The sequence below is a fragment of the Bradyrhizobium sp. SZCCHNR1098 genome, from assembly GCF_032489375.1.
Classification (GTDB): domain Bacteria; phylum Pseudomonadota; class Alphaproteobacteria; order Rhizobiales; family Xanthobacteraceae; genus Bradyrhizobium.
This window is the reverse complement of the sequence record NZ_JAUEXY010000012.1, coordinates 173,015-230,685: the sequence shown is the minus strand read 5'-3', so window position 1 is coordinate 230,685 and position 57,671 is coordinate 173,015. Positions and strand designations below refer to the sequence as shown.

47 protein-coding genes (2 of these 47 running past the window's edge) are annotated in these 57,671 nt (G+C 65.5%); 24 read left to right on the top strand and 23 right to left on the bottom strand.

Annotation, left to right across the window (positions count from 1 at the left end):
* From QX135_RS24695 to QX135_RS24685, 3 genes are all read left to right on the top strand, one after another.
* On the top strand, nt 1-1,357 hold the 3' portion of the coding sequence (locus QX135_RS24695) for an acyl-CoA synthetase (protein ID WP_316177345.1). It extends 182 nt beyond the left edge of the window; 1,357 of the gene's 1,539 nt are visible here — the last part of the coding sequence; the start codon falls outside the window, past its left edge; it ends in the stop codon at nt 1,355-1,357.
* A gap of 250 nt (nt 1,358-1,607) precedes the next feature.
* Entirely contained in the window at nt 1,608-2,678 is a 1,071-nt protein-coding gene (locus QX135_RS24690; protein ID WP_316177857.1) for an alpha/beta hydrolase, read from the top strand.
* A 95-nt stretch (nt 2,679-2,773) separates the two neighbouring features.
* The gene (locus QX135_RS24685) at nt 2,774-3,163 is read left to right on the top strand and encodes a hypothetical protein (RefSeq protein WP_316234346.1); all 390 of its coding nucleotides are present in this window, start codon (nt 2,774-2,776) and stop codon (nt 3,161-3,163) included.
* Between the two features lie 72 nt (nt 3,164-3,235).
* Here the strand turns inward: QX135_RS24685 and QX135_RS24680 are convergent, their stop codons facing one another.
* Entirely contained in the window at nt 3,236-3,958 is a 723-nt protein-coding gene (locus QX135_RS24680) for a hypothetical protein (protein ID WP_315753591.1), read from the bottom strand.
* Nucleotides 3,959-4,160: 202 nt separating this feature from the next.
* Here QX135_RS24680 and mbfA point away from each other — a divergent pair, with 202 nt between their 5' ends.
* The 3 genes from mbfA to QX135_RS24665 all read left to right on the top strand — a co-directional run bounded on the left by mbfA (nt 4,161) and on the right by QX135_RS24665 (nt 7,294).
* Entirely contained in the window at nt 4,161-5,132 is a 972-nt protein-coding gene (gene mbfA, locus QX135_RS24675) for an iron exporter MbfA (RefSeq protein WP_315713729.1), read from the top strand.
* Between the two features lie 78 nt (nt 5,133-5,210).
* Complete coding sequence (locus QX135_RS24670) at nt 5,211-5,741, top strand: cytochrome b (protein WP_316177347.1); 531 nt, start codon at nt 5,211-5,213, stop codon at nt 5,739-5,741.
* Between the two features lie 83 nt (nt 5,742-5,824).
* Nucleotides 5,825-7,294, top strand: a complete 1,470-nt coding sequence (locus QX135_RS24665; RefSeq protein WP_315734794.1) for an amidase — start codon at nt 5,825-5,827, stop codon at nt 7,292-7,294.
* A 182-nt stretch (nt 7,295-7,476) separates the two neighbouring features.
* Here the strand turns inward: QX135_RS24665 and QX135_RS24660 are convergent, their stop codons facing one another.
* The gene (locus tag QX135_RS24660) at nt 7,477-8,565 is read right to left on the bottom strand and encodes a Zn-dependent alcohol dehydrogenase (RefSeq protein ID WP_315734796.1); all 1,089 of its coding nucleotides are present in this window, start codon (nt 8,563-8,565) and stop codon (nt 7,477-7,479) included.
* 41 nt (nt 8,566-8,606) lie between these two features.
* A complete protein-coding gene (locus QX135_RS24655) occupies nt 8,607-10,391 on the bottom strand; it encodes an acyl-CoA dehydrogenase family protein (protein WP_316177350.1) in 1,785 nt (594 codons plus the stop codon).
* A 110-nt stretch (nt 10,392-10,501) separates the two neighbouring features.
* On the opposite strand from QX135_RS24655, the gene QX135_RS24650 reads away from it, so the two are divergent.
* Nucleotides 10,502-11,521 carry a glutathione S-transferase family protein gene (locus tag QX135_RS24650; protein ID WP_315734800.1) on the top strand — a complete coding sequence of 340 codons (1,020 nt, stop codon included), beginning with the start codon at nt 10,502-10,504 and terminating at the stop codon, nt 11,519-11,521.
* Nucleotides 11,522-11,616: 95 nt separating this feature from the next.
* Nucleotides 11,617-12,318, top strand: a complete 702-nt coding sequence (locus QX135_RS24645; RefSeq protein WP_315734802.1) for an SDR family NAD(P)-dependent oxidoreductase — start codon at nt 11,617-11,619, stop codon at nt 12,316-12,318.
* Between the two features lie 158 nt (nt 12,319-12,476).
* On the opposite strand, the gene QX135_RS24640 is transcribed toward QX135_RS24645, so the two are convergent.
* Entirely contained in the window at nt 12,477-13,091 is a 615-nt protein-coding gene (locus QX135_RS24640) for a GNAT family N-acetyltransferase (RefSeq protein WP_315734804.1), read from the bottom strand.
* A gap of 78 nt (nt 13,092-13,169) precedes the next feature.
* Entirely contained in the window at nt 13,170-13,373 is a 204-nt protein-coding gene (locus QX135_RS24635) for a DUF1127 domain-containing protein (RefSeq protein WP_315734806.1), read from the bottom strand.
* Nucleotides 13,374-13,486: 113 nt separating this feature from the next.
* Here QX135_RS24635 and QX135_RS24630 point away from each other — a divergent pair, with 113 nt between their 5' ends.
* From QX135_RS24630 to QX135_RS24620, 3 genes are all read left to right on the top strand, one after another.
* Complete coding sequence (locus QX135_RS24630) at nt 13,487-14,407, top strand: transcriptional regulator GcvA (protein WP_315734808.1); 921 nt, start codon at nt 13,487-13,489, stop codon at nt 14,405-14,407.
* Between the two features lie 120 nt (nt 14,408-14,527).
* The gene (locus QX135_RS24625) at nt 14,528-15,838 is read left to right on the top strand and encodes an MFS transporter (RefSeq protein ID WP_315775542.1); all 1,311 of its coding nucleotides are present in this window, start codon (nt 14,528-14,530) and stop codon (nt 15,836-15,838) included.
* Between the two features lie 109 nt (nt 15,839-15,947).
* A complete protein-coding gene (locus QX135_RS24620) occupies nt 15,948-16,430 on the top strand; it encodes a CinA family protein (RefSeq protein WP_316177353.1) in 483 nt (160 codons plus the stop codon).
* 215 nt (nt 16,431-16,645) lie between these two features.
* Here QX135_RS24620 and QX135_RS24615 read toward each other — a convergent pair whose 3' ends face one another.
* From QX135_RS24615 to QX135_RS24570, 10 genes are all read right to left on the bottom strand, one after another.
* A complete protein-coding gene (locus QX135_RS24615) occupies nt 16,646-17,986 on the bottom strand; it encodes an HlyD family type I secretion periplasmic adaptor subunit (protein ID WP_316177355.1) in 1,341 nt (446 codons plus the stop codon).
* Complete coding sequence (locus QX135_RS24610; protein ID WP_316177357.1) at nt 17,983-19,725, bottom strand: type I secretion system permease/ATPase; 1,743 nt, start codon at nt 19,723-19,725, stop codon at nt 17,983-17,985. The genes QX135_RS24615 and QX135_RS24610 overlap by 4 nt, the downstream gene beginning before the upstream one ends.
* A gap of 194 nt (nt 19,726-19,919) precedes the next feature.
* Nucleotides 19,920-20,189: a GlsB/YeaQ/YmgE family stress response membrane protein gene (locus QX135_RS24605; RefSeq protein WP_316177359.1), complete on the bottom strand. Its 270-nt coding sequence runs from the start codon at nt 20,187-20,189 to the stop codon at nt 19,920-19,922.
* Between the two features lie 124 nt (nt 20,190-20,313).
* Nucleotides 20,314-21,297: an ABC transporter ATP-binding protein gene (locus QX135_RS24600; protein ID WP_316177361.1), complete on the bottom strand. Its 984-nt coding sequence runs from the start codon at nt 21,295-21,297 to the stop codon at nt 20,314-20,316.
* A 254-nt stretch (nt 21,298-21,551) separates the two neighbouring features.
* A complete protein-coding gene (locus QX135_RS24595) occupies nt 21,552-22,964 on the bottom strand; it encodes an amidase (RefSeq protein ID WP_316177363.1) in 1,413 nt (470 codons plus the stop codon).
* Complete coding sequence (locus QX135_RS24590; RefSeq protein WP_006611297.1) at nt 22,961-23,158, bottom strand: hypothetical protein; 198 nt, start codon at nt 23,156-23,158, stop codon at nt 22,961-22,963. Before QX135_RS24590 ends, QX135_RS24595 begins: the two co-directional genes overlap by 4 nt.
* 28 nt (nt 23,159-23,186) lie before the next feature.
* Nucleotides 23,187-24,236: an oligopeptide/dipeptide ABC transporter ATP-binding protein gene (locus QX135_RS24585; protein ID WP_316177364.1), complete on the bottom strand. Its 1,050-nt coding sequence runs from the start codon at nt 24,234-24,236 to the stop codon at nt 23,187-23,189.
* A gap of 5 nt (nt 24,237-24,241) precedes the next feature.
* Nucleotides 24,242-25,120: an ABC transporter permease gene (locus QX135_RS24580; RefSeq protein WP_316177859.1), complete on the bottom strand. Its 879-nt coding sequence runs from the start codon at nt 25,118-25,120 to the stop codon at nt 24,242-24,244.
* A gap of 28 nt (nt 25,121-25,148) precedes the next feature.
* Nucleotides 25,149-26,102, bottom strand: a complete 954-nt coding sequence (locus tag QX135_RS24575) for an ABC transporter permease (protein WP_316177366.1) — start codon at nt 26,100-26,102, stop codon at nt 25,149-25,151.
* 192 nt (nt 26,103-26,294) lie between these two features.
* Nucleotides 26,295-27,944 (bottom strand): ABC transporter substrate-binding protein, encoded by a 1,650-nt coding sequence (locus QX135_RS24570; RefSeq protein WP_410052014.1) that lies wholly within the window; start codon nt 27,942-27,944, stop codon nt 26,295-26,297.
* Between the two features lie 218 nt (nt 27,945-28,162).
* Here QX135_RS24570 and QX135_RS24565 point away from each other — a divergent pair, with 218 nt between their 5' ends.
* Nucleotides 28,163-29,758 carry an ABC transporter substrate-binding protein gene (locus tag QX135_RS24565; RefSeq protein ID WP_316177368.1) on the top strand — a complete coding sequence of 532 codons (1,596 nt, stop codon included), beginning with the start codon at nt 28,163-28,165 and terminating at the stop codon, nt 29,756-29,758.
* An 85-nt stretch (nt 29,759-29,843) separates the two neighbouring features.
* Here the strand turns inward: QX135_RS24565 and QX135_RS24560 are convergent, their stop codons facing one another.
* The 3 genes from QX135_RS24560 to QX135_RS24550 form a co-directional block, all read right to left on the bottom strand.
* Nucleotides 29,844-30,875, bottom strand: coding sequence for a hypothetical protein (locus QX135_RS24560; RefSeq protein ID WP_316177370.1), 1,032 nt, complete (start codon nt 30,873-30,875; stop codon nt 29,844-29,846).
* A gap of 521 nt (nt 30,876-31,396) precedes the next feature.
* Nucleotides 31,397-33,631 carry an adenylate/guanylate cyclase domain-containing protein gene (locus tag QX135_RS24555; protein WP_315775553.1) on the bottom strand — a complete coding sequence of 745 codons (2,235 nt, stop codon included), beginning with the start codon at nt 33,629-33,631 and terminating at the stop codon, nt 31,397-31,399.
* A gap of 107 nt (nt 33,632-33,738) precedes the next feature.
* On the bottom strand, nt 33,739-40,029 hold the full coding sequence (locus QX135_RS24550) for a VCBS domain-containing protein (RefSeq protein ID WP_316177372.1): 6,291 nt from the start codon (nt 40,027-40,029) through the stop codon (nt 33,739-33,741).
* 606 nt (nt 40,030-40,635) lie between these two features.
* Between QX135_RS24550 and QX135_RS24545 the strand changes: the two genes are divergently transcribed.
* The 3 genes from QX135_RS24545 to QX135_RS24535 all read left to right on the top strand — a co-directional run bounded on the left by QX135_RS24545 (nt 40,636) and on the right by QX135_RS24535 (nt 43,866).
* Nucleotides 40,636-41,397, top strand: a complete 762-nt coding sequence (locus QX135_RS24545) for a transglutaminase-like cysteine peptidase (RefSeq protein ID WP_316177374.1) — start codon at nt 40,636-40,638, stop codon at nt 41,395-41,397.
* 196 nt (nt 41,398-41,593) lie between these two features.
* Complete coding sequence (locus QX135_RS24540) at nt 41,594-42,343, top strand: ABC transporter ATP-binding protein (protein WP_315772658.1); 750 nt, start codon at nt 41,594-41,596, stop codon at nt 42,341-42,343.
* Complete coding sequence (locus QX135_RS24535; RefSeq protein ID WP_316177378.1) at nt 42,340-43,866, top strand: permease; 1,527 nt, start codon at nt 42,340-42,342, stop codon at nt 43,864-43,866. The genes QX135_RS24540 and QX135_RS24535 overlap by 4 nt, the downstream gene beginning before the upstream one ends.
* Before the next feature lie 5 nt (nt 43,867-43,871).
* Here the strand turns inward: QX135_RS24535 and QX135_RS24530 are convergent, their stop codons facing one another.
* Complete coding sequence (locus QX135_RS24530; RefSeq protein ID WP_316177380.1) at nt 43,872-44,777, bottom strand: alpha/beta hydrolase; 906 nt, start codon at nt 44,775-44,777, stop codon at nt 43,872-43,874.
* Between the two features lie 110 nt (nt 44,778-44,887).
* Here QX135_RS24530 and QX135_RS24525 point away from each other — a divergent pair, with 110 nt between their 5' ends.
* Nucleotides 44,888-45,706, top strand: a complete 819-nt coding sequence (locus tag QX135_RS24525; protein WP_315775559.1) for an MBL fold metallo-hydrolase — start codon at nt 44,888-44,890, stop codon at nt 45,704-45,706.
* Nucleotides 45,707-45,768: 62 nt separating this feature from the next.
* On the opposite strand, the gene QX135_RS24520 is transcribed toward QX135_RS24525, so the two are convergent.
* Nucleotides 45,769-46,221 (bottom strand): cupin domain-containing protein, encoded by a 453-nt coding sequence (locus QX135_RS24520; RefSeq protein ID WP_315734852.1) that lies wholly within the window; start codon nt 46,219-46,221, stop codon nt 45,769-45,771.
* A gap of 327 nt (nt 46,222-46,548) precedes the next feature.
* On the opposite strand from QX135_RS24520, the gene QX135_RS24515 reads away from it, so the two are divergent.
* Nucleotides 46,549-47,013: a DUF4399 domain-containing protein gene (locus QX135_RS24515; RefSeq protein WP_315734855.1), complete on the top strand. Its 465-nt coding sequence runs from the start codon at nt 46,549-46,551 to the stop codon at nt 47,011-47,013.
* A gap of 87 nt (nt 47,014-47,100) precedes the next feature.
* On the opposite strand, the gene QX135_RS24510 is transcribed toward QX135_RS24515, so the two are convergent.
* Both QX135_RS24510 and QX135_RS24505 read right to left on the bottom strand, forming a co-directional pair.
* Nucleotides 47,101-48,357, bottom strand: a complete 1,257-nt coding sequence (locus QX135_RS24510) for an aminopeptidase (protein WP_315734857.1) — start codon at nt 48,355-48,357, stop codon at nt 47,101-47,103.
* Nucleotides 48,358-49,294: 937 nt separating this feature from the next.
* Complete coding sequence (locus tag QX135_RS24505) at nt 49,295-49,690, bottom strand: GFA family protein (RefSeq protein WP_316177383.1); 396 nt, start codon at nt 49,688-49,690, stop codon at nt 49,295-49,297.
* A 359-nt stretch (nt 49,691-50,049) separates the two neighbouring features.
* Here QX135_RS24505 and QX135_RS24500 point away from each other — a divergent pair, with 359 nt between their 5' ends.
* A complete protein-coding gene (locus QX135_RS24500) occupies nt 50,050-50,613 on the top strand; it encodes a hypothetical protein (RefSeq protein ID WP_315734861.1) in 564 nt (187 codons plus the stop codon).
* 111 nt (nt 50,614-50,724) lie between these two features.
* On the opposite strand, the gene QX135_RS24495 is transcribed toward QX135_RS24500, so the two are convergent.
* Nucleotides 50,725-51,312 (bottom strand): LysE family transporter, encoded by a 588-nt coding sequence (locus tag QX135_RS24495; RefSeq protein WP_316186371.1) that lies wholly within the window; start codon nt 51,310-51,312, stop codon nt 50,725-50,727.
* Nucleotides 51,313-51,594: 282 nt separating this feature from the next.
* On the opposite strand from QX135_RS24495, the gene QX135_RS24490 reads away from it, so the two are divergent.
* From QX135_RS24490 to QX135_RS24465, 6 genes are all read left to right on the top strand, one after another.
* Nucleotides 51,595-53,070: an amidase gene (locus QX135_RS24490; protein WP_316177385.1), complete on the top strand. Its 1,476-nt coding sequence runs from the start codon at nt 51,595-51,597 to the stop codon at nt 53,068-53,070.
* 104 nt (nt 53,071-53,174) lie between these two features.
* On the top strand, nt 53,175-53,924 hold the full coding sequence (locus tag QX135_RS24485) for an aspartate/glutamate racemase family protein (protein WP_316177387.1): 750 nt from the start codon (nt 53,175-53,177) through the stop codon (nt 53,922-53,924).
* Between the two features lie 228 nt (nt 53,925-54,152).
* Nucleotides 54,153-55,238 carry an ABC transporter ATP-binding protein gene (locus QX135_RS24480; protein ID WP_316177389.1) on the top strand — a complete coding sequence of 362 codons (1,086 nt, stop codon included), beginning with the start codon at nt 54,153-54,155 and terminating at the stop codon, nt 55,236-55,238.
* A gap of 25 nt (nt 55,239-55,263) precedes the next feature.
* Nucleotides 55,264-56,310, top strand: a complete 1,047-nt coding sequence (locus tag QX135_RS24475; RefSeq protein WP_315734871.1) for a polyamine ABC transporter substrate-binding protein — start codon at nt 55,264-55,266, stop codon at nt 56,308-56,310.
* A 4-nt stretch (nt 56,311-56,314) separates the two neighbouring features.
* Nucleotides 56,315-57,184, top strand: coding sequence for an ABC transporter permease (locus tag QX135_RS24470; RefSeq protein WP_172131291.1), 870 nt, complete (start codon nt 56,315-56,317; stop codon nt 57,182-57,184).
* A protein-coding gene (locus tag QX135_RS24465) for an ABC transporter permease (protein ID WP_316177391.1) crosses the window boundary here: on the top strand, nt 57,181-57,671 show its 5' portion. It continues 325 nt past the right edge of the window; only the first 491 of its 816 coding nucleotides appear in the window; it begins with the start codon at nt 57,181-57,183; the stop codon falls past the right edge of the window. Before QX135_RS24470 ends, QX135_RS24465 begins: the two co-directional genes overlap by 4 nt.

Below are 57,671 nucleotides of genomic sequence, written 5' to 3'. Positions count from 1 at the left end.
GGCCTTCATGGAGATCGCCTGGGCCGCGCAGCGCTCCGGTCTCTACTATACCGCGATCAGCCGCTATCTCACCAAGGACGAGATCGCCTACATCATCAAGGATTGCGGCGCCAAGGTCTTCATCACCTCGCCGAAATGCGCCGAGCAGGTCCGCGATCTCGTCGCCGGCACCGACGGCCCACTGTTCTTCATGGTCGACGAGCCGGAGCCCGGCTTCCGCTCGTGGGACAAGGAGGCCGGCGCCCAGCCCAAGACGCCGATCGCCGACCAGGTTGCCGGCTACGACATGCTGTATTCGTCGGGCACGACGGGACGGCCGAAGGGCATCAAGAAGGATTTCGAAGGCAATCCGATCGATCGGCCGAACCAGTTCCTGCGCGTGCTCTGCGCCGACATGTGCGGCATGAACGCCGACAGCATCTATCTGTCGCCGGCACCGCTCTATCACGCTGCGCCGCTGCGCTTCAACATGATGGTATCCGTGCTCGGCGGCACCTCGATCATCATGGAGCATTTCGACGCCGAGGAGTTCCTGAAGCTCGTCGAGACATGCAAGGTCACGCAGTCACAGCTTGTGCCGACCATGTTCGTGCGCATGCTCAAGCTGCCGGAGGACGTCCGCAAGCGCTACGACGTCTCGACCTTGAAGGGTGCGATCCACGCCGCAGCGCCCTGCCCGGTCGACGTCAAGGCCAGGATGATCGAATGGTGGGGTCCGATCCTGATTGAATATTATGCCGGCTCCGAAGGCAACGGCGTCACCGTCTGCACCTCGAAGCAGTGGCTGGAGCACCGCGGCAGCGTCGGCCGTGCCGTCGTCGGCAAGATCAAGATCCTCGGCGAGGACGACCAGGATCTGCCCATCGGGGAGATCGGCTCGGTCTACTTTGCCGACGCACCTGTGTTCTCCTATCACAACGATCCGGAGAAGACGAAGCGCGCCTATAATGACAAGGGCTGGTCGACCCTCGGCGATGTCGGCTATCTCGATGCCGACGGCTTCCTCTATCTCACCGACCGCAAGTCCTACATGATCATCTCCGGCGGCGTGAACATCTACCCGCAGGAGACCGAGGACGTCCTCATCACCCACCCGGAGGTGGCCGACGTCGCGGTGTTCGGCGTTCCCAACGAGGAGATGGGCGAGGAGGTCAAGGCGGTGGTGCAGCCGCACGACATGGCGCGCGCCGGCAAGGCGCTCGAGGAGCAATTGATCCTGTTCTGCCGCAAGCACCTGTCACCGATCAAATGCCCGCGCTCGATCGACTTCGAGCCGGAACTGCCGCGCACGCCGACCGGCAAGCTGGTCAAGCGCCACCTGCGCGAACGCTACTGGCCGAAGAAGGGCGCGGCATAGCTCCAATAACGGTAGCTGTCGTCCCGGCCTTGCGCCGGGACCCAGCCACCGCAGCCGATGATGCGAAGGGTATAAGCTCCAGCTTGGCGTCACATGAGCGCCTGTGGTTATGGATTCCGGCTCGCGCTCGCTTCGCTCGCTTGGCCGGGACGACGCGAGGAGAGTGCACGCCATGTCCCAGTCCCTTCCCCCGCTTCCCCTCCCATCCACGATCCGCTCGCGCTTCGTCGACGGCATCAACGGCCTGCGCATGCACGTGCTGGAAGCCGGCTTCGAGACGCCCGGCCGCCCCTGTGTGCTGCTGCTACACGGCTTTCCCGAGCTGGCCTATAGCTGGCGCAAGTTGATGCCGGCGCTGGCCGCCGCCGGATATCACGTGCTGGCGCCGGACCAGCGCGGCTATGGCCGCACCACGGGGTGGAGCGCCGACTATGACGGCGATCTCGCACCGTTTCGATTCACCAATCTGGTCCGTGATGCGCTCGGCGTGGTCTATGCATTCGGCCATCGCCATGTCGCTTCTGTCATCGGCCACGACTTCGGCAGCCCCGTCGCGGCGTGGTGCGCGGTGATCCGCCCCGATGTCTTTCGATCGGTCGTGATGATGAGCGCACCGTTCCCGGGGCCACCGGCAGCACCGTTCGACATCGCCGGTCATCCCCTCGCGCCGCAGGAGGATCCCGTGCATCGCGAACTGGCCGCGCTGCCGCGGCCGCGCAAGCACTATCAATGGTACTACGCGACGCGGCAGGCCAATACGGACATGCATCGGGCGCCGCAGGGACTGCATGACCTCCTCCGCGCCTATTACCATCACAAGAGCGCGGACTGGGCGGGCAACGCCCCTTACCCGCTGCAGGCGTGGAACGCGACCGAGCTCGCGAAGCTGCCGACCTATTACGTGATGGACCTCGGCAAGACCATGGCCGAGACCGTCGCCGAGGAGATGCCGGATGCGGCGGCGATCGCGGCGAATCGCTGGCTGCCGGACCATGAGCTCGCTGTCTACACCGCCGAATATGAACGAAACGGCTTCCAGGGCGGACTGCAGTGGTACCGCTGCGGCACGTCCGGCCTATTCGACGCTGAATTGCAGACGTGGTCGGATCTCACCATCGACGTTCCGTCTGCATTCATCTCGGGCCTGCAAGACTGGGGCATCTACCAACGGCCCGGCGTGTTTGAGGCGATGCAATCCCGAGTGTGCACCAACATGATGCTGTGCGAGCTGATCGATCGCGCCGGTCATTGGGTGCAGCAGGAGCAACATGAACGAGTCAATGAGCTCCTGTTAACGTTCCTGAACAGACTGACAGCCTGATTTCGGACGCCGTTTCGAACTATCAGGCGAATCGAGGAACGAACATTCGGGGTTGACGTTTCTGCATCCGGGCGATGCGCATCAGGAGATGATTTATGGATAAGAAGATCGCAGGCTTGTTGGGCGCGGTCGCCGCTGTCGGCGCGCTCGGCACGGCGCAGGCGTCGGCGGCTCCCGCCCCGACCGATGTCCTGAAGGCCAATTCCTACGCCGACCTGCTCGAGCCGATTCCGAACGCCGCCAAGGTGCTTCAAGCACTCGACGAGCAGGGACCGCCGACGGCCGAGCCGAAGGTTCAGCTCGCGCAATGGTACCATCACCACCATCATCATCACCATCACCACCATGGCTACTGGCGCGGCTATGGCTATGGCTATGGCTATGGCTACGGCTATGGTCCGCGCGTCTACGTGGTGCCGCCACGGCGCTGGTATCACCACCATCACCATCATCACCACCATCACTGGTACTACGATCGCTACTGATCGCATCGCGATGATGGTTTGACGGGGCGCCGGCCGCGAGGTCGGCGCCTCTTTCATGTCAGCAGGGCGTCCTCACGATTTGCGCGCCTTCTCCTTCGCTGCGCGATGCAGGTGGCGGTAGGTGCCGTCGAACACCGTATCGGTGCTCGACACCCATTCGGTGTCCTTGGCGAGGACCGGCCGGCTGGCATGGATCCGGCGTGACTGCAGCTCGCGTTCCGCCGCCTCGTCGGGGCTCATCGGCTCGACCGTGAAGTTCGCCTCCTCGGGAATCACGATCACCTGCGCGAACGGCTCGCCGGGGCGGAAGATGTGGGTCCGGCCCTCGGCAGGCGCCTTGAACACGCAGAAGAACAGCATCGGCCAGAAACTGCGCACCAGCGCCGGCACGGCGATCGGGCAGGTATCGGTGCGGTCGGTGTAGAATCGCGGATGCGGCTCGGTCCGGATCGCAAAGCCGTTGGGCACCTTGAGATCGAGCAGGATCTGGTAGGTGTAGAAGGCATCGCCGAAATTGCGGAATGGCGGCCATTGCAGGCTCGGGCTCGGCGGCTCGCCCCAGTCGCCGGACAGCTCCAGCTTGCCGTCGCGCGTGGTGACCTGCAGCTCGAAGTCGTAGGGATAAAACAGCTCGATGCCATATTGCGCACCTTCCGAGAATGGTACGCAATGCCAGACCTGCTCATGCGAGCCATTCGCGCGTGGCTGGCGTTCGCCCGCCCAGCCCGGGATGTCCATCCGGGTGCGGCGCGGCGCCAACCCTGGATCGTTGAGCCGATATTTGACGCTATCCATTGGAACTCCTTAGGTGGCTGAGCGGAACGCGAACGACGGACTATCCTCGCAGTTCCATGACTGGAGCTTGAATGCGACGTCACGAAAGGGTTTCGCGACCAATCTGCGGCCGGAGTTTGACCGCGGTGCAGCAAATCCATATAGACTTTAGAAACGTTCTAAATACTCGAATGTTGAGAGCGAAAGATCCGGGGACCTTGGAATGAAGAACTTCGCCGACCTCACCGAGCGCGAGATCCTGGCAATCGCGATCTCGGCCGAAGAGGAAGACGGCCGCATCTATATGAGCTTCGCGGAGGATCTGGCGGAACGCTATCCGGATTCGGCCAAGCTGTTCGAGCAGATGGCCGAGGAGGAGAAGGGCCACCGCCACATGCTGCTCGAGCTCTATGAGGAGCGCTTCGGCAAGAACCTGCCGCCGATCCGGCGCGAGAACGTCAAGGGCTTCATGCAGCGCCGGCCGATCTGGCTGACCAAGAACCTGTCGCTCGACGCCATCCGCCGCGAGGTCGGCACGATGGAGTTCGAGGCCGAGCGCTTCTACGCCAAGGCCGCCGAGCAGGCCAAGGACGTCGGCGTGCGCCGGCTGCTCGGCGATCTCGCCGAGGCCGAGAAGGGCCACGAGAAGGTCGCGGCGAAACTGACCGACAAGATCCTCAGCCCGGACGTCCGGCACAAGGAGGACGAGACGCGGCGGCGCGTGTTCGTGCTGCAATATGTCCAGCCCGGTCTCGCCGGCCTGATGGACGGCTCGGTCTCGACGCTGGCGCCGCTGTTCGCCGCCGCCTTCGCCACACATCAGAACTTCCAGACCTTCCTGGTCGGTCTCGCCGCCTCGATCGGTGCCGGCATCAGCATGGGCTTTGCCGAGGCGCTGTCCGACGACGGCTCGCTGACGGGCCGCGGCTCGCCGTGGCTGCGCGGCGCCGTGTGCGGCGCGATGACGACGCTCGGCGGATTGGGGCACACGATGCCCTATCTCGTCCCGGACTCCTGGACCAACGCGTTCTGGATTGCGACCGCGATCGCCAGTCTCGTCGTATTCTTCGAGCTGTGGGCGATCGCCTACATCCGCGCGCGCTACATGGACACGCCGTTCCTGCAGGCGGTGTTCCAGATCGTGCTCGGCGGCATCATCGTGCTCGGCGTCGGAATTCTCATAGGAGCGGCCTAGCATCCGCACCCCGGCGTCTTGCGAAACGTCCAGCCGCGAGGCTGATGGCGCCAGACCGATCACAACGGAAAACTCGTCATGACGCCACGCTTGCATTACGGCACGCCCGCGAAGATCCTGCACTGGCTGGCGGTGGCGCTGCTCGCCATCCAGTATCCGATCGGCTGGCTGATGCCGGACCTGCACGCGAACACACCCCCCGGCGCGCCGATGATCCTGCACATCTCGTTCGGTCTCACCATCCTCGCGCTGATCCTGGTGCGCTTCGTCTGGCGGCTCACCCATCCGGTCGCACCGGAGAGCTCGCTGCCGCCCTGGCAGCGGCTGAGCTCGGAGGTCGTGCACTGGATGCTCTATGTGATGGTGCTGGCGAGCACCATCACCGGCTGGCTGTTCGCCTCCTTCCGCGGCTGGAGCGTGTCGTTCTTCTACCTGCTTCCGTTGCCGATGCTGGCCGCGCGCAACCCGGCCGGTAACCGCGCCATCGACGGGCTGCACCAGGCCTCCGAATGGCTGCTGCTGATCCTGATCGTCGTTCACGTCGCCGCCGCACTCGCGCACGTCTTCATCTATCGCGACCGCGTCATGCAGCGGATGCTGCCGGGCTAGAGGATAGTCCGCAATTTTGGTCAAGCGATCGCCATCCGCATCGGTTAAGACTCCCGGCAAACATCGCACCGGGAGGATCGACCTTGGCCGCACCGCAATGGACGTTCGCAACCGCCGTCGACACGGCGAAGGCATTGGCAGATCGTCAGATCTCGTCGGTGGAGCTGACCAAGCTCGCCATCGACCGCATCGAACGTCATGACTCCGAGATCAACGCCGTCTGCGTGCGCGATTTCGAGCGCGCGCTCGCTGCCGCTGACGTCGCCGACGCGGCGCTGGCGCGCGGCGAACGGCGGCCCCTGCTCGGCCTTCCGCTCACGGTGAAGGAATCCTACAACGTCGCCGGCCTGCCGACGACCTGGGGTTTTCCGCAGCATAGGGATTTCATCGCGGCCGAGGATGCGCTGACGGTGACGCGCGTGAAGGATGCCGGCGGCATCGTGCTCGGCAAGACCAACGTGCCGCTCGGGCTCGGCGACTGGCAGAGCTACAACGACATCTACGGCACCACCAACAATCCCTACGATCTCGGCCGCACGCCAGGCGGTTCGTCCGGCGGATCGGCCGCGGCACTGGCGGCCGGCTACGGCTCGCTGTCGCTCGGCTCCGATATCGGCGGCTCGCTCCGGGTCCCCGCGTTTCATTGCGGCGTCACCGCGCACAAGCCGACCTACGGCCTCGCGGCCTCGCGCGGCCACACGCCACCGCCGTTTCAGCCGCTGCCGGGCGAGGCGGACCTCGCCGTCGTCGGCCCGATGGCCCGCTCGGCCGCTGATCTGTCGCTGCTGCTCGATGTGATCGCGGGCCCCGACCCGCTCGAAGCCGGCAAGGCGTTTCGCCTCGACCTGCCTCCGCCGCGTCACGGTCGCCTGCAGGATTTCCGCGTGCTGGTGGTCGCGAGCGATCCGCTGCTGCCGACCAACAGCGCCGTGCGCGGCGCGATCGAGCGGCTGGCGGCCGACCTCGCGCGGGCCGGCGTCAGCGTCACGACGGAGAGCCCGCTGCTGCCGGACTTCGCCGCATCGAGCCGGCTCTACATGCGCATGCTGCTCGGCTTCATCGGCGCCACCATGCCGGCGGAGGTCCACGCCGGCGCCAGCCACGCGGCCGCGCAATTGCCGAAGGAGGCAGCGAGCCTCGCGGCCGAGCGGCTGCGCGGCATCGCGCTCAGCCATCGCGACTGGGTGCAGGCCGGCGGGGCGCGGGCGCGGCTGCGCGCGCAATGGCGAACGCTGTTCGAGCATTTCGATGCCGTGATTTGCCCGATCATGCCGACGCCGGCCTATCCGCACGACCATTCGCCCGACCAGGAGCAGCGCCGCATCAGCATCGACGGCGTCGAGCACTGCTACACCGATCAGCTCGCCTGGCCGGGCATCGCCACCTTGCCCGGACTGCCCGCCACCGCGATTCCGCTTGGGCTTGCCGACGGCCTGCCGGTCGGGGTGCAGATCGTCGGCCCGTTCTTCGAGGATCGCACGCCGCTCAAGCTCGCCGAGCTGATCGAGCGCGAGTTCGGCGGCTTCGTCCCGCCGCCGCTGTTTGCGGACTAGTTCGCGATCGGGCTTCTTCAACAACGCCTAGCCAAATTCCGCCGTCGTCCTACATCGTCATGGCCAGGCCGGCCATCCATCTTCCAGAGGGGCTGGATGCCCGGGTCAAGCCCGGGCATGACGGGTAACTAATAGGCAGACCCGCCGAACCTCATCACCTGCCTCACACCCGACCACCCACCTCACGCGTCGAACATGATCACGCTGCGCAGCGTCTTGCCGGCTTTCATGTTGGCAAAGCCCTCGTTGATCTCGGACAGCTTCAGCTTGGCGGAGATCCAGTCCTCCAGATGCAGCTTGCCGCGCAGATAGAACTCAACGAGACGGGGCATGTCGACGCGGAAGTGGTTCGAGCCCATCGACGAGCCCTGGATGCGGCGCTCGCGCAGGAAGTCGAAGCCGTGCAGCTCGATCTTCTGGCCGAACGGGATCATGCCGACGATGGTCGCGGTGCCGCCGGGCGCCAGCATCGCGAAGGCCTGCTCGGCGGTCTCCTTGCGCCCGAGCACCTCGAAGGCGTGATGCACGCCGCCCTTGGTGAGCTCGCGCACCTGCGCCACGACGTCGCCCTCAGCGGGATTGATGATGTCAGTCGCACCCAGTTTCGTCGCAAGCTGCAGCTTGGCCGGATTGGTATCGATGGCGATGATACGGCCCGCGCCCGCGATCTCGGCGCCGTTGATCGCAGCCATGCCGACGCCGCCGCAGCCGATCACGGCCACGGTCTCGCCGGCCTGCACCCGCGCCGTGTTGACGACGGCGCCATAGCCGGTGATGACGCCGCAGCCGATCAGCGCCGCGAGGTCGAGCGGCATGTCCGGGCGGATCTTCACGATCGCATTCTCGTGCACCAGCATCTGCTCGGCGAAGGACGAGAGGTTGAGAAACTGGTGCAGCTTCTCACTTCGTCCCCATGACAGCCGGTTGGAGGCGCCGGGCGGCATCTTCACCGTCGTATCGGTGCACAGCACCGGGCGGCCCGTCGTGCAGTTGTCGCAGGTGCCGCAGAACACGGACAAGCACGTGACGACATGATCGCCCGGCTTCACATAGGTTACGTCGGCGCCGACCTGCTCGACGATCCCAGCCGATTCATGGCCGAGCACGGCGGGCAGCGGATGCGGATACAGGCCTTCGATGAAGTGCAGGTCGGAATGGCAGAGACCGGCCACCGCCGTGCGGATGAGCACTTCCCGCGGCCCCGGCTTGGGCACACTGATGTCCTCGATCACCAGCGGCTTGTTGACCTCCATCAGCACGGCGGCTTTCATTGGCGTTCTCCCGATCTTGTTTGTTGTTGGTCGCGGCAAGCCTACGCCGCTGACAGCAGTTCGCCAACCTCCTCCATGTCAGCGGTACGTTCGCCGAGCAGCAGCGTGGCGATCGCATCATCCATCCTATTTTCCGCAAGCCGGAACGGATCGGACGGCGTCAGCCGGTGCGCGACGACGAGCTTCGCCAGCAACAGCCTGCGCGCGTCGCCGCGCATCGCGTGGATGCGCGCGCTTTCCCAGGTCGTCGAGACGGCGCTCGCCACGTGATACAGCAGGCTGGTGGCGCGGCGCGCTTCGGACTCATTGTCGGCGCGTCCCGCGACCTCGCGCGCAAAGCCCACGGCACGATCCACGAGTCGATGCAGCTGATCGCGCCAGGCCTGCGGCACGGCGGCGCTGTCGTCGAGCCGCGCATGCAGGTCGGCTGCCAGCGCGGCCTCCGCACCGTGCCGGCCCACGGCGCGCTTCAGCGCATCGAGCGCGACGATGTTGCCGGTGCCCTCCCAGATCGAGCCGAGATGGGCGTCGCGCAGCAGCCGCGCGGTGACGAACTCCTCGACATAGCCGATGCCGCCGCGCATCTCCAAGGCATCGCCGCAGACCTTGCGCGCGTCGCGCGTGGCACGGAACTTCAATGTCGGCGTCAGGATGCGCAGCAGCGCCGCGGCCTCCTGGCTGCCGGCCTCGGCACGGTCGAGCGCGTCGGCGGTGAGGAAGCTCATCGACAGCGCCTGCTCGGTCGCGAGCAGGATCTTCAGCAGTTGCCGCCGCCCGAGCGGCAGGTCGACGATGCGTTTTCCGAACACCACGCGGTTGCGCGCGACCGTGATCGCGTCGTGCCAAGCCCGCCGCATCAGCGCAGTCGACTTGACGCCGTTGGAGAGACGCGACGAGTTGACCATCTCGGCCATCTGCACGAAGCCGCGATCGAGCCGCCCGACCGCATAGGCGATCGCGCCCTCCAGCTTGATCTCGCCCGAGGCCATCGAGCGGGTGCCGAGCTTGTCCTTGAGGCGCACGATCCGATAGTGGTTCTGGCTGCCGTCATCGAGGAAGCGCGGCATCAAGAACAGGCCGACGCCGCGCGTTCCCGCTTCGGCATCTTGCGGCCGCGCCAGCAGCATCACCACTTTCGCATCGGCATTGGAGCAGAACCATTTCTCGCCATGCAGGCGCCAATGGTCGCCCTCCGGGACGGCGACCGTCGTCAAAGTGCCGACATCGGAGCCGCCCTCCTTCTCGGTCATGAACTGGCCACCCTGGGTCAGCTTTCTCATGTCGGTCTGCGTCAGGCCATCGAGGTACTTGGCCTTGAGCCCGTCGCTGCCGAAGCTCGCCAGCAGCTTGGCGCAGCCATCGGTGACATTGATCGGACAGCCCAGACCGAACTCCGCCTGGTTGAACAGGAAGGTGAAGGCGTGCTTTGCCGCGACGGGATATTTGCTCGGCCAGCCGAGAATGCCCTTGCGGATCGACATCGCATGAATGCCGAACTCGCTAAAGGCGGCGCGCTCCAGCTCGCGATACGCGGGATGATACTCGACCCACTGCACGTCGCGGCCGAAGCGGTCGCGCTGGTGCAGCACGGGGCCATGACGGTCAGCCAAGCGGGCGCATTCGTCGAGATAGGAGCCGGCGAGTTCGCCGAGACGGTCGAGATGCGGCACGAGGTGCCGAAACAGCGTCTCGGGCAGATGGATGCGCAGGAGATCGGTGAGCGCCGGATCGGCGCGATAGAAGTTCAGCCCCGTGGTATCGGGCGCCAGCAACTCCGGCCTCGCGCCGCCGGTCATCACGTCATCGCGTTTCAGGAACTGATGCATGATCGTTAAGCCCTCGTTCGTTTCCGCAAGTCTCTGATGGACTCTTCGACAGGTTGCGCCTGATCGGATACACAACAAGCAGCGGCGTGCGCCGAACCGGGAGCAGATCCATGACCAATCAGCCGACGGAGGTTTATCGCATCTTCGGGGCGGAGATGTCGCCCTATTCGGTCAAGGTGCGATCGTATCTGCGTTACAAGGGCATTCCGCATCAATGGATATTGCGCAATGCGGAAAGCGAGGCGGAGTTCGCGCGGCACGCCAAGCTGCCGATCATTCCGCTGGTGGTCGGCCCCGGCGAGGTGCCGATGCAGGATTCGACGCCGATCATCGACGCGCTGGAGCTCGACTTTCCGCAACCCACGATTCATCCCGGCGACGCGCTGACGAGCTTCATCTCGGCCTTGATCGAGGAGTTCGGCGACGAGTGGGGCAACAAGTGGATGTTCCATTATCGCTGGGCCCGTGATCTCGATCAGCGCGCCTCGGCCGGACGCATCGCCCGCATCCGCGCCCCCAGGGCGGACGAGGCCGAGTGCGGCGAAGTGGCGGATAAAGTCCGCGCCCGCATGGTCGAGCGGCTCTGGTATGTCGGCTCGAACGAGATCAACGCGCCGCAGATCGAGCAGGGCTTTGCCGAAATGCTCGACCTGCTCGAACGACATCTCTCGGTCAGGCCGTATCTGTTCGGCCACCGTCCGGCCTACGGCGATTTCGGACTGTGGGGCCAGCTCTACGAGCTGTGGACCGATCCGACCGCCGGCGCCCTGATCGAAGGCCGCGCGCCGCATGTGCTGGCCTGGATCCACCGCATGCTATGGCCGCGCGCCGAAGGCGAGTTCGAGCTGTGGCCGGAACTGTCACTGACCTTGATGCCGATCCTGACCCGCCAAGTCGGCGCGCTGTTCATGCCGTGGACGCTCGCCAACGAGCAGGCACTGGCGGGACAGCGCGACGTCTTCAGCGTGCAGCTGGGTGACTTCACGTGGACACAGAAGCCGCAGAAATATCATGCGCGCTCGTTGGCCATGCTCCGCGGCAAATACGCGTTCCTGCACGATCGAAGCCGACTCGACGTCGTGCTGGAGGAGATTGGTTGCCTCGCCGGATTGCAGCCGCGCCCCACCTGAGGGCGCGTGGCAAAAATGTGGGGACGAGCCGTAGGAAGTCGGCCGCCGGTGCATTAGCTTGATTCCTGCGGACGCTTTGGCCCAAGGACCTGCCCATGGATATCCCAGCCTACAAGATCGCCCTCATCGTCGGTGCCGGCGAAGGGCTCTCGGCCTCGCTGGCGCGGCTGTTCGCGCGCGAGAAGATCCGCGTGGCGCTGGCTGCGCGCAAGATCGAGAAGCTCGGCGCGCTCTGCAACGAGACCGGCGCCCGCGCCTACCCCTGCGATGCGACCAATCCGGAGGAGGTCGAGCGGCTGTTCGGCATCGTCGAGCGCGAGATCGGCGCGCCTGATCTCGTGGTCTACAATGCCAGCGCGCGGGCGCGCGGAGCGCTCACCGATCTCGTGCCGGCCGACGTGCAGCAGTCGATTGCCGTCAGCGCCTTCGGCGGCTTCTTGGTGGCGCAGCAGGCGGCACAGCGCATGCTGCCGAACAAGCACGGCGCCATCCTGTTCACCGGCGCCTCCGCCAGCGTGAAGGGCTACGCCCAGTCGGCGCCGTTCGCGATGGGCAAGTTCGCGCTGCGCGGCCTCGCCCAGAGCATGGCGCGCGAACTGTCGCCGCAGGGCATCCACGTCGCGCACTTCGTCATCGACGGCGGGATCAGGAGTGCGGCAAGGCAGGAGCCCGCCGAGCGCCCGGACTCGATGCTCGACCCGGACGCCATCGCTGCCAGCTATTGGAGCGTGCTTCAGCAGCCGCGCAGCGCCTGGAGCTGGGAGATCGAGCTCAGGCCGTGGGTGGAGATGTTTTGAGGCGCGGCGTAGTCATTCGATTGCCGATGCTCGCCTCACAACGACTGTCATCGCCCGGCTTGACCGGGCGATCCAGTACGCGCAGCTCGCGGAGAGGAACGTGGACAGACCGCAGCGCATGGGATACTCCGCCTGCGCGTGGCATGACGGACGTCATATCATGAATGTGCTATGATGCGCGGCTCACGGTCCACTACCCTCAGGCCGCCGCTTGGCGATTCCGTAGACCGGTGCCTCAGCTCCTTCTCGAATCGCACCAAGGTCCAGTCATCGGGATACTGGCGAAGATCGAAGCCGGACTTCCTGGCGAGCGCAATCATCACGTCGTTGGTACGCAGCGCATCGCCCGATAGCGTGACGCCGCCGAGCGCAACCGCGCGGCGCTCGAGATTCGCGATCAGCGCCGGGCCGATGCCGTGGCCCTGCCAGCGGTCCTGCACCGACAGGCCGAACTCGACGCGGCCGGTATCGCGGTCGAGCGCGTAGCGCGCTTCGGCCACGATGCTCTCGACGCCGTCGTGATCCATCACGCCGATCAGGCTGTAACGGTCGTTGCGGCCGAGCGCGACGAAATCGTCGAGCACAGCCGGAGGCAGTTCGCTCAGCGCGCCGAGGAAACGCTTGTGACGCGAGCGCGGGCTCAAGGAGCGCACATAGGTCTGCAGCGCCTCGGCATCAGCCGATGTCACGAAGCGCAGCCGCACCTCGTCGCCACGCCGGGTGTGAATGGCGTTGGACGCGGCGGCGAAATCGGCAACGGCGGACGTCGGCATGACGGACTCCGGCGGAGATCAAATTGCCGGCGCCCTCCTTTGCGGAGCGGCGCCGGCGCGACGGGACGAGTGAGGGGCTCAACCCCGCCAGAACGGCTTGTCGATCTCGGCGGCGATATCGCTACGGGACAGGCCGAGGTCGTGCAGGTCGCGCTCCGACCATTGCGCCAGCTCGTGCCGTGTGCGGTAGCGGAGGCGCCAGGCGGCGAGTAGCTCGGCCACCCCCGACCAGAAGCCGGGAGTATGATGTTTCGTCATTGACGAGGAGACGTAGAAAGACATGAAAGCCTCCTGTATTGCACTGAACCTGCACTATCGGAGGCTTGCCTTTCATCTACAAACGACATTTACTACCGCTTCGGATGATATAACGTCATGCAAACGGGAGACCCTGAGTGACCCGGCTGCCGTCGCTGAATGGATTGCGGGCGTTCGAGGCCGCGGCGCGGCATCTGAGCTTCACCCGCGCGGCCTCCGAACTGAACGTGACGCAGACCGCGATCAGCCATCAGATCAAGCGCTTGGAGGATGAGCTCGGGCTGCGCCTTTTCGTCCGCCAGAACCGTAGCTTGGCGTTGACGCCGCAGGCCCGCGACTATCTCCCGCTGGTGCGGGCGGCGTTCGACGATCTCCGGCTGGCGACCGAGCGGCTGGTGCGCAAGGACAACGCCAAGGTGCTGACGGTCTCCACCATCGCCTCGCTGGCCGCCAAATGGCTGCTGCCGCGGCTGACGGCATTCCAGGAAGCCCATCCCGGCATCGACGTGCGGATCACGACCTCGACCACCCTGGTCGACTTCCGCAAGGACGACGTCGACGCTGCGATCCGCTATGGCCGCGGCCACTGGCCGGGCGTCCGGGCCGAATGGCTGATGGCCGACGAGCTGTTTCCGGTGTGCAGTCCGGCGCTGCTGCAGGGCGACAAGCCGCTACGCTGTCCGGAGGACCTCGCGCATCACACGCTGCTGCAGGCCAGCGGCGGCTATGACGACGACTGGCGGCTCTGGCTGACCGCGGCGGGTCTGCCGGTGGAGATGTCGAGGCAGGGCCGGCTGAGCTTCGACCTGTCGCTGATGACCGTCCAGGCTGCGATCGACGGGCTCGGCGTCGCGATCGGCCGCACAGCCTACGTCCAGGACGACATCGCCAAGGGCCGGCTGGTGGTGCCGTTCAAGATGGCGCTGCCGAGCGACGCCGGGTTCTATCTGGTGACCCCGGAGGGACGAACCGATCCGCCGAAGCTGAAGGCGTTCCGGCAATGGCTGAAGGATGCAACGCAGCAGAAGTCGGCCGCCGGCAATTCTGTTCAGGCCTAGGGCGCCTTGAGCGCAAAGCTATTGGCCGCCATGGCTTGGTGTGGCAGATTGTCGCACCTTTCCCTTCGGCCGGCGTAGAAATCCTCCGCACGAGCCTCTCGACGGTAGGAGTTTCCCCGCGTGTCCTCAACGTCAATCCCGCAGCCGGCTACGATCCATTCGCGCATCGGCGCGATCCTGCGCGCCACCAGCGGCAATTTCCTCGAGCAGTTCGACTTCTTCCTGTTCGGGTTCTATGCCCCGATCATCGCCAAGGCGTTCTTCCCATCGGAGAACGAGACTGCATCTCTGCTGAACGCCTATGGCGTGTTCTGGCTCGGCGCCCTGATGCGGCCGGTCGGCGCGATCGTGCTCGGTGCCTATGTCGACAAGATCGGCCGGCGCCAGGGCCTGATCGTGACGCTCGGCATCATGGCGGTCGGCACCGTTGTCATCGCGTTCTGCCCGACCTATGCGACGATCGGCATCGCGGCCCCGATCATCGTGCTGCTCGGGCGGCTGTTGCAGGGCTTCTCGGCCGGCGTCGAGCTCGGCGGCGTGTCGGTCTATCTGTCCGAGATCTCCACGCCCGGCAATCGCGGCCTCTACACCTCGTTCCAGTCGTCCAGCCAGCAGGTCGCGATCTTCGTCGCGTCGGTCATCGGCTATGTGCTCAACCAGGCCATGCCGGCGGACATGGTGGCGGCCTGGGGCTGGCGCATCCCGTTCTTCATCGGTTGCCTGATCATTCCGCTGATCTTCTTCCTGCGCCGCACGCTGGAGGAGACGCCGGCCTTCCTCGCGATGAAGAAGCACCCGACCGCGCGCGAAGTATTCGCCTCGGCGCTGGAGAACTGGCGCATCGTGATCCTCGGCATGATGATCGCAGTGCTGACCACGACGATGTTCTACTTCATCACCGTCTACGGTCCCGGTTTCGGCAAGGAACTGAAGCTGTCGGCGGCGGATTCACTGCTCGTCACCCTGCTGGTCGCCGTAACCAACTTCTTATGGAATCCGGTTGGCGGCGCGGTGTCGGATCGGATCGGACGCAAGCCGGTGCTGGTGACCATCGCGGCTCTGGCGTTGCTGACCGCCTATCCCGCCTTGCACTGGCTCGCGGCGGCGCCGAGCTTCGGCAAGCTGCTCGCGGTCGAAATGCTGTTCTCGTTCTATTTCGGCGTCTACAGCGGCACCATGCTGGGCTGCCTGGTCGAGATCGTGCCTGCGCATGTCCGCACCACCTGCTTCTCGATCGCCTTTGCGCTGGCGGCCGGCCTGTTCGGCACCGCGACGCCGGCGGTCTCGACCTGGCTCATCAACAAGACCGGCGACAAGGCCTCGCCCGGCTACTGGCTGATGTGCGCCGCCGTGCTCGGTATCATCGCAGCGATGACCGTCTATCGCGGCGGCCGCCAGGCCGTCGCGGCGCGCGAGCCGGTCATTGCGTGATCGCTGCGAGGGGCAGCGCCTTCCTTGGCGCGCGCTTTCGGCGCATGATGGTGGGGAATGAACAGCAGCCGGCGGCAGCGGGTGTCGACGCTGCCGAAGGATGACCGCCATGCAGCACCTCATCGCTGTCGCCGAGAAGGTCGCGGCGCGGCTGATCGCCAACAAGCAGACCATTGCCGTTGCGGAGTCCTCCGCCGGCGGCCTGATCGCGGCGGCGCTGCTCGCGGTGCCCGGCGCCTCCGCCTATTTCCTCGGCGGCGCCGTGGTCTATACGCGCGACGCCCGCCGCGTGCTGATGGACATTCCGGACGAGGCGATGAAGAGCATTCGCTCGGCGTCAGAGCCCTATGCGGAGCTGCTGGCGCGGCAGATCAGGACACGCTTTGCGACCGATTGGGGCTTGTCGGAGACCGGCGCGGCCGGCCCGACCGGTAACCGCTATGGCGACGCCGCTGGCCATGCCTGTTTCGCGGTGGCCGGCCCCGCGACCGCTGTGGTCACTCTGGAGAGCGGCCGCAGCGACCGCTGCGCCAATATGCAGCTGTTCGCGAAAAGCGCGCTGGAGCTGTTGCTGACGAAGCTCGACCAATAAAATCGGTGTCGTCCCGGGCAAGCCCGGTGACGCAAAGCGTCAGCGGGCGCAGACCCGGGACCCATACCGCGTGATCTCGCTTGAGGCAGGTCACACGTTGAGCCTTCGGGCAAGCCAATGTCCGCCGGTGGCTATGGATCCCCGCGTTCGCGGGGATGACACTGAGTTTGGGGCAGCGCCAATGGTCTCGAAGCAGCGGCGTGATCGCCCTTGCCTCACTTCTCCCGGAACGCACGCATCAGCTGGTCGTGCAGCGGCTTCATCAGGTAGGAGATCACGGTGCGGTCGCCGGTCTGGACGAAGGCTTCGACCGGCATGCCCGGAATCAGCTTGACGTCGCCGAGCCGGGCGATCTCCTCCGGCGGCATTGAGACGCGGATGGTGTAATAGCTCTGGCCGGTGCGCTGGTCGGTGGTGACGTCGGGCGAGACGCGGCTGACGACGCCATTCAATTCCGGCGTGGTGCGCTGGTTGAAGGCGGAGAGCCGCAGCAAGGTCTTCTGGCCGACCTGCAGCTTGTCGATGTCCTGCGGATTGACCTTGGCTTCGACCTGGAGGTCGTCGCTCTGCGGCACGATCAGCATGATGGCGTCGCCCGCGGTGATGACGCCGCCCACGGTGTGGACGGTCGACTGCAGCACCATGCCGTCCTGCGGCGCGCGGATGTCGACGCGGCGCAGCTGGTCCTCGGCGGTGACCTTGCGCTCGACAAACTCGCCGATCTTGTCGGTGGTCTCGCGCAGGTCCTTGGACACCTCGCTCACCATGTCCTTGTCGACCTGGATGATCTGCAGCTCGGTCTCGCTGATCTTGCCCTTGGCCTGGGCGCGGGCCGCGATGAACTGCGCGCGCTCGCCATTGAGGCGGGCGGCGTCGCGCTCCAGGGCGGTCAGGCGCGACAGCTGCACCAGATGCTGCTCATACAGCTGGCGCACGCCATCGAGCTCCTTCTGCACCAGCGCGATCTCCTGGTCCTTGGCGCTGACCTGCGCCGAGAGGCCCTCGATCTCCTCGTTCAGCTGGGTGACGCGCTCGCGCAGCTGCGCCTTCTGCCCGACGCGGCCGTTGACGCGGACCTCGAACAGCTTGGTCTCGCTCGCCGTCAGGCTCTTGACCTCGGGATCGCTCATGCGCTGCAGCAACTGCGGCGGAAACAGGATCTTGGCCCAGCCGCGCTGCTCGGCCTCGAGCCGGGCGGCGCGCGCCTGCAACGCATCGAGATTCTTGGTGACGATGGCGAGACTCGCCTTGGTCACGGTGTCGTCGAGCCGCACCACGATGTCGCCGGACTTGACGACGTCGCCGTCACGCGCCCGGAGCTCGCCGACCACACCGCCGGTCGGATGCTGCACCTTCTTGACGTTGGATTCGACCACGATCTGGCCCGGCGCGATCAGCGCACCGGAGATCTGCTGCGTCGCGGCCCAGCCGCCGAGCCCGCCGGCGACTGCAACGACGACGCCCATGCCGACCAGCAGGTGGCGCCGAATCGACTCGCGCACGCTCTCCGGCTTGCGCGCCCTCGGAAGAGGACCAGCGACGACCTGACTGCTCATGACTTCGTCACTCCGGCCTCCGAGACGATCTTGATCGGTGCCGGCGGGCGCGGCTGAAGCACCTGCGCCAGCACCGTCTCCTTCGGACCGAAGGCCTGCGCGCGGCCGTCCTTCATGACCAGGACCTGATCGACCGCCTCGATGCCGATCGGCCGGTGTGCGACGATGACCACGATCGCGCCGCGCGCCCGCGCCGAGCGCACCGCGCGCGACAGCGCCTCGTCGCCTTCGGTGTCGAGATTGGAGTTGGGCTCGTCGAGCACGATCAGGAACGGGTTGCCATAGAGCGCGCGCGCCAACGCCACGCGCTGCGCCTGGCCCGCCGAGAGCGCGGCGCCCTGCTCGCCGATCTCTGTATCGTAGCCGTCGCGCATCTTGATGATCATGTCGTGCACGCCGGCCTCCTTGGCGGCGGCGATGATGCCGTCAGCGGAGGCTTTCGGATCGAAGCGGCAGATGTTCTGCGCCACGGTGCCGCCGAACAGTTCGACATCCTGCGGCAGATAGCCGATGTGGCGGCCGAGCTCGTCCGTCGACCATTGGTCGAGCGCCGCGCCGTCGAGCCGGACATGGCCGCGCACCGGACGCCAGACGCCGACCAGCGCGCGGACCAGCGACGACTTGCCCGACGCGCTCGGGCCGATGATGCCAAGGCCGTTGCCGGCGGACAGCGCGAAGCTCACGTCCTGCACGATCGCCTTCTGATCGCCGGGCGCGACGATCGAGATGGCCTCGACCAAGAGCTTGCCGACCGGCGGCTGCAACAGGGTCGGCGCCGGTCGCTGCGGCATCGTCTGCAACAGATGGCTGAGACGGCGCCAGCTCTGGCGCGCGGCAACGAAGCTCTTCCAATGCGCGATCGCGAGATCGACCGGCGCCAGCGCCCGCGCGCTCAGGATCGAGCCGGCGATGATGATGCCCGCGGTCGCCTCCTGATGGATCACGAGATAGGCGCCGACCGCGAGCACCGCGGACTGCAGCATCATGCGCAGCACCTTGGCGATGGCGCCGAGGCCGCCGGCGACGTCGCTGGCGCGCTGGTTGCCGGCGAGATATTTCTCGTTGGTCTCGCTCCAGCGCGACAGCATGCGCCCGGTCATGCCCATCGCGACCAGCACCTCCGCGTTGCGCCGGCTTGCGGTGGCGAGATCATTGCGGCGGGCGGCGAGCCCCATCGCCTCCTTGGCGGGAGTGCGGGTGAGGAATTCGGTGATCAGCGTCAGGGTGACGAGGATGATGGCGCCGGCCAGCGCGGTGACGCCGAGCATCACGTGAAAGGCGAAGCAGATTGCCAGATACAGCGGCAGCCACGGCAGATCGAAGAACGCGCCCGGCCCCTGGCTGCCGAGAAAGCTCCTGATGTTGTCGAGGTCGCGCAACGGCTGCAGCCCTTCGTTGCGACCGCCGGCCGCCAGCGGCAACCGCACCACGGTGTCGAACACCCGCGCGTTCAGGCTCTCATCCAGGGCGGTGCCGATGCGGCCGAGAATACGGCTACGGATCATGTCGAGCGCGCCCTGAGCGGCGTAAAGCCCGGCGGCGATGATGATCAGGCCGATCAGGGTCGGCACGGACCGGCTGGGCAGCACCCGGTCGTAGACCTCGAGCATGAAGATCGAGCCGGTGAGGTACAGCAGGTTGATGATGCAGCTCATCGCCCCAACGCCGATGAAGGCGCTGCGGCAACCGCGCAAGGCATCGCTGAGCTCGGATTGCCTCACGTGAGGTGCGGCCGCCATCACCACCATCTCTTCAATTGATCAAATGAGCTGCATGACCGCCGATCAAAAGCACAAACTGGCGGCAAACAAGGCGAAATATACTGATTCCTGCGGTGAGCGTCCAACGATGCTCACTTTAGCGTAAATTAGCTATGTGCTTGGGTATGTCGCGTGGCGCAGTGCAAACGTTCAGCCGCGCCGGATCGCAAGCCCTAGAGCCGCCCGCCGGTCCGCACCAGCCGCACCACCAGCAGAAGAATGATGGCGCCGAGCGCGGAGTAGACGATTTCCGACACGAGGCCGGTCCCGATCCGGACGCCAAGCCGCGGGAAGATCAGGCTCGCGACCAAAGCGCCGAGCACGCCGATCACGATGTCGCCGATCAGCCCGAAGCCGGTGCCGCGCACGATCTTGCCCGCGAGCCAGCCTGCAACCAGGCCAACGAACAGAATGACCAGGATACCTTCGTTCGATACGTGCATGGCGCGTCCTCATCCGGCGCGGACGATCGGTCCCACGCGTGCCAGCACCTTAGCGAGGCCGCCGCGACGCTTCGACACGCGATGCACGGTTTCGGCCGGTGAGTAGCGCGTTTCGGGCGAACCGTTACGTCGCCGCCACACTTGCCGGCGCCTCGGCCAGGATACAGCGCGCCAGCCGCTGCGGCCCGAGCGCAATGTTCGGCGGCATCGCCTCCGAGCAGCGCGGCTGCGCCAGGCTGCAGCGCGGTGCGAACGAGCAGCTCCGCGGCGCCCGGTCGAGCGAGGGTGGCGTGCCGGGAATGGTCTGCAGCCGCTCGCCGCGCTTGGCACCGTGGATCGTCGAAGCCAGTAGGCCGCGCGCGTAGGGGTGCACGGGTTGGCGCACGATCTCGCGCAAGCTGCCCTGCTCCACGATCTCTCCGGCATACATCACGGCGAGGCGGTCGCAGATCTCGATCGCGACGCCGATGTCGTGGGTGACGAAGATGACGGACATGCCAAACTCGCGCTGCAGTTCGCGCAGCAGCAGCAGGATCTGGATCTGCACGGTGGCGTCGAGTGCGGTGGTGGGCTCGTCCGCCAGCAGCACTTTCGGCCGGCACGCCAGCGCCAGCGCGATCATCGCCCGCTGGCGCATGCCGCCGGACATCTCGTGCGGATAGGACTCCAGGCGACGCTTCGCCGAGGGAATCCTGACGACGTCGAGCATCTCCAGCGCCCGCGCCTGCGCTTCTGCAAAACTCTTGCCCTCGTGCCGCATGACGGTCTCGGCGATCTGCCGGCCGATGGTATAGACCGGATCGAGCGCAAGTCCCGGCTCCTGGAAGATCATCGACACGGAGCGGCCGCGAAACTGCGACAGCTCCTCGTCGTTCATCGCCAGCACGTCGCGGCCCAGCACCTTGACACTGCCGGAGATCTGCGTCCGCTTGTTCGGCAACAGCCGCATCAGCGCCCGCATGGTCACGCTCTTGCCCGAACCGGACTCGCCGAGCAGGCCGAGCACCTCGCCGTCGCCGAGCGACAGGCTGACGTCGTTCACCGCATGCACGGTGCGCTCGCCGGTGAAGCGGATGGTGAGATTGTCGATCTCGACGAGGTTGGTCATGGCGAAGCTATCTCACCTTGCCGTCAGGAACGCCGTGGCCAATTGCGAAGTGAGCTGCCACCCTCCCCTGGAGGGGGAGGGTCGGCTCGCATGAAGCGCAGCGGAATGCGAGACGGGGTGGGGTGACAGCCCCTCCATTGACTCGCTTCCAAGGGGAGAGACCGTCACCCCACCCCGATTGCGCATGCCATGCGCAATCGACCCTCCCCCTCCAGGGGAGGGTGAGATCGTCGGACGGTATGCACAGGTCTCCCTCATGGCAGCGTCGGCACCCTGGCGTGGAAATCAGTCGCGCGCTGGAAGGCGGCGCCGATGGTCAGGATCGTAGCCTCATCGAACGCGCGGCCGATCAGTTGCATGCCGACCGGAAGACCCATCGACGTGAAGCCGGTCGGGATCGCCAGCGATGGCAGGCCGAGATAGTTCACCGGGCGGGTGAAGCGGGTGATGCGCTGGATCACGGCCTCCGCACCCGGCGCGCCGCCAACGTCACTCTCGACGATCGAAGGTGTCACCAGCGGCGACACCGGTGCGACCACCGCATCGACGCCTGACGTCGCTGCGACATGCGCCGCCAGGGCCGCACCGCGCCAGCGCAGCGCTTCGAGATAGGTCACACCGGAGACGGCCAGCGCGTTCTGCAGCCGCATCAGCACCTGGGGGCCGTAGTCCTGCGGCCGCTCGATCATCCAGCGCTTGTGGAAGGCGGCCGCCTCGACCGCTAGCACAAGCTGGCAGGCCGCGGTGAGCTGGCGCTGATCCGGCAGCTCGACCTGAACCACATCGGCGCCCTCGGTCTTCAGGACCGCGATCGTCGCATCGAGACAGCGCGCCACCTCAGGATCGAGGTCGTCGACATAGAACGCCTTGGGCACGCCGATCCTGAGACCCTTGATCGAGGCCTGGGTGGCCGCGACATAGTCCGGCACGGTCGCGGCGCTGGCGGTCGGATCCTCGGGATCAGGACCGGCCATCAGCCCGAGCAGCAACGCGCAATCCTCGGCAGTCTGAGCAAGAGGTCCGACCGTGTCGAGCGACTGCGACAGCGGCATCGCACCGGCGCGGCTGACGCGGCCCCAGGTGACCTTCAGGCCGGTGACGCCGCAGAAATTCGCGGGCATGCGGATCGAGCCGCCGGTGTCGGAGCCGAGCGCCGCAAAGGTGAGACGCGCGCCGACCGCCGAGCCGGAGCCGGACGACGAGCCGCCGGTGACGTAGCCGAGCTTCCAGGGATTGTGCACCGGACCGTAATGCGCGTTGTGGCCGGTCGGGCCATAGGCGAACTCGGCCATCTGCAAGGTGCCGAGCCGGATCGATCCGGCATCCTTCAGCCGCTGCAGCGCGGTCGACGTCGTCGTCGCCACGAAGTCGCGCCGGATCAGCGAGCCGCAGGTCGAGATGTGGCCGGCCTCGTAGTACATGTCCTTGTGGGCGAGCGGCACGCCATGCAGCGGGCCCTTCTGGCCGTCCTTGGCCAGGGCGGAATCGGCCTCGGCGGCCGCCTTCAACGCCGGCTCGGACTCGATCGCCATGAAGGCGTTCAGCTTCGGCTGCCATTGCGCGATGCGGTGCAGGCAGGAGCGCGTCACCTCGACCGAAGAGAGCTTCCTGTCCGCGATCGCCTTCGCGACGTCGGTCAGGGTCATCAAGGAAGGTTCGGTGCTCATCGGCCCACCTTCAGCGTCTGCGCCACGACGTAGCTCGCAGGCTCCAGGTCGAACGGCAGGGTGCCGGCGACCGCGGCGAAGTTGTCGAAGGCCGGTCCGATCGAGTCGGCGATGCGGGTCGCAACCTCCTTGTCGACGGGCAGCCCGGAGGCCTCCGCGATGGCACTGACTTGTTGGGGCGTGGGTCTGGTCATTCCGCTTCTCGCTGCTGGTGTCTGCCCTTCAGGCGGCCGGCGCACGGCTGTGTCCCGAACCTGATATTGCCATGTGGCAGGCGGCCTGATGGCCCATTGTATCCAGCTCCGTCAATCTTGGCGCGACATTCGAGCAGGGCGCTTCCGCAAACGGGCAGCGGGTGTGGAAACGGCAGCCCGGGGGCGGATCGATCGGATTCGGCGGATCGCCGGAGAGCGGCGGCGTCTCGGTGCGCCGGTCCGGATCGGATGACGGCATCGCCGCCAGCAGCGCCCGTGTATAGGGATGCGCCGGCTTGGCCCAGACCTGCTCGACCGGGCCGAGCTCGACGACCTCGCCGAGATACATCACCAGCACCCGATCCGAGATATAGTTGATGACGTTGAGGTCGTGGCTGATGAACAGATAGGTCAGGCCGAACTCGCGCTTGAGGTCCATCAGCAGGTTGAGCACCTGCGCCTCGACCGATTTGTCGAGCGCCGACACCGCCTCGTCGAGAATGACGAGCCGCGGCGACAGCGCCAGCGCCCGCGCAATGTTGACACGCTGGCGCTGGCCGCCGGAGATTTCGTGCGGATAGCGGTTGGCGAAGGTTTCGGGCCGCAGGCCGACCTTGCCGAGCAGCTCGCGGGCGAGCGAGCGCGCCGCGATGTCGGTCATGCCGTGCACCTTCGGCCCGAACGCGATCGACTCCTCGATCGTCAGCCGCGGATTGAGCGAGGCATAGGAATCCTGGAACACCATCTGCATGCCGCGACGCAGCTCGCGCAGTGACATCTCATGCCCGACCTGGCGGCCGTCGAAGATGATCTCGCCGGCATCCCGCTCCATCAGGTGCATCAAAAGCCGCGCCGTCGTCGACTTGCCGCAGCCGGACTCGCCGACGATGCCGACGGTCTCGCCCTTGCCGATGACGAACGAGACATCATCGACCGCGCGCACCGTCTTGCGTGCGCCGAACAGGCCGCCACGCACCGGGAAATGTTTGGTGAGACCATCGACCCGCAGCAGCGGCTGCGCCTTGCCGCCGAGGTCCTCGATCGGCTCCAGGCCGGTGACTGCCGTTGCTTCACTCATGATCATCAGCTCCGGATGTCCATGGCGCTGCGCAGGCCGTCGCTGAGCAGGTTGAAGCAGATGGAGACAGCAAAAATCATCGCGCCCGGCAGCGCCGCCACCCACGGATTGACGTAGATCGCGGTGCGGAGCGTGTTCAGCATCAGGCCCCATTCCGGCTCCGGCGGCTTGGTGCCGAGACCGAGGAACGAGAGACCCGCAGCGAGGATCATCGATACCGAGATCAGGCCGGTGGCGTAGACGAAGATCGGCCCGAGCACGTTGCCGAGCATGTGCGCGCGCATGATCGTGAACGATGAGGCACCGGAGGCCCGCGCCGCCTCGACGAAATCGCGGTTGCGCACACCCGTGGTGACGCTCTCGGCGACGCGGGTGATCTGCGGCACGAACACGATGGTGAGCGACACGATGGAGTTGGTGATCCCTGCGCCGAGCGCGCCGGAGATCGCGATCGCCAGCAGCACCGAGGGGAAGGCGTAGAACACGTCGATGGTGCGCATGATCGCGGTGTTGACCCAGCCGCCGACATAGCCGGCGACGAGGCCCAGCGTGGTGCCGATGCCGAAGGCGAGGATCACCGGCGAGATGCCGATCAGCAGCGACAGCCGGCCGCCATAGATCAGCCGCGCCAGCATGTCGCGTCCGAGCTCGTCGGTGCCGAGCGGATAGCTCGGCGTGCCGATGTGGCGCAGGCGGCGGATCATCGAGCCCTGATAGGGATCGGCGAGATGCAGATAGGGCGCGAGCAAAGCGGAGAGCAGGATCAGCATCAGGACCGCGACGCAGACCATGCTGACCTTGTCCCTGACGATGCGGCGGCCGACGGTCGCCCAATAGCCGCGTGCGTTCGCGACCGGTGCGGCCTGCAGCGAGGCGTCGTTCATCGTGCTCGTAGGACTGACGCTCACCGCACTAGCCTCGCTTGATGCGCGGATCGATCGCGGCCTGCGCGATGTCGACCACGAGGTTGAGGATGACGAAGAACATCGCGAGCACCAGGATCGTGCCCTGCAAGAGCGGCAGATCGCGCTGGAAGATCGCCGAGTTCAACAACAGCCCAGAGCCGGGCCATGAGAACACGGTCTCGATCAGGATCGAGCCGCCGAGCATGTAGCCGAGCTGCAGCCCCATGATCGCCAGCGCCGTCGGTGCGGCATTCTTCAGCACATGGCGGAACACATGGGTCTCGCGCAGCCCCTTGGCACGCAGCGCCTCGACGAAATCCTGGCTCAGGATGTCGCCCGTCAGCGCGCGCACGGTGCGGGTGATGATGCCCATCGGGATCACCGACGTGGTGATCGCGGGCAGCACCAGGAAGCGGATATGCGCCCAGTCCCATGACCACGTGCCCGAGCCGGACGGACCCGCGCCGACCGCGGGCAGCCAGTTCAGCTCGACCGAGAAGATGATGACGAGCACCATGCCGAGCCAGTAATGCGGCACCGAGACGCCGGCGATCGCGATCGAGGTCGCGACCTTGTCGATCCAGCTATCGCGGAAATAACCGGCGACGAGGCCGAAGAACAGGCCGAGCGAGAAGCCGATGATGGCGGCCGCGATCGCGAGCGTGACAGTGTTGGACACCGCGCGCAGCACTTCCGCCAGCACGGGGCGACCGGTCGCGATCGAGCTGCCGAGATCACCATTGACCGCGCGCCACAGCCATAGCCCGAACTGCACCGGCAGCGGCTTGTCGAAGCCATAGGCGACGCGGAGCTGCTGCGCGAGCTCCTGCGACGCGTCGGCCGGCAGCACCGCGACCAAGGGATCACCGGGCGTGATGTGAACGAGCATGAAGCAGACGAGCGCGACGCCGATGATGATCGGAATCGCATAGACCATCCGCCTGGCAGCGTAAGAGAGCACGAGTCACCTGGTTTCTTCCTTCAACCATACGGGAGAAGGTGGTGATGGAAGACTCCCCTCCCCCTTGCGGGGAGGGGTCGGGGGTGGGGGTCCACGCGAAGACTGCCGCCGGAGGCCCCCCTCCCCGCCCCTCCCCCACAAGGGGGGAGGGAGCGCAACGGCGCACGTGCAGAGACTACCCCTCTATCAAGATCACGGCTCCACCGAGATCGGCGAGAAGTCGATGAACCAGCTCTTCGGCTGCACCACCCCCTTGACCTTCGGGCTCATGGCGCGTGGGCCGACGTCGTGGGCGACGTAGAGGAACGCCGCATCGTCGACCGAGGCCGCATGCAGCTCGGCGAGCGCCTTGTCGCGCTCGGTGGGATCGAAGGTCTGGCGCGCCTTCTTCACCAGCTCGTCGAACTTCGGATTATTGATGAAGCCCCAATTGTTCGAGACCGGCGGCGCCATCGAGGACTGCAGGAAGCGCACCAGCGCGAAGAACGGATCCATCGCCGCGTAGGTGACGTTGGTGGCGTTGGCGCCGTTGGCGGAGGGATCCTTGGCGCCGCGGCGCCAGTTGGTGAACAGCGTGTTCCACTCGATGACGTCGAGCTTGACGTCGAAATAGCACTCGGCCAGCGCCTGCTGCAGATATTCGTTCATCGGCAGCGGTTGCATCTGGCCCGAGCCCGACGCCGAGGTCTGCGTCTTGACCTCGAGCTTCTTGTTCGGGCCGTAGCCGGCCTCCTGCATCAGCTTCTGTGCGGCCGCCTTGTCGTACTTGATCTCGAAGGTGACATTGCCGCGCCAGGGATGGCCCTTCTCGAAGGTGCCGGTCGCCGGCACCATCAGTCCGGCGAGCAGACCATCCTTCAGGCCTTCGCGATCGATGCAGAGATTGGCGGCCTTGCGGACGCGGATGTCGTTCCAGGGCGAGCCTTCGACGCGCGAGAACTGCCAGGGCCAGACATGCGGCTGCTCATTGGCGTAGAGCTTGAAGCCGCGCTGCTTGATCTCGGGCAGCGCATCCGGCGCCGGCGCCTCGACCCAGTCGACCTGACCGGACAGCAGCGCCGCGGTGCGCGCATTGGCTTCCGGCATCGGCAGCAGGATCATCTTGTCGGACTTCGGCACGCGCGCCTTGTCCCAATAGGCCTCGTTCTTCGACAGCTCCAGCCGCTCGCGCGGTGTGAACTTGCTCATCTTCCACGGGCCGGTGCCAGAGGCGTCCTTGGCAAACGCGGCCCAGGCGGCTTGCGACTTCGCCTTGTCGTCGGCGCCGGTCGCGGCCTCATAGAGCTTCTGCCACTTGGTCGGGCTCGCCATGAACAGATTGGTGAGGTTGATCGGCAGGAAGCTGTCCGGCTCCTTCGTCGTCAGCTCCACCGTGAGATCGTCGATCTTGCGCGCCGACGCCAGCGTCGGCATGCGCGAGGCGGTGACGCCGACCTGGCTCGGATCGAATTGCGGCGCGTCCTGCTTCAGCACCTTCTCGACGTTCCACACCACGGCATCGGCATTGAATGGCGCGCCGTCATGGAAGGTGACACCGGGACGCAGCTTGAACGTCCATTTGGTCTTGTCGGCGTCGTCGACCTTCCATTCGGTAGCAAGGCCGGGAATGACGACGCTCGGCTTGTCCGCCGACGACAGGTCCCACGCCGTCAACGCGTCATACATGGTGAGGCCGGTGAAGCGGTTACCCTCGAAACCCTGGTCGGGCTGGCCGAGCGTGCGCGGAATGTCCGCCGCAGTCATGCCGATGCGCAGCACGGATTCCGCGCTGGCTTGCGCCGGCAGCGCGAGGGCCGAGACCGTCGTCATCATGGCAGCCGCAACAGCCGCACGTTCCTTCATTGAGGTCGCAATACGCGAAAGCACGATCAACATCTCCGATCAAGCTGGCTAAATTCTGTGCATCGTTATGCAACGGCTATGCCAGCGATGCCTTCGCGCACGGCCCTGCGACGCGAGGTCACAACCGTTTGTACTCAAATGATCACGATCGGGGCTTGGCACCCGGATTGCAGGTTTCGCGGATCGAATTGATCCGATTGCCACGGAGCTTGACCCGCATGCGTATCCTCAACTCACTGCTTGCCACCGCGCTTGTGCTCGGCCTCTCGGCCGGCGCGGCGCGGGCCGAAACCGTTCTACGCTACGGCATCTCGATGGCCGACATCCCGCTGACGACCGGCCAGCCCGATCGCGGCGCCGGCGCCTATCAGTTTACCGGCTATACGATCTATGATCCGCTGGTCGCGTGGGACATGAGCACAGCCGACAGACCGGGCAAGCTGATCCCCGGTCTCGCCACCGAGTGGAAGGTCGACGACGCCGACAAGACCAAGTGGCGCTTCACCCTGCGCAAGGGCGTCAAGTTCCACGACGGCAGCGACTTCAATGCCGATGCGGTGATCTGGAATCTGGACAAGGTGCTCAACGATAAGGCACCGCAGTTCGACAAGCGGCAGAGCGCACAGGTCAAGACGCGCCTTCCGTCGGTAGCGAGCTACGCCAAGATCGACGACTCCACGGTCGAGATCACCACCAAGGCGGTCGACTCGTTCTTTCCCTATCAGATGCTGTGGTTCCTGATTTCGAGCCCGGCGCAGTATGAGAAGCTCGGCAAGGACTGGGACAAGTTCGCCAGCCAGCCCTCCGGCACCGGCCCGTTCAAGCTGACCAAGCTGGTGCCGCGCGAGCTCGCCGAGCTCACGAAGAATTCCGAATATTGGAACAAGGACCGGCTGCCGAAGACGGACAAGCTGGTGCTGGTGCCGATGCCGGAGGCGCTGACCCGCACCAATGCGCTGCTCGCCGGCCAGGTCGACCTGATCGAGACGCCGGCGCCGGACGCCGTGCCGCAGCTCAAGGCGGCCGGCATGAAGCTCGTCGACAACGTCACGCCGCATGTCTGGAACTACCACCTCAGCGTGCTGCCGGGATCGCCCTGGACCGACATCCGGCTGCGCAGGGCGCTCAACCTCGCCATCAACCGCGACGAGGTCGTCGGGCTGATGAACGGCCTCGCCAAGCCGGCCAAGGGCCAGGTCGACCCGTCGAGCCCGTGGTTCGGCAAGCCGAGCTTCGAGCTGAAATATGATGTCGCCGCCGCCAAGAAGCTGGTCGAGGAGGCCGGCTACTCCAAGGACAAGCCGCTCAAGACCACCTTCATCATCGCGCAGGGCGGCACCGGCCAGATGCTGTCGCTGCCGATGAACGAATATCTGCAGCAGAGCTTCAAGGAGATCGGCATCGACATCGACTTCAAGGTCGTCGAGTTGGAGACGCTGTACACGCATTGGCGCAAGGGCGCGGCGGATGAGATGAACGCCGGCATCACCGCCAACAACATCGCCTATGTCACGTCGGACCCGCTCTACGCGATCGTCCGCTTCTTCGCCTCCGACCAGATCGCGCCCGTTGGCGTCAACTGGGGCGGCTACAAGAACCCCAAGGTCGATGCGCTGATTGCTGAAGCCAAGCAGACGTTCGATCCGGCCAAGCAGGACGAGTTGATCGCGCAGGCGCATGCGGCTGTGGTCGACGATGCGGTGCTGGTCTGGGTCGTGCACGACACCAACCCGCACGCGCTATCGCCAAAGGTCAAGAAGTTCGTGCAGGCGCAACACTGGTTCCAGGACCTGACGACGATCGGGGCGGAATAACTGACCGGGCCGGCTGCTGTCGCGCTCGCAAAGCAAGAAGCCCGGCGTTTTGCCGGGCTTCCTCTTCAGCACGATAGCCAATATTTCATTTCCCGAAGGCGCCCGAGTCAAATTTGTAGGAGGCCTGGAGAAAGCCGCCGTACCGCTCGTAGCTGAAGGTCGTGGGCGACCCCGGGACTCCAGGAAATTGGGTGGTCCCACTGGTCGTCCGGGCGTACCAATAGCGGCCACCGACGCCGACGCTGAAATTTCTCGTCACGTCGTATGACACAATGCCCTCGAGCTGGTAGCCCCAGCCATTTCCAGATTGCGGAAGCGGATTGATGTCGGGCCGCAGCCAGTGATTGTCGAATCCGCTCAGCCGGACATAGGGCAGAACGGCGCCATCGAGGGTGACGTTCCAGTTCTGGCCGAGCTTGAAGACGCCGTTCAAACCCACACGGAGCGAATCCCAGTTCTCGGTCTTGCTGAGCACCAGCACGCCCCCCGCAACAGGTTCGAGACCACAGATAAACGGATTGGTCGCGACCTGGATACATCCGTATGCGTTGACGGTTTCGTAGAAATGGTTGTAGCCGATGAAGCCGCCGACTTTGAACGCCGGCCCCCTCCAAAAATTGTAGCCGGCGTCGATCGTGCCGTACCAGAGCCTGCCGCTGTTCACGCTGCTGTCCGTATTCGAGTACGGAATGACGGCTGGCGGGAAGTCTTCGTCGTTGAGCCTGCCGCTGAAGATGTTGCCACCGCCCGCAAAGCCCTTGGCGAAGAAACCCAGACTGTGATCGGCCCTGGCGAACCCCTCGCCGGCATGGCTGTTGAGATTCTTGTAGGTCAGCAGAGAATTGGTTTGGCCAGCGACGAAAGGATCGCCCAACGTGTAGCGGGTACGGCCCGAACTGTAGAAATAGCGGGCGCCGACCTCGAACTCCCACAGCGACACCGGCGGAGGCGGCGCCTTGACCGGGAGATCCGCGGCCGACACCGCGCCGGCCCCGAGCACACAAGCCACAGCAGCGATGAGGCTACCCGCAACTGGTAGAGTGAAACGCTTGATCGCACCCCGTGCCGGCCTGGCCTGCGTCAAACCAGCCGCACTCCTGTCCTCAGAAGACTGCATCGATGCCCCCCCCCTCTGCAGCTCTTTCTATCTTGAGTAGAGGCATGCTACAAGTTCGCGCAGATTCATGCAATCGACGCCACATGACACAAGTTGCTTCTTATCCCCCTGTTGCAACCTCGCAACAAACGCAATGCGCTCGACGCCTGCTCGATTGCGCTATCCTTGTACCCGTCCCGCGGACTGGAGCGCGCTATCGTTCGGTCAAGCTCGTCATCCTGTCGCTCGCATTCATCGGCAAGCTCGCGGCGGTGGACGCCCAGACATCATCCAATGGGCCTGGAAACCCCTTCGTCCCATCGTCATCGAAGCACGATCCGGGCAAGCTGCCGCGTGCCAAGCGAAGCCTCCCGCCACGGCATTCCACCCGCCCCGTCCCCGGCACGGAAGAACGCAGCAAGCGTTGCCCGCCCTATTCGGCTTATGTGGTCTGCAAGTGATGAGCATACTCATCGCGCGGGCACCGAACCTGGCAAACGAGGCCGCCGCGATCTGATGCGAACTCGGGAACGGGGCACCGGCTACTTCGTCAGCAGTGCGTACGCCCCGTTCCAATCCTCGGGCGGCGGATTGACCTGGTAGTTGCGGATGCGTGCGTCATAGAGATCATAGAGCTTGGCCAAGTCTTGTCCCTGGTCGCTCTTGCGGCCGCGCTCGATCGCGGCCAGCGCCCCTTCCCAATCGCGGCTGCGATAGCTCGCCAGCATCTCGATGGTGAGGTTGCGGAGCAACTGGAAGCGCTCGGAATACATCACGTCCTCGCGGCCGGCGATGGCGTAGATCACCTCCGGCTCGGTCTTACCCTTGACCATGATGAAGTCGAGCTCGAGAATCGCGAGCCGGTCCTTCACGGCCATCGCAGTCGCCGAGCCGACGATGATCGGAAAGCCGTACTCCTTGGTCTGGCCCTCCAGGCGCGAGGCGAGGTTTACGCTGTCGCCAAGCGCCGAATAGTTGAACTTCAGGTCAGAGCCCATGTTGCCGACCACGCCGATGCCGGTGTTGAGGCCGATTCCGACCTTGAGCGGAATGTAGACGTGGCCGCCATGCTCGGCCTCCTGCTCGCGTTCGCCGTTCACCTGATCGATCCGCTCGAGCATGTCGAGCGCCGCCTCGCAGGCATTGATCTGATGATCCTTGTCGGCGAGCGGCGCGTTCCAGAACGCCATGATGGCGTCGCCCATGTATTTGTCGACATAGCCCTTGCGGGCGATGATGGCGTTGGTCAGCGGCGTGAGGAAGCGGTTCATCAGCTGCGTCAGGCCCTGCGGATCGTGCTTGTAGCTCTCCGAGATCGTGGTGAAGCCGCGCACGTCCGAGAACATCACCGTGATCTCGCGCTCCTCGCCGCCCAGCGTCGGCGGCGATTGGGCAAGCTGCTCGACCAGCACCGGCGACAGATATTGCCCGAACACCGAGCGCATCTGCCGACGCTGGTTCTGCTCGCGGACGAAGTTCGCGAAGATCAGCGTCAGATAGATCGCCGTCGTCGACAGCATCGGATAGGTGAAGTCGATCAGCAGCCGATGCTGGGTGTAGAAGTACCAGGAGATCCCGAGCAGAGCGGCCGCGAACAGCGCCCCGACCACCACGAGTGTGACGGCGCCGAGTTGCGGCGCGAAGACGATCACGAGCAGGCCGAGAAGGAGCGCACCGAAGAACTCGGCCGGGAGTCCCCAATAGGGCGGCGTCAGAATCGCACCGGTCAGAGCACTCTCGAGCACCTGAGCATGCACCTCGACGCCCGGCATGGCCGGAGAAATCGGCGTGGTCTTGATGTCGTTCAGGCCGGTGGCCGATGGCCCGATCAGCACCAGTTTGCCGGCGATCTTCTCCGGCGGCACCCGACCCTCCAGAACGTCAATGGCCGACACGTAGATCGATGGGTCACTCTCGGCATAATGCAGCCAGAGCTGCCCATTCGCGTCGGTCGGAATCTGTACAGCACCCAGACCAAGACCGATGATGCCACTCTTGTCAGTCCTGATCCGAATCGTATCCGTGCGGGTCGCGACCCGCAGCATCTCGAAGCTCAGGGAAGGCATGATATCCCCCTGAGCCAGCATGATCATCGGCACCCGGCGAATGATGCCATCGCGCTCCGGTTTGATGGTGAACAGGCCGCGACCAGCGGCCGCATGCTCGATCACGGGGACGTTGCGCAGCAGCCCGGGAAAATTCCACATGAATGGCGTTGCATCCTGGCTGTGGCCCAGCGTCGCGATGCCTGTCACAGGCAAAGTCTTGTCGAGGCCTGCACGAGCCTCAGGACCACCGGATTCGCCGAGCACTACGCGCGACCGCTTCAGCGCGTCGGCGAGCACCTGGTCATTGGATGGCAATATCCTCAGCTTCTCGCGCGTCGGCTCGTCGAGATTTGAAAAAGTCTCGGCCGCGAGCCCGGGATTGAGCCGGTCCGGCTCGGCAAACACGACGTCGAAAGCAATTACCACGGCGCCGAGTCGGGTCAGAGTGTCGATGATCTCGGCGATCCGCGTGCGCGGCCAGGGCCACTGACCGAGCTTGGGATTCGCGAGACTCTTCTCGTCGATATCGACGATGGTCACCGGCCGCAGCGTCTTGATCCGCGGACTCAGCACCTGGAAATTATCGAAGGTCCGGACGCGCAGCTCCTGCACCAGGGCAGGGTCTGCGACGCGTAGCGCCGCGAAGCCGATCAGCAGCAGCAGGCAGATCATGCGCGCATAGCCGAACTTGCGCGCGAACCACCGAGGAACTGCTCTCAATCGTTTCATGCAGCATCCGATATCACGCCGAAGCCGGCGATCCGAGTCGTCCGGTTATCCGGACCGCGTTCCGCTCGGCGACGCCGCCGTCCGCATCGTGCGGCGGGCGCGCGGGCTCAGACGAGGTGAAAACCGTCGTGATGCGCCTTGAACTGCTCAAGCGTCACCCCCTTGAGGGTGAGCGTATCATGCGCCGCATCGGTGATGATCGTATCGTGGCCGCCATTGGCGGACTGCGCCGACGCCACGAGCGCAGCGACGCTGGCGAACAGCGAGTGATCGATCTCGACGATGTCCTTGTTGACGTCGAAATCGCCGATCGTGGCGCTGCCGAAATGCGGGTTGAAGACGAAGGTGTCGTTGCCGTCCTTGCCGAAGATCGTCACGCCACCGCCGACATTGACGAAATTGTCGCTCTGGTCCGTGCCGTTGACCGTCGATGCACCATTGCCCGCCAACGTGACGGTCAGTGCCTTGGTCGCCGTGCCGCCGTGGCCGTCGCTGACCTTCGCCTGATAGGTGATGGTCAGCGTGTCGCCGGAATTGAGGAAATCCAGGTTCACGTCGGCCGGATGATATGTCCAGTGCAGGACATCGGAGCCGCCATCGGAGCTCGTGCTGTCGAAGGTGATCGCGTGGGCATCGGCCAACGCCTGGACGTGGGCATTCGAAGGCAGGCTCAGAGAGCCATTGTATTTGATCACGCCATTTTCGACCACCGAAGCGGTCAGCGTGTCGCCGACATCCCCGTCGAGCACCGTCAAGGTGCCGGACATGCCGCTCGCCAATTTCACCGGCTGATCCGGGATGTAGCCCGCCGAGACGTTGTCGAGCTCGAACGCATTCTGGCTGCTGGCAAGCACCACCTTGTTGAACGGGGACAGGCCGAGGAACTCGACATAGCCGTTCGAGGCCAGCGAAGTCTGTCCGCCATTGGCGAGCAGCGGCGCGACGTCGCTGCCCGAGTAGGAGGCGACCAGCTTGTTGCCGTTGTAGAAGGAGATGCTGTTGTAGCTGTCGACCGAGCCCCAATACAGCCCGAAGCTGTTCTTGACGCTGTCGAAGGTGATGGTCTCCTGGGCGTGGCTGCCGATGCTGAGATAGTTGGTCTTGTCCACACCGTCGACCATGTAGGGCGCCGCCGACACCGGCGAGGAGCCGTGCACGATCCCCGCATTGCCGCTGGCCGTGAACGTCGCGTGCAGCGCCTGGCTGTAGAAGCTGCCATGGCCGCGCCCGTTATCGGAGATGTTGCCGGCCGACACGCGATCGAACGTTTCGGTCGGCAGGCCCTCGGCATTGGTGCTGGCGGTGCTTGCGAGCACCCTCGCCTGCTCGGCCAGGATGACGGTCTGGACCGTCGGGTTCGTTTCACCTGTGATGACGGGCGCATCCTCTGCGCCGTTGACCGTGATGGTGACGGGCACATCGACCACGACGCCGTGACCGTCGTCGATCGCGACCGTGTAGGTCAGCGTGACATGCTCGTCGACACCGAGATAGTCGAACACCTTGTCATTGGCAGCGAAGGTCCAGGCCTGCGATCCCGCACCACTGCCGGATTCTGTGAGCGAGCCGAGCGACAGCCAGCTCTTGAGCACGGACAGATCCGACGGCAGCCCGTGGTCGTTGCCGGAGGTCGCGACGCCGGTCACCTTCAAGACATGCGCATCGGTGATGTCCGCATCCTCGAAAGCGATCGTGCCGCTTACAGTGTCGAGCAGATCCGAGCCGGACATCGCCGCGCGCTCGGCGATTTCGGCCGACTGCACCTCGCTCGTCACGACCGGCAGGTCGTTGGTCCCGGTGATGTTGACGACGATCGTCGAGGTCGCGCTCTTGCCCTGATGGTCGTCGAGCGTCACCGTGGTGGTGACCGTGACGGTCTGGCCGGCGCCGAGGAAATCGAGCGAGCCGTCGGTGATGGCATAAGTCCAGTCGACCTTGCCATTGTTGGCGTTGCCGCCCTGGCTCAAGTGCAGCGCCTGTTCCAGCGCTGCGATCTGGTCCGGCGTCAGCTGACTCGACAAATCTTTCTGCTGATCGGCCGCAGTCCAAGTCACGCTCTGCGCCCCGATCGATGCGGTTGGCCGATCGGTCAGGTCGACATCGGTGAACTTGACGCTGCCGGCGACGCTGTGCTGATCGGACGCCCCTGTTTGAGCGGCCGCTTCGGTGATTGTACCGGGCCGGCCGGAATCCGCGATCACAGGCGCCGTGTCTTCGGCCGTCAGCGTGATCAGCGTTCCGTCATGCCTGTCATTGCTGCCCGCGAAATGCAAGTCACTGAAGTCGCCTTCGAGCGTCAGGGCAATGCTGTGCCCTTCGCCGTCGATGACGGTGAGCACGCCCGTCTCGGCATCGTAAGACGCCGTTGTCGCCTCGCTCCACTTGATCGTCTGCAGATCGATCCTGTCGTCGACGCCGAGGCCGGCGATCTTGGCGGAGAAGCCGGCATCATCGATGACGAGTTCGCTGCTCCCCTCGCTGCCGAAGTCGATCGTCTGGTCCACGTGACCATCGACCGTCAGCGTTGCGCCGGCATCGACCTTGATGATCCCGGAGCCTTCGACGTCGCCGGCGATCTCGAACTTGCCCGCCGTGATCTCGATCGTGCCATAGTTGAAGATCGTTCCGCCGATGCCGCTCAGCCCGCTCGCGGAGATCGTGCCGTAGATGTAGAGCGTGCCGTCATGACTCACCTTGGTATCGGCAAGGTCGAGGATCGCACCGAGGTCGACGGTGCAGACGCCGAAATTCCAGACGTCCATTCCGGACAGGGTCACATCGTTGCCGGCGATCTCCAGCGTGCCGACGCTCCGAATTTCCAACGTGCCGCCGGTGAGCGTCGTGCTCCCGTCGAGCACCAGGGTCGATTCCACCGGCATCTCACCATCCTCATCGATGATGATCTGACCGTCCGTGTTATCGATAGTAACGTTGTCGAAGGTGGTCGCAGCCGCGGTCTCGACATGCACGATGCCGTGGTTGACGAGATCGCCGCCGGTGATCGTGCTGTCCTCGATCAGCAGCAGCGCGCCGTCGTCCACCTGGACAGTGCCGCCGTTGTCGACGCTGACGCCGATCAGTGTTGCGCTCTCCTCTGCAGCGACCTGAAGCATCGAGCCGTCGCCGATGGCGATATCGACGTCGGTCAATGACGCGCTGCCCTGGACCGTCAGGATGGCCGTGATCTCCGCGAACGCGCCGGTCTCGCCGATCAGCAGCGTACCGCCCGCGACGGCGCTGCCCTCGATCGTGCTGTCGCCGTCGACGGAGATCGTCCCTTCGTTGCTGATAGCGCCGCCTGCGATGCTTGTGCCGGACAGAGACAACGCGCTGCCCGCCGCAATGATGATCGCGGCGGCGTTCGCATTCGTGATCGTCTCGTCTTCGAACGCATTGCCGCTGCCGGACACGGCGATCGTCTCGAAATTGTCGAGCGTGCCGCCGCTCAGCGTGGCGTGGCCGGTCAGGGCTATCGTTCCGCCGGACTCGTTGGTCAGCGTGCCGCCAGTAATATCCGCATGCGATAGCGTCAGGGTCGCGGAGCCCTCGACCGTGATATTGCCACCCGCATTATCGATGCTGGTGCCGCCGTTTAGCGTAAGCTCACCATCGGCATCGACATCGATCAGGCCGGCATTCGTGACGGCTTCGTCCGAGAGGGTGTTGCCGCTGCCGGAGACCTCGATCGAGCCAAAATTTTTCAGCTCGCCATCACCGATCGCGGCTCCGCCCTTCAGAACGAGCAGGCCGTTGGCAGGTTGTGGTGTCTCCCCGCCGCTCTCCAACGTTCCGAAGTTCTGAACGATCGGCGCGCCCTGGATGACGATGGTGCCGCCATCGATACTGCCACCATCCAGAGTCAGCGTCGCGCCGAGGTCGACCTCGATGAGACCGGAGCTGTCCTCATCGGCGTTCGCAACGTCACCATGCACGGTCAGCGTGCCGCCGGACAGCTCGATCGTTCCGGTGTTGACGATGCCGGCGTTCGCCCCGAAGACGCCGCCGCCAGCCAGCAGCACGGTGCCGGCATTGTGCAACTCGCTTTGCTCGAGAATCTGCGCCGAGCCGCCAACGCTGATCGTCGCGTCCGAGAAGTTGTAGATGAGCGAGTCGGCCTTGGCCGTCAGTGCGCCGCTGATCGTCAGCGTGCCGTTATTGTCGAGCTCCGGAACGGCGCCGCCACCGAAATCATTCAGCGTGACCGATTTGGCGTAGGCGTCGTCATCGATCGTCACCGGAAAGGCCGGCGTCAGGCCGTGCAGCTGATCGGTGATGATGATGACGTCATCATCGGCGGTCGGAGCCAGGCCGGTTGCCCAGTTCGCGTGATCACTCCACAAATGAACCTGGCCGCCGCTGCTTTCGCCGGGCTGGGTCGTGGCGATCCAGACCACGGCCGGATCGTCGGTGCCGGTGATCGTCACCGTGATCGTCTGGGTCGACGTCGCGCCATGCGAGTCCGTCACGGTCACCGTGTAGGTGAGCGTCACCTTCTGACCCGCAGGAATGAAATCGGCGACATAGACCGGTAGGTTGGCGAAGCTCCAGTTGATCTTGCCGGTGCCGCTGCCGGTGCTGTCGGAGGCCAGGGATGCCGTCAGCGCCTGCTCGAACAGCGCCAGTGGGGCCGGCGGAATGCTGCCGCCGCCTTCAAGAACCGCGCCGGTCAGCTTGGCCGACACGCTATGGGTGTCGGTGAGGTCGACATCCTTGAACGTCAGCGTGCCGGAGGTCGGGTCCTCGGAGGTGAGCGGCCCGCCGGGCACGCTGGTGCCGCCCTCGAACGCGATGGTCGGGACGTTCGCCGTGATCTCGGGCTTGTCGTTGGTGCCGGTCACCGTGATCGTGATCGGCACCTCGGTAAACTCGTTCGACGGCGCGAAATTGTTGTCGACGCGCACGACGTAGATCAGCGTCAGCGTCTCGCCCGCGGCCAGAAAGTCGAAGTAATTGTCGGGAACACTGTAGCTCAGCATTGCCGAGCCGAAATTCTTGTTGGTCGGATCCGGCACCACCGTGATCTTCACGGCCGTCGCCATGACATCCTGCAACTGCAGGGCGTTCAGCGATGCCGTGACGTCGGCCTGCTGCGCGCTCTTGAACGCATAGGACTTGAAGCTCACCGAGACCGTCGGCCGGTCGATGTTATTGACGTCGAGGAAATTGACGCGGGTGAGGACGGTGTCGAGGTCGGCGCCGTTGCCCGTCTGACCGGCCCGCTCGGCCAGACCGAAGGTCGTGATCAGCCGGCCGCCGGCGTCGAGAATCCTGACCTCCGGCGCACCCGGAATGTGCGACAGCTGCTCGGACGTCGAGCTCGTCGTGGGTGTCGAGCCCGTATTGTCGGTCACCTGATAGGTCGGCGTCGCGCTGGTGCCATTGGGCAGGGTCAGCGGCGTCAGCGTCTGCGGCACCCCGATGTCGGTGAAATGGGTTGTCGACTTCGGATTGGTGTTGTCGGTGAACTTCAGCGTGAAGACGTCGTTGATGAGCTTCTGGATGTCCGGCGTGAGCGGCACAGCGCTCTGATTCACGATTCCGTTGCTGATCTGGATCTGCTGTCCGGCCTGATTCACCACAGCGATCGGCTGCAGCGTCGTCTTGTCGAACAGCACGTAGGAGCCGGTGCGGCCATCGGGCTCGACCAGCACCTGGAACTTGGCATCGGGCAGACCGCCCTGCCCCGGCACCGTGAAGTCGATCTCGACCAGCACGGCGGTGCCGCGAATGCCCATGGTCGCCACGGGCGTGTCGACCTTCATGTCGCCGTGCTTGGCGGTCTCGCCGGCCACGAACGAGATCGTGCCGGCAACGAGGCTGATCAGCGAGGAATTGTTCGACCCGTTGGGGTCGTACACCATTTCATTCAGCACCATCCGCGCATTGGACGACAGGCCGAACACGGTGCCGTCGATGAAGGTGATGCCGAGCGTCGAATCCGAGCCGGACTGGACCACGTCGCCCTTCTCGACGTTGTCGCCGTTGTGAAGGAGGATCGAAACGCCGTTGCGGATGACGGTCGCGGTGCCCTGCAGCTTGGTCACATGGCCGATGACCTTGCTCACGCTCGCAGCCGCCCCGGCTTGGCTGACCTGCACCGCGCCGGAGAGCGCATTGACGAGGTCGCCGGTCAGATGCGCGCCGTCCGGCGAGGCCAGCGGCGCCCGTTTCTCGCCCTTGAAATAGTCCGGCAGCACCATCTCGCGCCCATCGGACGAGAGGATCAGGTCGAGGCCAGACCGCTTGAAATCGGCATTGAACAGAAAATGCGCGTCCGGAACGACGATGGCGTCCGTCGGCGCATGGGCATGCGGGGCCTCCAGCCGCACGTGGCCATGCGAGGAGGCGCCCCGGCCTTCGGAGAAAAGCGCGGCGTCAGAATTGCCAGCGTAATTCACGGGGCTACCGACTATGGTTAATGAATACATAAGAATGAGTGTTCAAGGCGTGCATATCACTGGCAAGTGTCTGGCGGAACCACCTTCAGCTTGTGCTTCAGGTGGCCAAAAACGGCGACTTCCGCGGGATCGCTACGATGTTGTCGAGTTTTCGCCCTCTTTAAAGCTGACCCCGGCCGAGACATGCCAAGTCAAAATTCACCTCGCTTCAGAAAGCCAAAGTAATTGTAAGTATTCATAGACCATCCAATACCTTTACCGACATCAACATCCGCACCGGCTTACCCCTGACAACGGATTTCAAGTGGAGGACTGTGGGTGGGAGAACAAGAATCGACGAATTGCATCAATTTGGCAGGAGCTGCGGCTGAGTTCGAAGCACAACTTCACCGCGAACCCTCCAGACCTTCGCGACCCTCGCTCAGCTTTCGCTAGGATTTGTCGCATCGGAGCAACACAACGTTCAGCGTAAATCCTGCGATTTGGTCGCCGGATTGCCGGTTTTAAGCAGAGGCCAAGCCTCCGCACCCATGCTGACCCCCAACAAGCATCCGGTTCCGCCAGGCGCTGCGTCGCGCCGGCCGAGATCCGGGCACGGGGCGTCACATGAATTTTCTCGCGCTGATGCGCGCATCGCTGGTGGCCGCGGCCGCCAGCGCCGCCATATGGATCGGCAGCCCAGCGAGCGCCGGTCCTGTCGCGCAGCCATTGGGGTTCGCAACCGCCATCGAGGATACGGCCGAGCCATTCGGCCTGCCGCGGGTCGGCCTGGAGGCCGGCGCGTTGCGCGACAAGTGGTTGGCGCTCGCGCGCAAGCTCGAAGACGAGCGGGTGCAGCTTGCACTGTGCGATGGCGACCGCGAGCGCTGCGTCTCCCCCGCCGCCCTCAGCCTGCTGGCGATCATCGATCAGGGCCGTCTCCGCGCGGGACGGGCCAGGCTCGGCGAGATCAATCGCGCGGTCAATCTGGCCATCCGGCCGGCCAGTGATCTCGCTCAATATGGCCAGGTGGACGTGTGGGCCTCCCCTCTCGCTACGTTCGAACGCCGTGCCGGCGACTGCGAGGACTACGCGATCGCCAAGTTCGTCGCACTTCGGATGGCTGGCATTGCCTCCGACGATCTGCGGATCGTGATCCTGCACGATGTCGTCCGGGGCGAGGATCATGCCGTCGCGGCGGCGCGCCTCGACGGGCATTGGCTCATGCTCGACAATCAGCGCATGGCGATGATCCAGGACAGCGATGCGCGGCAGGTGCGGCCGTTGTTCGTGATCGACGAGACCGGCATCTCCCGGTATCAGGCCTTGCCCCTGATGGCGGAGGTCCGAGCGCTGTCGCCTGAGGGGACGGCTTCCGTGAACCATTGACGATCGCGCATCGTTGCCGCGCGCCCACAACTTGAGACGTGGCCGGGAGTTCGCGGGACGAGCACGGCAGGAATGCGGACGGTGCGCCGACGGAACCGGCCGGCACCGAAGGACACGATGCGGCGGCTCGTTCACCGCGCCGCAACGAGTTGCATCCACATTGCAGACGCGAACCGATCGAGGCGATAGTGCCGTCATGACCCCAGGCAGCCCCGCCCTCGCCGTGCGAGGATTGACGAAGTGTTTCGAACGGCCAGCGGTCGATGCGCTCGACCTCGTGGTGCGCTCGGGCGAATTCTATGCACTGGTCGGCCCGAACGGCGCCGGCAAGACGACGACGCTGCGCATGGTCGCGGGCCTGCTGCGCCCGGATGCCGGGCGGATCGAGATCTTCGGCATCGATGCGCTGCGCGACCCGATCGCGGCCAAGCAGGTGATGGCCTGGGTCTCCGACGAGCCCATGATCTACGACAAGCTCACGCCGCTCGAATATCTCGAGTTCGTCGCCGGACTGTGGGGCATCGATCCCGCGACCTCGAGTAACGCGGCAACCGAACTTCTGGCCTCGCTCGGGCTGGAGCCGCATCTGCACGAGCGCTGCGAAGGCTTTTCCAAGGGCATGCGCCAGAAGGTGGCGCTCGCCGGCGCGCTGATCCACGACCCGCGGCTGATCATCCTGGACGAGCCGCTGACGGGCCTGGATGCGGTGTCGGCGCGGCACGTCAAGGGCCTGCTCGCCGAGCGCGTCCGCCGCGGCGGCACGGTAATCATGACCACGCACATTCTCGAAGTCGCCGAGCGCATGGCCGACCGGATCGGCGTGATCGCCGCCGGGCGCGTCCTCGCCGAAGGCACTCTGGCCGAGCTGCGCCAGCAGAACGGACGCACCGACACCAGCCTGGAGGAGCTGTTCATCGCGCTGGTCGACGTCGAGTCCGCGGCATGACGCGGGCGGCGACGCTCGCCTGGTTCGCCCGTCACGAGCTCAGGCTCGCCTGGCGGGAATGGCTCGGCATGATCACGGCCGGCAGGCGCCGCCGCACGCGGGCCGCCGTCATCGGTCTCGTGCTGTTCGGCGCCCTCATGCATCTGCCGGCCTGGGTCGTGGTCGGTCGCTACGCCGATCTCGAGCTGCCGCTCGACAAGACCGCGCTGATCGTCATCACCGCGACCATCATGCTGTCCTGGGCGCTGATGCTGTCGCAGGCGATCGAATCCGTCACCCGCGTGTTCTACGCGCGCGCCGACCTCGATCTCATCATGTCGTCGCCGGTGCGGCTGGCCGAGATCTTTTCGGTCCGGATCGCGGCGATCGCGCTCTCCGTGACCAGCATGGCGCTGCTGCTCGCGACGCCCTTCGTCAACGTGCTGCTGATCGAGGGCGGCGCACGCTGGCTCGCGGCGTTCGTCGTGGTCGCGGCCGTCGGCCTGTCGGCAGCGGCGATCGCCATTGCCATCACGATCGTCCTGTTCCGCCTGATCGGCCCGGCGCGAACGCGGCTGGTCGCCCAGATCCTGGCCGCCGTGATCGGCGCCGGCTTCGTCATCGTGCTGCAGATCGCCGCGATCGTGTCCTACGGCACGCTGTCGCGCTTCGCCATCCTCACCTCGGATGCGGCGGCCGCCATCGCGCCCGATCCCGACAGCATCCTTTGGCTGCCGGCCCGCGCGGCGCTCGGCGACGGCCAGGCGCTGCTGATCCTGCTGGCCGCAGGCCTGCTGTTGCTCGGCGTCGTCATGATGGTGTTCTCGCCGCGCTTCGCCGACACCGCGATCAGCGCCGCGGCCCAGGGCATCTCCAGCCGCGCCGGCGCACGGGTCAGGTCGTTTCGGGGCGGCTCGCGGCAGCAGGCGCTGCGGCGCAAGGAGTTCATGCTGCTGCGGCGCGATCCCTGGCTGATCTCGCAGACGCTGATGCAACTGCTCTATCTGGTGCCTCCGGCGCTGCTGCTGTGGCGCAGCTACTCCGACAGCTCGCAGGCGGTGTTCCTGATCACGCCGGTCGTCGTGATGGCGGCGGGCCAGCTCGCGGGCGGCCTCGCCTGGCTCACCGTCTCCGGCGAGGACGCGCCCGAACTGGTGGCGACGGCGCCGCTGCCGGCGACGCGCATCGTGCGCGCCAAGGTCGAGGTCGTGCTGATCACGATCGCGGTGATCTTCGCGCCTCTCGTGCTCGCGCTCGGCTGGGTCGCGCCGGCGCAGGCGGTGATCACGGCCGTTGCCGTTCTGGTCGCGACCGTCTCCTCCACGGCCATCCAGCTCTGGTTCCGGATCCAGGCGCGGCGCAGCCAGTTCCGCCGCCGCCAGACCTCGTCGCGGCTGGCGACCTTTGCCGAGGCGTTCTCCTCGATCGGCTGGGCGGCGACCGCTGCACTGGCGCTCGCGCTGCCCGAGGCTGCCATCGTCAGCGGCCTGATGACCGCGGGCCTCTTGCTCGCAGCCTGGAAGCTGAGGCCGGCACGAACCTGAAGCGTTCAGCGCAGCACCTCCATCACGGCGGCGGCGAACGCCGCCGGCTCTTCCTGCGGCAAATTGTGGCCGGCCCGCGCGATCACGCGATGGCCGATCCGGTTGCTGAACTTCGCAGCATGCGCGTGGCCGTCCGTTGCCGGGATCACGCCGTCGGCGTCGCCATCGAGCGTGATCGTGGGCACGGTGATGACGGGCTGGCTCGCCAATCGCCGCTCCAGCTCCTGATAGCGCGGATCCCCATCGGCCAGCCCGTAGCGATGGCGATAGCTGTGGATCACGACGTCGACGTGATCGGGATTGTCGAACGCCTTCGCCGCGCGCGCGAAGGTCGCGTCGTCGAAGCGCCAGTGCGGCGACCATTGCTGCCACAGCAGCCTGGCGATCTCGGCGCGGTTGGCGGCAAGCACGGCGCGGCCGCGCTCGGTCTGGAAGTACCATTGATACCAGAACGCGAACTCGCGCGGCACCGGCGCCGGCTCCAATGCCCGCGCGATGTCCTGGATCAGATAGCCGTTCACGGAGACCAGGCCCGCGCAGCGCTCGGGCCACAGCGCCGCGCCGACGCAAGCCGCGCGGCCCCCCCAATCATAGCCGGCGAACACCGCGCGCTGGATCACCAGCGCATCCATCAGCGCGATCAGGTCGGCGCCAATCGCAGCCTGCTGCCCCGAGCGCGGCGTCGATGCGTCGAGGAACCGCGTCGGGCCATAGCCACGCACATAGGGGAGGATGACGCGGCAGCCATGAGCTGCAAGGCGCGGCGCGACCTCGACGTAGGAGTGGATGTCGTAGGGATAGCCGTGCAGCAGGATGACGACGGGGCCGACGGCCGGCCCGCTCTCGACATAGGCGATGCGGAGCACGCCTGCATCGATCTCCCGCAGCGGCCGCAACACCCGATCCGTCATGCCATCCTCCCGCATCGTTGCGCCGCCCTGTCCAGCCGGACGTCGCGCCGAGGATAGTTCTGATCCGGATTCCTCGCTACACTCACACGCGCTGTTGAAGAGGAACCGCCATGCTGCGCCCGCTGGTCTCGCTGCTTGCCGTCCTGGTCGCGTTCGCATCGCCCGCTGTGGCGCAATCGGGGCCGCGCACCAGCGAGTGCCTGGCGATGGCCAGCGCCCCGCCGCGCGCCACGCCCGTCAGCTTGCGCCGGACGGCGGCGGCCGGCAACGAGGTGACGATCACCTATGCCGGCCACTCGACCTACTTCATCGACACGCCGATGGGCATCCGCATCGCCACCGACTACAGCGGCGCTTATCAAGTCGGACGTCTGCCCGACGTGATCACCATGAACCGGGCGCACTCGACGCATTACACGCTGGCGCCCGATCCGCGCATCCCACACGTGCTGCGCGGCTGGGGCGACGACGGCAAGCCGGCCCAGATCTTCGAGCGGATCGGCGACGTGCTGATCCGCAACATCACCACCGACATCCGCCGCTATTTCAGCGATTCCATCGGCGCCGACATGATCAAGGACGGCAACTCGATCTTCATCTTCGAGGTTGCCGGCCTGTGCATCGGCCATCTCGGCCATTTGCACGTCAAGCTGGACGAGACGCATTTCGCCGCCATCGGCCGGCTCGACGTGGTGATGGTGCCGATCGACGGCACCTACACGATGTCGCTCGACGGCATCTCGGAGATCACCAAGCGGCTGCGCGCCTCCGTGGTGCTGCCGATGCACCGCTTCGCGACGCCGCTCGACGAGTTCATGCGCAAGATCGGCCAGCAGTTCGAGATCGACCGCCGCGCCGAGCGCAGCTTGAAGATGTCGCGCGAGCTGCTGCCACAGGTCCCGACCGTGATCATCCTCGACGGGGTCTAGAGCATGATCCGGAAAAGTGGAGGCCGGTTTTCCGAGAAGATCATGCTCAGGACAATATGAGCTCAGGCGCCCGCGAGGCTGGTGCCGCGGCGGCCTTCCGGCGTCAGGAACATGCGCTTGAGCTTGTTGATCACGCGCACCGCGAGGCCGAGCAGGTAGGGCTGCGTCTTCAGGCAGAAGGCGAGCTTCTTGACGTGGCCCTCGACATGCCATTTGGCATGGGCGCCGTCGCGGAAGAAGATCACGTCGCCCGGCCCATAGCGCTTCGCCGGCATGCCCTCGCTCTCCAGCACGATCGCGCCTTCGAGGATCAGGATCGTCTCGTCGAAATCGTAGTACCAGTTGAACTTGCCCTCGGTGCAATGCCAGACGATGGTCGAGCCCAGCCCGTCGCTGCTGCGTGCGATGGTGCAGGAGGTCGCGGTCGGACTGCCCTCGATGATCCAGGACGGCTCGATCGGAGCGGGCGCCAGGTCGACGGCGAGATTGGCGGTTTCGATCAAGGACGGGGACATCTTGGACCTCAAATGCATCGGATTGAAATGACCGGCTGAACGGCGGCGTGAGCCCGCGACCGTAGCCGATTGCACCTAATGGCTGCTTTCCGAAGTCGTTAAGATTTGAACCGATCGCCGCGACCAGCCGTCGCATCACAAACACGCAAGCGCTATAAACTCCACGCGAACGCCGCAATTTGTTCGCGGCCTCGCCAAACCTGCTGATCTACTGTTTGACCGCACTGCAAGATGCGGACAGGCTTCCCTCTGGTCGCCCTGCCCATCCTGAGTTGTGCCGTCGCCTTTAAAGATTTGCCGCCTTCGCAGAGATAAGGATTTCCCAGGATGCGCCGACTGAGCCTCGCACTCGCCCTCACGCTGTCCGCCGCCACCCTTGCAACCGCCAGCCTCGTCATGGCGGGCGAAACGCCCGCCCCCGACAACGCCAAGGCCTACTTCATCAACCTGAAGGACGGCGACACCGTCTCCTCGCCGGTCCTGATCCGCTTCGGCCTGTCCGGCATGGGCGTTGCCCCGTCCGGCACCGAGGCCCCCAACACCGGCCACCACCACCTGCTGATCGACGCGCCCGCTCTCGAGGGCGACTCGCTCAACGAGGCGATCCCGGTCGATGCCGGCCACGTGCATTTCGGCAAGGGCCAGACCGAAGCCTCGGTCAATCTCACGCCGGGCAAGCACACCTTGCAGCTCGTGCTCGGCGACTGGAGCCACATCCCGCACAACAAGCCGGTCATGTCGGAGCGGATCACGATCGACGTGCAGGCCACCACCGGCAGCGCCAAGCAGTAGGCACGTTCGGCCGACGACGACACCGCCGCGAGCATCGCTCGCGGCTCGTTTCGGGCCGGTGCACGCGTGACGCCGGCCCGTCATGCGTCAGGCCCACTCGCCCTTGCGGAACACCGGCACGCGACGGCCATCTTCATGGAGGCCGTCGATGTCGGTGTCGGCCGCGCCGATCATCCAGTCGATGTGGATCAGGCTTCGGTTGCCGCCCTGGGCGGCGATCTGCTCCGGCGACAGCGAGGTGCCGTTGATGAAGCATTTCGAGTAGCACTGGCCGAGCGCGATGTGCGAGGCGGCGTTCTCGTCGAACAGCGTGTTGTAGAACAACAGGCCGCTCTTGGAGATCGGCGAGGAGTGCGGCACCAGCGCGACCTCGCCGAGCCGGCGCGCGCCCTCGTCGGTGTCGAGCACCTTGTTCAGGACCTCCTCGCCCTTCGAGGCCCTGGCCTCGACGATGCGGCCCTCCTCGAACCTGACCTGGATGTTGTCGATCAGCGTGCCCTGATAGGACAGCGGCTTGGAGCTGACGACGTGACCCGACACACGGCGGCAATGCGGCGTCGTGAACACTTCCTCGGTCGGAATGTTGGCATTGCAGGTGATGCCGTTCTTGGCGGTCGAGGCGCCGCCCTCCCATTCGTGGTCGTCGGCGAGACCGATCGTCAGGTCCATGCCGGGTCCGGTGTAATGCAGCGCGCTGAAGCGCTGGCCGTTGAGCCACCCGGTGCGCTCGCGCAGCACCGCGTTGTGGCGCTCCCAGGCGGACACGGCATCCTCGCGGTCGACGCGCGACGCGGCGAAGATCGCATCGGCGAGCTTCGCCACCGCGACCTCCTCTGGCACGTCCGGGAAAACCAGCTTGGCCCAGGACGGGCTCGGATAGGCGATGATGTTCCAGTTGGTCTCGAAATTGGTGATCTTCTCCAGCGCCGGCTGGTAGGCCTTGGAGTTCGCCTTGCTGGCACGTGCCACCTTGGCCGGATCCTGTCCCGACAGCAGCATCGGATTGTCGCCGACGATGGCGAGCCGCGCGGTGTTCTCCGAGAATGCCTTGGCCATGCCCTGGTAGAGCCAGTCGGCGGCGCGATCGAAGCTGTTGTCATGACCGAAACGGTAGCGCGCCAAGGTGAGCTCCTCGTCGGAGAAGAACGAGGTCACGATTCCCGCACCGGCCTTGTAGGCGTGCTCGGCGACCTTGCGCACCAGCGGCAGCGCCACCGACGGCGCGGTCAGCAGCAGATCCTGACCCGGCTGCAATTGCAGGCCAACCTTCACCGCCACCTCGGCCAGGCGGTCGAGCTTGACGGGATCGATGGCGGCATCGAAGTTGCGCGGATGTGCGGTCATCAGGGTATCCAGTTCCGTTTCTTTGCGGTGTTGAAGAGATAGGCCAATCGAGAAGGGGGTCAATGGGAAAGGGGCTTCCGTGCGGCGTTGTCATCGCTCGCCGTATCCTCCGCTGTCATCCCGGCGAACGCCGGGATCCATACTCCGCGGTGTCTGTGATGATACGCGGCTGTGGCTCCAGCTCGGTCCAGCGCAGGCTTCGGTGTTTATGGGTCCCCGCTTTCGCGGGGACGACACGGGAGTATTCGGTGGCCTGTCACCTTATCACTGCGTCATCACTGCGCGGGATGGCCACGAAGTTTGCCGGCATGGCAGCTCATCCTCGCACCCGCTTTCGCGTCCGAGCATTGCTCTTGCAGTCACCCTCTCCAAAGCGAGGGTGCAGGGAAGGCCGGACCTCGACTGAGGCCCGTGGCCCGCCTGCTCAAAAAATGCAGGCGGCAGGTACCCCAGGTCCAGCCGGACGATCCGGCCCTCCCTGCGCGATGGCTTTAACGGCTGCTTCGCATTCTCCCCGGTGCGCCGGGCTTTCTGGTCACCGTCACCCACGCGGCGCCGTTGGCGCCGGCGCAGGCTTGATACTGGCATCGGAGTATCAGGACCACGCGACTTGACCGTGCGAGCCGATGTTGTTCGTCCGCGCGAATGACCACGCTGCAAACCGGCCCGCCCATCACATCCCACCTCCACGCTTCGTGACGACCGCGCAGCGCCCCTCGTCGATGAGGCGGGACAGCGACAAACAATCATGATTTTCCGAAATTGCCAAGCGGGATATTTTTTCTGCCGGGACTGGACAGCCCAAATCAGCCTGAACTTGCTCGTGAAATCGGATTCCGGACGCAGCGGCGATCGGGCGTATCTGACGCCTCGACAGGCTTATCCGATCTCGGCGTGAGGGGCATGAGTCGCCCGACGAGCGGCATTCTTGATCGTGTCAGTCCTCGACGCCCAGCCCGTCACCATCGACGTACCAGTCGGCGCGGGACGCCCAATGCACGTGGCGATCGGGAACGGCGCCGAACGGCTCATCGAAGCCTCCGGCGGGAATGATCGCCTCGCGGCCGCTGCGCGTCAGATGTGGCATCGGGCTGCCGCAAGTGCTGCAGAAGGCGGTGGCGAAACTGCGCGCCCGGGGCAAGTCGAACCGCGTGACGTTCGCCTCGCCACGCAGCCAGCGCAGCGCCGCCGCCTTGACGATGACCTCACAGGAGTGCGCCGTGCCGCTGGCCTTGCGACAGCGCGAGCAATGGCAATTGAGGAATTTGTCGAACGGCCCGTCGACCTCGAAGCCGACCTGGCCGCAGAGGCAGCTGCCGCGGAACGTGGTCATGACGATCTCCTGTCGTGGTCTGGAACGGAATGTCCAAGAGCGCTGCACGCGTGGAGGATGTTACTTGCCCTGATTGCTTATCCTGATTGCATCCTTGCAGCTATCAGGACGACTGAAGGCCAGTTGCGGTCGCCGCGCTGTTAGTCGGTAGTCTGACCTTCCCAAAGCGGAACATTCATTTGTTGTGAGTCATCCTCGACGTCGAGAGTCAATCATTCCGAATGATTTGGAACCAGTCTGAGCGGGCAGCGCCGTCCCGCATTTGCATGGCTCAGGGGTGATTCGGTCACCTTGAAGACATGTTTAGACGTTGATTGGCGCGCGGCAGGGGGATTTCACAGCGTACAGGAGTCCTCCGAATGTACCGCGTTGTTATTGTCGTCGCCGCATTGCTGGCTCTCTCCGTTCAAGCCGAGGCGCGTCCTCGTCACCATCATCATCACTACTCGCACCGTCACCACTCCTACATGAACGCGATGGCCTCGATTCCCGGCGAAGGTCGCGTCGTCGGCGGCCGCCCATCGGGATGTCCGCATGCCTTTTGCGGCTGCGAAGCGTCGCTCTACACGTTCGGCCGGGTCGTTCCCGAGCTGAATCTCGCATCGAACTGGCGTCGCTTTCCGCGCGCAGCTCCCGCACCGGGAATGGCTGCCGTCCGGTCCGGCCACGTCATGATCCTGCAGCAGCAGGTCGCCGGCAACATCTGGTATGTGCATGACGGCAATTCCGGCGGCCACGTCACCCGCGAACATCCCCGCTCGATCGCCGGCTACACGATCGTGAACCCGAATGGCGGTTCCGCGATGTTCGGCGCGGCGGCTCGTGTCACGCGCGAGGCCCGTGCGCCGAGCTACCAGCGGCTCGCCCGCAACACGCGGCCGGACGGCTGGATGGCCAGCGCGGCGCCGATGGCCTTCAACTAGGTCCTTGATAGCTTCGCGACGCGGCCTGCGGCATCCGGATCGAATGCTGCAGGCCGCGTCGTCTAGCCTGCGCGCGCGTCCGCTGGCAGCACCAGTAACAAGCGGAACCGTTCACAGCGCGCCAAGGGCGGGCGCCAGGATTACACAGGCCAGCAGCGCCAGGGCCGCAGCGCTGCAGCGATAGCCGAGCGACGCCGGCACGACATGCCCGAGGCCGCAGCGCAGCGTCGCGCCGAGCACGATCCAGGCTCCTCCGATCGTCGCAGTCGAGAGTCCGAGCACGACCAAGAACGGCCATAGGCTCGCCGCATCGCCTTCCAGCGGCAGCAAGGTGAAAGCGAAGATGATGGCCTTTGGATTGAACAGCGTCGTGATGAACACGCCGCGCAGGGTGACCGGCGCCGCATCACTTGCGCTGCTGCTGCTGCCGTGGCGCCAGAGCGCGGCAGCGAGGTGCAGCAGATAGAGCACGACCACGACACGGAGAGCCTGTCCGACCAGCGGCGCGGTCGCGACGAGCGGACCGAGCGTGATGCGCAGCGTCGCGATCGCGAGCAGATAGCCGGCAAGCTCGGCGAGCAGCAGATGAACGGAGGCGCGCACGCCACGACTCGCACCGGCAGTGGCGAGCAGCGTGTTCGTTGGGCCGGGCGTAACGAGCAGCGCTGCGCCCGCCGCGCCGAAGGTCAGGATATCCATGACCGCATCAAGCACGCGCGCCATGCGCCGGCCTTGACGAGCGTCAACGTCCGGCGCCGCGGGCTGCGGTCCCGTTTTCCGGAACGGCTCGTACGTCGGCTTCATTGCGGACGGTCGTCGGCCGCGCCGCATGATAGGATCGTATGGCAGCATGCAGGGCGACTGATTGACTTGGCTCTCGTGCAAACTAAGGTTCGCGGCGCCGGAAGTGGAACAGCGCCTGATCATCGCACCGTTCGAACGCGTAGCATCGATGGTCGGCGCGCAAGGATCGGAAGACAGATGACGTTGGCGATGAGCTGGGACGAGTGGGCCCGGCATGATGGCATGGCGCTGGCGGCGCGCGTTCGCAGCGGCGAGCTGACGGCGGCGGAGCTGGCAAGGCAGGCCGCCGAGGCAATCGCAAAAGTCGATCCCGCGCTGTCCGGCGTGGTCGAGGTCTTCGCCGATGCCGTGGAAGATCCGGGCAAGGCCGGCGCCGATCTCGCAGGCCCCTTCGCCGGCCTGCCGTTCCTGATGAAGGATCTCGGGCCGACGATGGCCGGACGGCTGCAGGAGCAGGGCTCGCTGTTCATGCGCGGCAACCGTCCCGCCGCCGACACGCACCTGACGGCGAAGATGCGCAAGGCCGGCCTCAATCTGATGGGCCGCACCACGACGCCGGAGTTCGGCGTCTGCAGCTCGGCGGAGAACCCGGCCGTCTACGTCACGCGCAACCCCTGGAATACCGACTACACCACCTGCGGCTCGTCGGCCGGGAGTGCGGCAATGGTCGCCGCCGGCGTGGTGCCGATCGCGCATGCGACCGACGGCGGCGGCTCGATCCGCATTCCCGCCGGCGTCAACGGCAATATCGGGCTGAAGGTCTCGCGCGGCGTGTTTTCGATCGCGCCGCATCTGTCGGATCTAAGCGGCCTGGTCTCGATCCAGGGCTGCCAGTCGCGCAGCGTGCGCGACACCGCGGCATTCGTCGATCATTGCCGCGGCGGCGCGCCCGGCGAGTTCATGCCGTATTGGACCACGCCGGAGCCCTATGTCGAGTTGATCAAGCGCGATCCCGGCAAGCTCAGGATCGCGCTGTCGCATCAATGGGGCGACTACCGCGCCACGCCGCATATTGCTTCTGAGCTGGAGCGTGTGGGCAAATTCCTCGAAGGCCTCGGCCACCACATCGGCTACGCGCTGCCCGACGTCGATTACCGCCACGCGTTCGCGGCGCAGACCACCTGCTACATCTCGAACTTCGCGATCGTCATCAACAACCTGCTCGCGGCGCGCAAGCTCGGGCGGCCGCCGGCCGACCTGATCGAGCCGATCAACATCCGGATCTGGGAAGCGGGCAAGGGCACCAGCTTCGCCGAGCGTGCGGCGATGCAGGCGGTGTTCAATACGACGTCGCGCGCCTTCGGCGCGTTCTTCGAGGACTGGGACATCATCCTGACCCCGATCACGGCGCTGCCGACGCCGAAGATCGGCACCACCGAATACCTGACCATCAGCGACAATCCCGACGTGCTCGACTGGTTCGAGAATCTGTGGCGCAACTTCGCCTTCACGCCGCTCGCCAACCTCTGCGGCGTCCCGGCGATCTCGCTGCCGCTCGCCACCAATGAGCACGGCCTGCCGCTCGGCATCCAGGCGATCGGCAAGCAGGCCGATGACGGCCTGCTGCTGCAGCTCGCGGCCCAGATCGAGCGCGCGATCGGCGGTCAATGGAACGGCGGCGCGACGCCGGCCGTGCATGTGACCAGCAAGTGAGCGACTCACGCGCCTGATCCTGATGACATGATAGGCTGCGCCGGGCGTGGACAAGGCGCTCGCATTTCCGGCAATCTTGCATTTCCGACCATCAGGCGCGCCCGATGAACATCCTGCTGCTCAATCCCAACATCCGCTCCGACATCACCGACCTGATGCTGCAGGTCGGCCGCGACGCCGCCGCGCCCGGCACGACCCTAATCCCCTGCACCGCGCCGCGCGGTGTGCCCTATATCGCGACCCGCGCGGAGGCGCAGATCGGCGGCGCCGTCGCGCTGGAGATGCTGGCGGAGCGCAACGGCAGCTTCGACGCCGCGATCATCGCCGCATTCGGCGATCCCGGCCTGTTCGCGGCCCGCGAGCTGTTCGACGTGCCGGTGATCGGGCTTGCCGAGGCGGCGATGCTGACCGCCTGCATGGCCGGACGCCGCTTCGCCATCGTCACCTTCGCGCAGGCGCTGGGTCCCTGGTACGAGGAGTGCGTGCGCATGCACGGCCTGATGGAGCGCTGCGCCGGCATCCGCATGCTCGACGGCAGCTTCAAGCAGATCTCCGACGTGCAGCACGAGAAGGAAGAGCTGCTGGTCGAGCTGGCGCTGCGCGCGGTGGAGGAGAACGAGGCCGACGTGCTGATCTTCGCCGGCGCACCGCTCTCCGGGCTCGCGGCCCGCGTCGCGCACCGCATTCCCGTGCCCGTGGTCGATCAGGTGATCGCCGCGGTGAAGCAGGCGGAGGCGCTGCTGGCGTTGAAGATGCGCAAGGCCACCGCCGGCACCTTCCGCCGCCCGGCCGCGAAGCCGACGACGGGCTTGCCCGAGGCGCTGGCCGCCCGGCTGGAGCATCGCGACGGGTAGTTGGGCCGTGTGAGTCGCAACGCTCTCTCCCCACGTCATTCCGGGACGCTGTCGGCGCGAGCCCGGAATGACGTGGGGAGAGAGCGAGCCAGATCTTGCTAGCTGCGAGCTCGGGCGAACCCCGTCATACTCCCATACCCCCACTTCCTCTTCTGTACACAAGCCGCCTTCGTTGCCTGAAAAGGCGGCACGCTTCTTGCTTTTTCAGATCAGTTGAGCAGGAAGCCCATGGCCAGCGTATCGGAAGCCAAGTCGCTCGTTCTGGATCGGATCACCCACCGCTTCGCCAGCGGCACGATGGCCGTATCCGATATCAATCTCGATGTGAAAGGCGGCGAGATCATCGCCCTGCTCGGCCCGTCCGGCTGCGGCAAGACAACCTTGCTGCGCATCATCGCCGGCTTCATCGGCCACAGCGAGGGGCGCGTCATCATCGGCAACGACGTCGTCGATGCGCTGCCGCCCAACCGGCGCGCGGTCGGCATCGTGTTCCAGAACTACGCGCTGTTTCCGCATCTCTCGATCACCGAGAATGTCGGCTACGGCCTCGCCGCGCGCGGCGTCGACAAGGCCACGCGCAACAGGGAGGCGCAGCGGCTGCTCGACATGGTGCAGCTCGGCCCGTTCGGTGAGCGGCTGCCGCGGCAATTGTCGGGCGGCCAGCAACAGCGCGTGGCCCTGGCGCGCGCGCTCGCGATCAAACCGTCGATCCTGCTGCTCGACGAGCCGTTCGCCGCGCTCGACAAGAATTTGCGGTTGGACATGCAGATCGAGGTCAAGCGGCTGCAGCGCATGGCCGGGATCACAACTTTGATCGTGACCCACGACCAGGAGGAGGCGCTGTCGATGGCCGACCGCGTCGCCGTGCTGAGTCACGGCCATCTCGAGCAGTTCGGCACGCCCTCCGAGATCTACGATCAGCCACAGACGCTGTTCGTGAACAGCTTCGTCGGCACCGCGAACAAGATGAAGGGGACGGTGATCGCGACCGACGCGGGCAGTGTCAAGGTTGGCCTGGAGGCCGGCGGCGAGATCATCGCGCGCGCCCCCACCCCGGTACGTGCCTCAGACAAGGTCACCGTGTGCCTGCGTCCCGAGCATCTCACCTTCGTCAGCGACGACACCGGCTTTGCCGGCGAGATCGGCATGGCGCTGCCGCTCGGCGCAACCGTGGTCCATGAGATCAAGGCCAGCGACGGCTCGAGCATCAAGATTTCGCAGGCCCGCACCGGCGACACGCCACTGCGCGATGCCGGCGCGCCGGTGCGGGTCGCACCGATCGCACCCGGCCTCGCCACCGTCTTCCCGCAATAGACCAACAGACACATCGGAGTGAAACATGATGCTTGATCGCCGCCGGCTCCTGACCAGCGCCTTGACGCTGGGAGCCATGCACGCCTTCCCGGGCCTGAGCCTCGCGCAGGCGCGGCCGCTGGTGTTCGCGACCTTCACCGGCAGTTGGGAGGAGGCGCACAAGGCGGTGCTGGTGCCGGCGTTCCGCAAGGCCAATGCCGATGCCGCCATCGTGCTCGACCCGATGCTGTCGGTCGACCAGATCGCCAAGGTCAATGCGGCCAAGGCCAATCCGCCGATCGACGTCATGCTGCACGATCCGGGTCCGGCGCTGGTCGCGATCGGCCAGGATCTCGTCGATCCGTTCCCGGCCGACAAGAGCACCTATTTCAAGGACCTGATTCCGGAAGCGCAGGACGCGATGGGCCCGGCGCCGTTCTTCCAGGTCGTCGGCCTCACCTACAATCCGGAGACCGTGAAGACGCCGCCAACCTCTTGGGCCGATCTGTGGAAGCCCGAGTTCAAGGGCAAGGTCGGCATCACCAACCTGAACTCCACGCTCGGCACCGGCTGGCTGGTCGAGATCGCGCGCATGCGCGGCGGCTCCGAGGCCAATGTCGACGAGGGCTTCAAGGCGCTGGAGGAGCTGAAGCCGAACCTCGCCGCGGTCGCCGCCAATCCCGGCGCCCTGGCGACCCTGTTCCAGCAAGGCCAGATCGACATCTCGCCCGGCAATTTCAACGCCATCCAGATCCTGAAAGCGCGTGGCGTGCCGGTCGAGTTCGTGGCGCCCAAGGAAGGCGCCATCGCCTTCAAGACCACGATCCACATCGTCAAGAACTCGCCGAACAAGGAGCTCGCCTTCAAGCTGATCGAGGCGGCGCTGTCGCCGGAAGTGCAGACCACGCTGATGAACTCGCCCTATCTGATCGTGCCGACCAACACCAAGGTGGCCATGACCGGCGAGATCGCCAAGGTGCTGGCCAAGGACACCGCGGAGCTGAAGAAGAAGTTCGTGTTCCAGGACTGGAAGAAGATCAACGAGCAGCGCGCGTCCTGGATCGAGAAGTTCAACCGCGACATCAAGATCTGACGCGATGAAGAGCGCCACGACAGCACCTGGAGACGTGACCAGCTTCAGCCTGGGGCTTGCGCTGCCCCTGGGCCTGGTGTTCGCGATCTTCTTCGTGCTGCCGCTGGCGCAACTGCTCTATCTCTCGCTGCACAACGACACCGCGGCGACGGTGTGGGGGCTCGGCCAGTACATCAAGTTCCTGACCGACCCCTTCAGCCTCGCCGTGCTCGGCTCGACCTTGCTGCTCGGCGCCGAGGTGACGCTCGCCTGTCTCGTGCTCGGCTATCCCATCGCCTGGCTGTATCAGCGCTCGGGCAGCCGGGTGCAGACCCTGATCATCATGATCGTCCTGCTGCCGCTGCTCACCAGCGTCGTCGTCCGCACCTTCGCCTGGATCGTGATCCTCGGGCGGCAGGGCATCATCAACTCCGTGCTGCAATCGCTCGGCCTGATCGGCACGCCGCTGCGCATGATCTACACCCAGGGCGGACTGATCGCGGCGCTGGCGCAGGTGCAGATGCCGCTGATGGTGCTGCCACTGATCACCGCGATCGGCCGCATCGATCCCAATCTCTCCGACGCCTCGGCCTCACTCGGCGCCGGTAGCTGGCGCACCTTCGTCAAGGTGATGCTGCCGCTGTCGATGCCCGGCATCATCGCCGGCTGCACCCTGACCTATGCCGCCGCGATCACCGCCTTCATCACGCAGTCCCTGGTCGGCGGCGGGCAGATGCTGTTCATGCCGATGTATCTCTACCAGCAGGCCTCGACCCTGCAGAACTGGCCGTTCGCCGCGGCGATCTCGATCATCTTCCTGTTCGCGGTGCTGGCGATCGTCGCGCTGTTCTCGACACTCGGGCGGCGTGCCCGCGGCTATGGAGACGCCAGATGAGCCAGCGCCAGCGCAACTGGGAAGCGCTGAGCTTCCAGATCGTGATGACGGTGGTTGCCGTGCTGGCGCTGATCCTGATCGTGTCGCCGTCGCTGGTCGTGGTGATCGTCTCCTTCACGTCCGGCTTCTCGCTGAAATTCCCGCCGCCGGGCTATTCGGCGCGCTGGTACGTCGAATTGTGGAACGCCTGGCAGCTGCAGTTCGCAGCACGCAACAGCGTCGTCGTCGCGCTGTGGTCGACGGGGCTCTCCATCGTGCTGGGCGTGGCCGCCTCGCTCGCGATCTCGCGCTCCAAGAGCCTGACTGCGAAGCTGCTCGATTCGTTGTTCATGTCGCCGCTGGTACTGCCGGCACTCGCCTTCGGGCTGGCGGCGCTGATGTTCTTCTCGCTGATCGGCCTGCCGGTCTCGCTGCTCACGCTGGTGATCGGCCATACCATCGTCTGCGTGCCCTATGTCGTCCGCAACACCGTCGCGGCACTGGCCCA

Coding starts and splice junctions, on each gene's coding strand:
- QX135_RS24690 (WP_316177857.1), top strand. CDS start 1,608: ATGCACGTGCTGGAAGCCGGCTTCGAGACGCCCGGCCGCCCCTGTGTG.
- QX135_RS24685 (WP_316234346.1), top strand. CDS start 2,774: ATGGATAAGAAGATCGCAGGCTTGTTGGGCGCGGTCGCCGCTGTCGGC.
- QX135_RS24680 (WP_315753591.1), bottom strand. CDS start 3,958: ATGGATAGCGTCAAATATCGGCTCAACGATCCAGGGTTGGCGCCGCGC.
- mbfA (WP_315713729.1), top strand. CDS start 4,161: ATGAAGAACTTCGCCGACCTCACCGAGCGCGAGATCCTGGCAATCGCG.
- QX135_RS24670 (WP_316177347.1), top strand. CDS start 5,211: ATGACGCCACGCTTGCATTACGGCACGCCCGCGAAGATCCTGCACTGG.
- QX135_RS24660 (WP_315734796.1), bottom strand. CDS start 8,565: ATGAAAGCCGCCGTGCTGATGGAGGTCAACAAGCCGCTGGTGATCGAG.
- QX135_RS24655 (WP_316177350.1), bottom strand. CDS start 10,391: ATGCATCAGTTCCTGAAACGCGATGACGTGATGACCGGCGGCGCGAGG.
- QX135_RS24650 (WP_315734800.1), top strand. CDS start 10,502: ATGACCAATCAGCCGACGGAGGTTTATCGCATCTTCGGGGCGGAGATG.
- QX135_RS24645 (WP_315734802.1), top strand. CDS start 11,617: ATGGATATCCCAGCCTACAAGATCGCCCTCATCGTCGGTGCCGGCGAA.
- QX135_RS24640 (WP_315734804.1), bottom strand. CDS start 13,091: ATGCCGACGTCCGCCGTTGCCGATTTCGCCGCCGCGTCCAACGCCATT.
- QX135_RS24635 (WP_315734806.1), bottom strand. CDS start 13,373: ATGTCTTTCTACGTCTCCTCGTCAATGACGAAACATCATACTCCCGGC.
- QX135_RS24620 (WP_316177353.1), top strand. CDS start 15,948: ATGCAGCACCTCATCGCTGTCGCCGAGAAGGTCGCGGCGCGGCTGATC.
- QX135_RS24615 (WP_316177355.1), bottom strand. CDS start 17,986: ATGAGCAGTCAGGTCGTCGCTGGTCCTCTTCCGAGGGCGCGCAAGCCG.
- QX135_RS24610 (WP_316177357.1), bottom strand. CDS start 19,725: ATGGCGGCCGCACCTCACGTGAGGCAATCCGAGCTCAGCGATGCCTTG.
- QX135_RS24605 (WP_316177359.1), bottom strand. CDS start 20,189: ATGCACGTATCGAACGAAGGTATCCTGGTCATTCTGTTCGTTGGCCTG.
- QX135_RS24600 (WP_316177361.1), bottom strand. CDS start 21,297: ATGACCAACCTCGTCGAGATCGACAATCTCACCATCCGCTTCACCGGC.
- QX135_RS24595 (WP_316177363.1), bottom strand. CDS start 22,964: ATGAGCACCGAACCTTCCTTGATGACCCTGACCGACGTCGCGAAGGCG.
- QX135_RS24590 (WP_006611297.1), bottom strand. CDS start 23,158: ATGACCAGACCCACGCCCCAACAAGTCAGTGCCATCGCGGAGGCCTCC.
- QX135_RS24585 (WP_316177364.1), bottom strand. CDS start 24,236: ATGAGTGAAGCAACGGCAGTCACCGGCCTGGAGCCGATCGAGGACCTC.
- QX135_RS24580 (WP_316177859.1), bottom strand. CDS start 25,120: ATGAACGACGCCTCGCTGCAGGCCGCACCGGTCGCGAACGCACGCGGC.
- QX135_RS24570 (WP_410052014.1), bottom strand. CDS start 27,944: ATGAAGGAACGTGCGGCTGTTGCGGCTGCCATGATGACGACGGTCTCG.
- QX135_RS24565 (WP_316177368.1), top strand. CDS start 28,163: ATGCGTATCCTCAACTCACTGCTTGCCACCGCGCTTGTGCTCGGCCTC.
- QX135_RS24560 (WP_316177370.1), bottom strand. CDS start 30,875: ATGCAGTCTTCTGAGGACAGGAGTGCGGCTGGTTTGACGCAGGCCAGG.
- QX135_RS24555 (WP_315775553.1), bottom strand. CDS start 33,631: ATGAAACGATTGAGAGCAGTTCCTCGGTGGTTCGCGCGCAAGTTCGGC.
- QX135_RS24545 (WP_316177374.1), top strand. CDS start 40,636: ATGAATTTTCTCGCGCTGATGCGCGCATCGCTGGTGGCCGCGGCCGCC.
- QX135_RS24540 (WP_315772658.1), top strand. CDS start 41,594: ATGACCCCAGGCAGCCCCGCCCTCGCCGTGCGAGGATTGACGAAGTGT.
- QX135_RS24535 (WP_316177378.1), top strand. CDS start 42,340: ATGACGCGGGCGGCGACGCTCGCCTGGTTCGCCCGTCACGAGCTCAGG.
- QX135_RS24530 (WP_316177380.1), bottom strand. CDS start 44,777: ATGACGGATCGGGTGTTGCGGCCGCTGCGGGAGATCGATGCAGGCGTG.
- QX135_RS24525 (WP_315775559.1), top strand. CDS start 44,888: ATGCTGCGCCCGCTGGTCTCGCTGCTTGCCGTCCTGGTCGCGTTCGCA.
- QX135_RS24520 (WP_315734852.1), bottom strand. CDS start 46,221: ATGTCCCCGTCCTTGATCGAAACCGCCAATCTCGCCGTCGACCTGGCG.
- QX135_RS24515 (WP_315734855.1), top strand. CDS start 46,549: ATGCGCCGACTGAGCCTCGCACTCGCCCTCACGCTGTCCGCCGCCACC.
- QX135_RS24510 (WP_315734857.1), bottom strand. CDS start 48,357: ATGACCGCACATCCGCGCAACTTCGATGCCGCCATCGATCCCGTCAAG.
- QX135_RS24505 (WP_316177383.1), bottom strand. CDS start 49,690: ATGACCACGTTCCGCGGCAGCTGCCTCTGCGGCCAGGTCGGCTTCGAG.
- QX135_RS24500 (WP_315734861.1), top strand. CDS start 50,050: ATGTACCGCGTTGTTATTGTCGTCGCCGCATTGCTGGCTCTCTCCGTT.
- QX135_RS24495 (WP_316186371.1), bottom strand. CDS start 51,312: ATGGATATCCTGACCTTCGGCGCGGCGGGCGCAGCGCTGCTCGTTACG.
- QX135_RS24490 (WP_316177385.1), top strand. CDS start 51,595: ATGACGTTGGCGATGAGCTGGGACGAGTGGGCCCGGCATGATGGCATG.
- QX135_RS24485 (WP_316177387.1), top strand. CDS start 53,175: ATGAACATCCTGCTGCTCAATCCCAACATCCGCTCCGACATCACCGAC.
- QX135_RS24480 (WP_316177389.1), top strand. CDS start 54,153: ATGGCCAGCGTATCGGAAGCCAAGTCGCTCGTTCTGGATCGGATCACC.
- QX135_RS24475 (WP_315734871.1), top strand. CDS start 55,264: ATGATGCTTGATCGCCGCCGGCTCCTGACCAGCGCCTTGACGCTGGGA.
- QX135_RS24470 (WP_172131291.1), top strand. CDS start 56,315: ATGAAGAGCGCCACGACAGCACCTGGAGACGTGACCAGCTTCAGCCTG.